This window comes from Pseudoflavonifractor sp. SW1122 (assembly GCF_012027765.1).
Taxonomy (GTDB): Bacteria; Bacillota; Clostridia; order Oscillospirales; family Oscillospiraceae; genus Enterenecus; species Enterenecus faecium.
Map to the genome: position 1 here is coordinate 1 of NZ_SJOS01000020.1, position 42,512 is coordinate 42,512.

Genomic DNA, 42,512 nt, shown 5'->3' on the forward strand with positions numbered 1-42,512 from the left:
TCCTGTTTTCGGGCGTGCAGCTCTTCCACCAGGGCCCGAGAGCAGTGCTCGGTGATCTGGGCAATGGCGGCAATGGTGCCTGGAGTGTCGATGGCTTTTCCCTCACACATGGCGTAGTAGCCCCCGAAAATGGCGAAGTTGAGATAGACATTGAAGAACAAATCGTCCTCATATTGGGGATAGGCCTGGAAAATCCGCTCTTTCAGGGCGGCGTGGAGCTTTACCACGAAATTTCCCCGCTGGGGGCCGGAAAACAGCTTGTCAATCCGGGCAGACTGGGCGTAAAAGGCCAGGAATAGCTCCTGGGTGAACTCTTTGGGGTGCTCTACTACGTATTGAGGGTGGGGGAGGTTGTCCACCACCTGCTGGATCAGCTCCTGCTCCAACTGATCGGACAGGTGGTAGATGTCTGTGAAGTGGGTGTAAAAGGTGGACTTGTTGATTTCCGCCTTTTCACACAGCTCCTTGACCGTGATTTTCTCCAGGGGCTTGTGGGCCCGCAGTTCCATAAAGGCGGTGATGATACTCCGCCGGGTTTTCTTCACTCGAATGTCCATATGCCCCGTCCTTTCCCGACACTTTGCTGCAAAGGTTGGTTATCCGACCGCTGGCCTCAGCTGCTGGTGTGCAGCGGAGATCCTACCATGTATACTCTATTATAATTGGAAAACCGACGATTGTCTAGAAATGTAAGGAGGTCGCCATGGACTTTTACGGATTTTACATGGGCCAGGAATTTGAGGCCTATCGCTTTCTGGGTGCCCAGGTGCAGGGGGACGGCAGCGTAGTTTTCCGCACCTTCGCCCCCAATGCCGCCAGCATCTCAGTGATCGGAGACTTCAACGGCTGGCAGGGCAGTGACATGCACAAGATCTACGACGGGAACTTCTGGGAGCTCACCGTTCCCCAGGTGGAAGTGGGGTCCCGGTACAAATTCCGCATCACCAGCCAGACCGGGAAGACCATTGACCACTGCGACCCCTACGGATTTGGCAGCGAAAAGCGGCCCAATACCGCCTCTGTGGTCCACTCCCTGGACCGCTATTCCTTCCAGGATGGGGCGTGGATGGACCGCAGGGGAGAGGGGTACCAGCAGCCCCTGAACATTTACGAGGTGCACCTGGGCTCGTGGCAGCGAAAATCCGATGCCCCCGATGACTGGTACACCTATGAGGAGCTGGCCCAGCGGCTTATCCCCTACGTCAAGGAGTGCGGCTATAACTACATAGAGTTGATGCCTCTGGCTGAGCACCCCTGTGATGCCTCCTGGGGGTATCAGGACACCGGATTTTTCAGCCCCACCTCCCGCTATGGAACCCCCGATCAGCTGCGGTTCTTCATTGACCAGTGCCACCAAAACCACATCGGGGTCATCATGGACTTTGTCCCGGTACACTTTGCGGTGGACGACTACGCTCTGTGGAATTATGACGGCACTCCTCTCTACGAGTACCCCAACACTGCGGTGGGCCGCAGTGAGTGGGGCAGCTGCAACTTCATGCACTCCAGAGGGGAGGTCCGAAGCTTCCTTCAGTCGGCGGCTCTCTATTGGCTGAAGGAGTTTCACGTGGACGGCCTGCGCATGGATGCGGTGAGCAATCTCATCTACTGGCAGGGAGACCCGGGACGGGGGGAGAACCGTGGGGCCATCCAGTTTTTGCAGACCATGAACCAGGGCCTCAAGCAGCGGCAGCCCCACGCCCTGCTCATTGCCGAGGACTCCACCTCCTATTCCGGTGTGACCCGGGATGTGGCCCACGGCGGGCTGGGCTTTGACTACAAGTGGGATTTGGGGTGGATGAACGACACCCTGTCCTACTTCCAGACCCCGCCCCAGATGCGTCCACAGCACTACCATAAACTCACCTTCTCCATGATGTATTTCTATCAGGAGCGGTATTTGCTTCCTCTGTCCCACGACGAGGTGGTCCACGGCAAGGCCACCATCCTCCAGAAGATGCACGGGGACTATGAGGAGAAGTTCCCTCAGGCCAGAGCCCTGTACTGTTACATGATGGCCCATCCCGGAAAGAAACTTAACTTCATGGGCAATGAGATTGGGCAGTTCCGGGAGTGGGACGAGAGCAGGGAACAGGACTGGAATCTGCTCCGTTATCCCAAGCATGATGAATTGTTCCGGTTCATCCGGGACCTAAACCACCTGTACCTCAACCACTCCGCCCTGTGGCAGGAGGATGACCGAGAGCAAGGGTTCCGGTGGCTGGACTGCCACCAGGAAGAGCGGTGCATCTACGCCATGGAACGGCGCAGCGCCAAGGAGCGTCTGGTGTTCGTGTTTAACTTCTCGGACCAGACGCAGGACGGCTACCAACTCCCTGTGGAGGGGTGCACCGGACTACGGCCCATCCTCTCCACGGAGTGGGAGGAGTACGGCGGGGGCGTAAAGCGGGACGAGAACGTCTTGCACGTCCAGCACAACCAAGTTCAACTCTCTCTTCCTCCCTATTCGGGGCTGTGCCTGGCGGTGGAAGGATAAACAGCAACCAGGCCTGAAATCGTTAGGATTTCAGGCCTTGCTGCACATGAGAGTGGCATGTTCAGAAGAGGGAATGAAGGGGGGCGTAGTATGGAGAATTCGTTAATTCATTGCTTTTTTGGAAAGAAAAAGTCCTGAACACGTTTGTGTTCAGGACTTTGGTGGAGATAAGCGGGATCGAACCGCTGACCTCTTGAATGCCATTCAAGCGCTCTCCCAGCTGAGCTATACCCCCGAGTTGTTATTTTGTTTTTGCGGCGGTCTCTCGCGCCGACAAAAGTGAGTATATCAGAGAGGGGGTGGTTTGTCAACAAGAAATTTCAAAAAATCTAAATTTTTTTCTTGGCCCTTTGTGCCTCTTGTTTCCGGCCTCGTGTGCCCGGGAAATAACGTGGTCAAGATAGGGCGCATAGGACAGGCGGGGGAAGCCTGCACAGCTGGCCACGCACCAGAGAACTGCCTGCATGAAGATCTACTTCTTGGGAGCAATGCCATACGTGGAGGGATACCCGTATGATGTCTAATAATTATAGAGGTATATGAATAGCGGTGTAGGGCTTATTTTAGCCTCTGCAAAAAAATCTGAAATTTTCTGAAAAAAGCCCTTGACTTTTCTTGCACCCCCTGTTATACTAACACTCGTTCCGCAGGGGACACGACAAAAACGAATACGACCTGGGGGTATAGCTCAGCTGGGAGAGCGCTTGAATGGCATTCAAGAGGTCAGCGGTTCGATCCCGCTTATCTCCACCAAAAGACCTGAAACCGATTGGTTTTAGGTCTTTTACTTTTTCTCTGTGTGTTGCATCTGGATAGGCTCCATGCTATCATGATAATAACAAGAGGAACGGAAAAAGCACGAGGTGATAAAGATGAAGCATTTGAAACGATGCCTGTTGCTGCTAATTGCGTTGGTTGTGGGCGCTGGACTGGGCCACATCCTGTTGTCGGAATTTGAACCGCTGCGGCTGATTGCTTTTCTTGTGCTGTGTTTGGCTTTGGGGGAACTGTTCTATCAGATTGATCAAAGAACGCAAGAGCAATCGTGAGCGTGGGGAGCCGTTGCATCTGACAAACTCTTTACCGTACCTGGGTGGCTCTGTTTACCTGTGCGTGCTATGGTTTCCTTATCCGATGCCATGGAGAGAGGGAGCCGGAAGATGAGAAAGCTACAGATGTGGGATTTGGCCTCTGCACTGGTGTTTTTGATGGGGGCTGTACTGTTTGGTGTGCCCTGTTTTCGGTATGAGGTGGTGACACCGCTATCTGGGCTTGGTGCGCTGGTTGCGGTAGCTGGGGTGATCATGGGGCTGGTGAAGGTGCGTTGCCCGTGTTGCGGGGCTTTTCTTGGTGTTCTGGTGTCTCCTAAACGTCCCTTTTGTCCCAGTTGTGGGCGCAATTTAGAAAAAGTGCTGAGATAAGAAAAGCTCTGGAATCCTCAAAGGTTCCAGAGCTTTTTTCATCGATTGAGCCAGAAAATCCCCAAGTTGAGATACCCGGCAAAGGCTACCCACGCCAGATAGGGCAGCATCAGCCAGAACGTGCGGCGGTCCAGGGCGGAAAATTGCAGGGTGGTGAGGAGAAAGAGGCACCACAGCAGCACCAGCCAGAAAAAGGACATCAGATACAGCCCCAGGTTGAAAAAGAGAATGGACCACAGGAAGTTAAATCCCAACTGAATGCCGTAGAACGTCAGGGCCCGCTTGACCAGTTTTTCCGGGCCCTGGGACCGGACCACCAAATAGGAGGCAATCCCCATCAGCACAAAGAGCACCGTCCACACCACGGGAAACAGCCAACCCGGCGGGGAGAGAGGCGGCTGGTTGAGGGCCTGAAAGTCCTCCATAGCGCCCCGGGTCACCCAGCCGGACAGGCCGCCCACCGCCAGGGGGATGCCAATGTACAGCACAAATTGACGTAGTTTGTGACTCATTCCCAGCACCTCCGTTGCGGCTATTGTATGCTGCGTTGGGGAAAATTATGCAAACAAACACCCCGTGAACCGTTCCGTGGTCCACGGGGTGTTGCGTTAGGCCTGAGAGGCGGTTTCGTCCAGTTTGCGGTAATGCTCCGCCTGGGCAGGGGAGAGGGTCTTGATGCCGAAGATAAAGAAGAGAATGTGGAACAGCCACACACAGCCCAGGACGATGCGGCCCACCGGGACGCTGCCCATCATGAAAAAGCCGATGGACATCACTAAGGTGACCGTGACCATGATGCGAAGTTTGGTGCGCCAGGTCATGCCCCGGCCTTTGGCAAAGCTCTCCAGATTGTTTTTATACAGCTTGGTGGAGGTGAACCAGTTGTGCAGTCGCTGAGAACTGCGGGCAAAGCAGAAGGCCGCCAGCATCAAAAAGGGAAAGGCGGGGAGCAGGGGCAGCACAGCGCCAACGGCGCCCAGTGCCAGGCTAATACAACCCAATAGGATATAGAGCACTTTTTTCATGGTATCATCTCCTGTTTTGTCTTTGTTTCTCTTTTGTACTCTCCCACACGTGGCGCAGGGCCAGAATGGGGTGGTGGAGGAGCATCCGGGGCCCGGCGTAGCGCATGACCTGCCGAATTTGCTGGGCCATGTCCTTCCGGTAACAGTGCACCTTGCAGTTGGAGCAGAAGGTTTTCGTCTCCATAAAGGGGCATTTGTCGCTGCGCTCCATGGCGTAGTCCTTTAGCGCCTGACACTGGGGACACAGCTGCCCGGTGTGGGTGTGGTGAACGCCGTGGCAGTAGATGGCGATCATCTGCCCCACCACCTTTTTCTCCCGCAGGCGTTTGTTCTCCACAGCGGAGGCCATCAGCTCACCCTCCCATGCTCCACCGAGTGCACCTGGTCGGCAATACCCATGGTGGACCGGCGGTGGCTGACCAAAATCACCGTGCGCTGGTTCCGCTCCCGGTGGAGGGAGCGGAGAATTTCCGCCTCGTTGAGGCTGTCCAGATTGCTGGTGGGCTCATCCAGCAGCAGGAAGGGGGCGTTGTGGAGGAAGGCCCGGGCCAGTCCCAGCCGCTGCCGTTCGCCGCCGGACAGGGTGTCCCCCAGTTCTCCCACCGGGGTGTCGTACCCCTGGGGCAGGGTGAGGATGAAGTCGTGGATGGAGGCCTTCTTGCAGGCCTCTTCCACCTCCTCCCGGGTGGCGTCGGGGCGGGCAATGAGAATATTTTTCAAAATGGTGTCGTGGAACAGGTCGGTGTCCTGGGTCATATACCCTTGCATGGAGCGCAAATCGGAGGTATTGATGTTCCGTACGTCTCGCTCCGAGATGGTCACCTCTCCGCTCTGGCGGTCCCAGAACCGCATGAGCAGCTTTAAGAGGGTAGACTTGCCCGAGCCGCTGCGGCCCACAATGCCCACCACCTTCCCCTTGGGGAAGTCCAGGGTCAGACCGTCCAGAATGGTCTCACCGCCGTAGGAGAAGGTGAGATCCTCGCAGGCGGCCCCGTGGAATCGGGTGGCGGACTGTCCGGACACCTCTTCCACCACCGGGGTCTCGTCCAGAATGTCTAGCACCCGCCGGGCGGCGGCAAAGGTGCTCTGGAGGGTGGCGCCCAGGTTGGCCAGAGCCACCACCGGGCCAAAGGAGGACATGAGGGTAATGAGGGGGACCAGCACTCCGCCAAAGTTTACCTGTCCCTGTTCCAGCAGTACCAGCCCCAGGGCCAGAAGAGCCAGGTCGTAGACCCAGATGACGGTGTAGGTGACGGCGGTGTTGGTGCCGGTGATACGGCTCATGTCCTGCTGCACCCGGCTCAGATCGTCGGTGCGGCCCTCCAGCTCACCAAGACGCTGGGCCTGGCCGTGGTACTGGATGGTCTCATCCACCCCCCGCAGGCTGTCCAGTACAAAGGCGGACAGCTGCCCTGCCTTCTGGCGCATCCGGTTGCCGGTATCCCCGGAGCGGCGAGAGGCCAGCACGGGGAGGAGAATACCCACGGTGGCGTAGGCCAGCAGGGCCAACACCCCGTAGGCCCAGTGGAACCAAGCCAGGAAGGCGGCGGTGAGCAGGCTCATCACCAGGGCAATGGCGGCCGGGGAGATGGTGTGGGCGTAGAACACCTCCAGCAGCTCAATGTCGGAGGTGATGACCGAGATCAAATCCCCCTTGTCCCGCCCGTCCAGCTTAGCAGGGGCCAGGCGGCGCAGGGCGGCAAATACCTTTTGGCGCAAAATGGCCAACAGTTTAAAGGCAATGTAGTGGTTGCAGGTCTGCTCTCCGTAGCGAAACACCCCGCGCAGCAGGGCACACAGGGCGGCGACCAGGAAAATCAAGGGCAGGGTGTTCTGGTGGTTGAGGACGGCGAGAATGCCCACACCGCCCAGCACCGGGATCAGGGTGGCGGCGATGAAGCCCAGCACCCCCAGAGTGATGGCCAGGAGCATCACCCCGGTGAGGGGCCCTACCAGCGTGATGAGGCGGGCCATACAGGATAGATTGCTGCGCGGTTTCATGCGGGTACCTCCTCTTGGTTGAATTGTTCCAGCTCTTGCTGCTGGTCCCACAGCCGGGCATACAGCCCGCCTTGGTCCAGCAGCTGCCGGTGGGAGCCATGCTCCACTACCCGACCGCCCTCCATGGTGTAAATGACGTCCGCCCCGGCCACATTGGCCAGACGGTGGGAGATGACCAGCACCGTGTGGGTGCGGGAGAGACGGTGGATTTGCTCCATGATCTCGTTTTCACTGTCCACATCCACGTTGGAGGTGGCCTCATCAAAGATATACATGGGGCTGTCGTGAAGGAGCGCCCGGGCCAGGGCCAGACGCTGGCGCTGGCCGCCGGAGAAGTTGCTTCCGCCCTCCTGGAGCTTGGTGTCCAGCCCCTGCTCGCTGTGGAGGAAGGGGGCCAGATTGACCTGCTCCAGCACTGCCCACAGCTCGTCGTCCAGCGCCTCCGGGCGGGCCAGCAGCAGGTTGTCCCGCACCGTGCCCTTGAAGAGATAGCTTCGGTGTCCGATGTAGGTGCAGTGGGCCATGAGGCTGTCCTCGGACAGGGAAGACAGCTCCTTGCCCCCTAAGGTGATGTGTCCTCCATAGCCCCGGTTGCGGCCCATGAGCAGGGCAGACAGAGTGGATTTTCCGCAGCCGCTCTCGCCCACCACGGCGGTGAGGGAGCCGGGGGTGATGGTCAGGTCCACCCCCTGGAGGATGGGCCGCTGGCCGTCATAGGAGAACGTGACGCCCCGGCACTCCAGGGTGGGATTGCCCTCCACGGATTCAGCAGAAGGGGCGGGCACCTCCAGGTCCAGCAGGGCGTAAATCTTCTGGGCTGCTGCCATGCCGTTCATGGCTACGTGGAAGAAGCTTCCCAGCAGCCGCATGGGGAGGAAGAACTCCGCCGACAGCAGGATGATGGCAAAGCATCCGGCGGGGGTGATGTGCCCCTGGGACAGCTGCATGAGGGCCAGAATGGCCCCCAGAGCTGCCCCGCCATAGGCGATGAGGTCCATAATGACAATGGAGTTGAGCTGCATGGTGAGCACCTTCATGGTCACCTTGCGAAACTCCTCCGCCTGCTGAGCCATTTCCTCCTGACGAGCCTCATCGGCCTGATAGATTTTCAAGGTAGTCAGGCCCTGGAGATTCTCCAAGAAGTGGTCGCCCAGACTGGTGTACTTTCCCCAGTACTTGGCCAGCAGCTTTTTGGCAAAGGTCTGCACCGCCGCAATGGCAATGGGGATGAGGGGCACGCACACCAGCAGCACCACGGCACACATCAGACTGATGGGGGCCAAGAAGATAAAGAGGGTCACGGGAGCCAGCAGGCTGTAGAAGAACTGGGGCAGGTAGGAGCCAAAGTAGATCTCCAGCTGGTCCACTCCTTCCACCGCCACCTGAACCACCTGAGCGGTGGAGGTGCGCTGGCGGTAGGAGGCCCCCAGGGTGTACAGCTTGTCAAATAGAGCCCGGCGCAGGGTGGATTTCACCTGCCGAGAGGCCAAATGGCTCATGCGGGCGGCGGCCCGCAGGGCAAACCACCGCACCACCAGAGCAACCAGGGCAATTCCTCCCGCAAAGGGGAGACTGGAGGATACCGGGCGGCCCTCCAGCAGCTGTCCCAGGAGCCAGCCCAGGGTAAACACCAGGGCGGCATTGGCCACCATGGAAATCCACTGGCAGGCCACATTTCCGGCAATAAATTGTTTGCTGTCCGGCACCATGCCCAACAGCCGTTTGTCCATCATCATGGGAATCTCCTCTCCTTTGAATTGGCTCAGGCTAACAGAAATGAAAAAAAGAAAGTTAGCAAAAGCTAACGTTTTGTGCAAAAAAGAACAGGGCGAAGTTACCCTATGCAAACTATAGCACATTCCAGGCGGTGGTGCAAGCAGAAAATGGGGGGAGGGCATAGGATGAAGGGGGAAACCCCTGGAAGGAGGATGCCTAGATGGGAATTACCAGTTCAAATAAAGTGGTGGACCGCAGCGAAGTGAGCTGTGACGGCGAATTTCAGGTGACGCTGGCACTGACGGCGGCCCCAGACATCATTGAGAACCCCACCGATATTGTATTGGTGTTGGACCGCTCCGGCAGCATGTCAGGCGTGCCGCTGGCCGCCATGAAGGAGGGGGCAGACACCTTTATTGACATCATACAGCAGGCCACCGACGACGGCAGCGGCAGCGGGGACTTGGGCTCCGGCACCCGCATGGGGGTGGTGAGCTTTTCCTCGTCCGCTGTGGTGGATGCGCCTTTGACGGCCTCGGTGAGTCAGTTGAAAGGAGCGGTGGACGCCCTCAACGCAGGTGGCACAACCAGGGGGACGCCTTTGCTATGGCCACCCAGCTGTTGGAGACGGGGACCAATCCGGTGAAGGTGATGGTGCTGTTTACCGACGGCAACACCACTGCAGGACCGCCCCCGGCCCCCATTGCGGCCCAGGCCCGGGACAAGGGCATTATCATCTACTGTATCGGGCTGGTGGGGTCGGATGGCCTGGATGTCAGCGCCCTGAACAACTGGGCCACCGACCCGGACTCGGTGCATGTGGCCATTGCCCCCACCCCTCAGGACTTGGAGGAGATTTTTGCAGAGTTGGCGGCCAACCTCACCAAGCCCGGCGCCACGGATTTGAAGATTGTGGAGCAGCTCAACCCCGATTTTGAGATCGTCAACATCGTGACCCCGGCCAAGGGCAGCGTGGAGCAGCAGTCGGACACCCAGCTGGCCTGGAAGATGGACAGTCTGGGCGTCAGCGGGGTGGAAAGCGCCACCCTGGCTTTCCGGGTCCGCCATCGGGGCGTGACTGGGGGCGTGAAGAAGGTCAATCAGTCCATCCAGTACAGCGACGCCTAGGGAAACTTGGTGGACTTCCCCGACCCCACCGTGAACGTGAAATGTGACCTGGTGGTGTGCGCCGAGCCCTGTCCCACCCCGGTGGACGTGGTGGCGGAGGGGTGCTCCGACACGGTCGTGGTGGACGTGGGGGATGTGCAGCTGGGGGCCCAGGGGCGTATCATCCAGCTGGAGGTGACGGTGAAGGACGTCTGTCCCAACCGCCGGGTGGCCTTAGGCGTGATGTTAGAGGAGGTGGGCCCGGACGGGAAAACAGAGCCCCGTGGGTTTAAGGCGTACACCATTCCCGCCCACACCCAGCCGGGATGCCGGGACGTGCAGGTCCAGTGCATCCGCTTTGTGGTGCCCGAAGATGTGTCCCTGGGGGGAAGTCTCTGTGTGACACCCGCCGCTTCCAGGTCCAGCTTATCGCCCAGGAGATGGATTGGGAGTTCCGCTGTCCGTAAACCAATCGCTATGCCAGGTGGGGAGATTCCCCACCTGGCAAAATTTTTTTGAAAACCTGTTGGAATAACAACAGAAAGAGGCGGCAAACCTGTGCTACCATGCTCCTTGTCATAAGAAAGGTTTAAGACGCTGTCAGCGGTGGCATTCTATGGGTATCAACCGGAAGGGAAGTGCTGATATGAATGCGACAGTGGATCAATATCTGTGTATCGGGTGCGGGGCCTGTGTCGCCTTGTGTCCTCGGGTGTTTCGTATGGGAGAGGACGGCAAGTCGGGGGTGAGCCAGGCGGTCACGGAGGAGACCTTGTCCCAGGTGCAGGAGGCCATTGACTCCTGCCCGGTCACCGCCATCAGCTGGCTGGAACACGAGTAAAAGGAGTTATTCACATGGAACAAAAGATGTTTTGCTACCAGTGCCAGGAGACCGCCGGGTGCCGTGGGTGCACCATGGTGGGGGTGTGCGGCAAGCAGCCGGACGTAGCCGCCATGCAGGACCTGCTGGTGTATGTCAGCCGGGGCATTTCCGCCGTCACTACGGCTCTGCGTAAGGAGGGGAAGACGGTTGCCCCGGAGATCAACCATCTCATTACCCTCAACCTCTTCACCACCATCACCAACGCCAACTTTGACCGGGAGAGCATCGAGGCCCGCATCCGGGCCACGCTGGAGGCCAAGGCTCAGCTGCTGGCCCAGCTCGGCGATACCGCGAACCTGCCCCAGGCCGCCCTATGGGACGGCGCTGGGGACTGGGAGGAGAAGGCCAAGACGGTGGGGGTGCTGTCCACCGAGAATGAGGACATTCGCTCCCTGCGGGAACTGATTACCTACGGCCTCAAGGGCCTGTCCGCCTACTCCAAGCACGCCAACGCCCTGCTCCAGGACGACGAGGACGTGGACGCCTTTTTGCAGCGGGCACTGGCCGCCACCTTGGACGACAGCCTCACGGTGGACCAGCTGGTGGCTTTGACCATGGAGACAGGCAAGTACGGCGTGGCGGGCATGGCCATGCTGGACAAGGCCAACACCACCGCCTATGGAAACCCTGAGATCACCCGCGTCAACATCGGGGTGGGCAAGAATCCCGGTATTCTGGTCTCCGGCCACGATCTGCGGGACCTGGAGATGCTGCTGGAGCAGACCCAGGGCACCGGGGTGGACGTGTACACCCACTCGGAGATGCTCCCCGCCCACTACTATCCCGCCTTTAAGAAGTACCCCAACTTTGTGGGCAACTACGGCAACGCCTGGTGGAAGCAGAAGGAGGAGTTTGAGTCCTTCCACGGCCCCATCCTCATGACTACCAACTGCATTGTGCCCCCCAAGGATAGCTACAAGGATCGGCTGTACACCACCGGGGCCGCCGGATACCCCGGCTGTACCCACATTCCCGGCGAGATCGGGGAGCAGAAGGACTTTTCTGCCCTCATTGCCCATGCCAAGACCTGTGAGCCTCCCGCCCAGTTGGAGACCGGGGAGATTGTGGGCGGCTTTGCCCACGCCCAGGTGCTGGCCCTGGCTGACCAGGTGGTGGAGGCGGTGAAGAGCGGCGCCATCCGCAAGTTTGTGGTCATGGCCGGCTGCGATGGCCGAGCCAAGAGCCGGGAGTACTACACCGAGTTTGCCAAGGCTCTGTCCCAGGACACGGTGATTCTCACCGCTGGCTGCGCCAAGTACAAGTACAACAAGCTGCCTCTGGGTGACATCGGCGGCATTCCCCGGGTGCTGGACGCCGGACAGTGCAACGACTCCTACTCTCTGGCGGTCATCGCCCTGAAGCTCAAGGAGGTGTTCGGGCTGGAGGACATCAACGACCTGCCCATCATCTATAACATCGCCTGGTATGAGCAGAAGGCGGTTATCGTGCTCCTGGCCCTGCTGTACCTGGGAGTGAAGAACATCCACCTGGGTCCCACTCTCCCCGCTTTCCTCAGCCCCAACGTGGCCAAGGTGCTGGTGGACAACTTCGGCATTGCAGGGATCGGCACCGTGGAGGGGGACATGAAGCTGTTCTTCGGCGAGAACGCCTGATTTTCCCCGTGAAATTCCTTGCTTTTTGTTGGAATAACAACATACTTTTTCCGGGGAAAGGTGTATACTAAACGTATTCCCACACAGAGTGAGGCGTTTTCGTATGCAGAGAAATGAGATGATCGATCAGATTACTTGGAAGATGGTGGACCACGACCGGGGCAGCGCCAAGCGCATCCAGCACTTTTTAAAGGTGCACCGGTTTGCCCAGCTCATCGGCCGGGGAGAGGGGCTGGACGCCCACACCCAGCTGGTGCTGGAGTGCGCCGCCCTGGTCCACGACATCGCCATCGGCCCCTGCAAGGCCAAGTATGGCCGGTGCACCGGCACCTTGCAGGAGCAGGAGGGCCCGGCCTACGCCCGGGACCTGCTGGCGGAGTTCCAGCTGCCCCAGGCCGACGTGGACCGCATCGGCTACCTGGTGGCCCACCATCATTCCTATGACAATATCCAGGGTATGGACTATCAGATCCTGGTGGAGGCGGACTTCCTGGTCAACTTCCACGAGGACAAGATGGAGAAAGAGACGGTACAGGAGACCATGAACCGGATTTTCCGTACTGAGACCGGGAAACGGCTGTGCCGGACCATGTTCGACCTGGACCAGTGACCCGTTCCGCGAGCGGAGGTCCCTTCCAGTGGACGTAAAAATGAAAAACATCAGCAAATCCGAGGTGTTGGTCTTAAAAGACCAGGTTACCTATCAGCAGGGCCAGGTGGTTAGCAAAACTCTGGCCCAGAACGATGCCGTGAGCATCACCCTCTTTTCCTTTGACAAGGGAGAGGAGATCAGCACCCACCAGTCCGGGGGAGACGCCTTTGTCACCTGCCTGGACGGGGTGGGGAAGATCACCATCGACGGGGTGGACTATCTGCTCCATGAGGGGGAATCCATTGTGATGCCCGCCGGGCACCCCCACGCCGTGTATGGCCAGGAGCAGTTCAAGATGCTCCTGGTGGTGGTATTCTAATCAAGGAAGGTGAAATGTATGAAAGCAGTGGTAGATCAGGATCTGTGCATCGGCTGCGGCCTGTGCTGCGGCACCTGCCCCGACGTGTTCCGTCTCAGCGGCGAGGGCAAGTCTGAGGCCTATCAGGAGGCCACGGAGGACAACCGGGGCCTGGTGCAGGAGGCCATTGACGGATGCCCCGTGTCCGCCATCAGCTGGGCCGAGTAACTTCCAATCCAGACAACGCCGGAGTGCAGCCATGTGCTGCGCCCCGGCGTTTTTGGCGTCCGGTGATTGAAAATCCGGCGCAATCCTGTATAATGGAGGAAAGTAACCACTAGGAGGAACCAAACCATGTATCAAGAGACATCCCGTGAAGTGCTCAACTTCATTGAACATAGCCCCAGCTGCTTCCACGCGGTGGAGCAGCTCTCCCAGATGCTGGACCAGGCCGGGTATCAGCGTCTGAAAGAGTGCAACGGCTGGACTCTGGAACAGGGGGGCAAGTATTACGTCACCCGCAACGGCTCGTCCATCATTGCCTTCCATGTGGGCCAGCAGCTGGACAATTACCACTTCCAGATCACCGCCTCCCACAGCGACTCTCCCAGCTATAAGGTGAAGGAGAAGGCGGAGCTCAAGGGCAAGGGCGGCTATCTCCAGCTGAACACGGAAGGGTACGGCGGCATGATCTGCTCCAGCTGGCTGGACCGGCCTCTGTCTCTGGCTGGCCGAGTGCTGGTGCGCCAGGGCAACGTGGTGGAGACCCGGCTTCTCAACATCGACCGGGACCTGCTGCTCATCCCCAACGTGGCCATCCACATGAACCGGGACGTGAATTCTGGCATGAAGTACAACCAGCAGGTGGACATGCTCCCCCTGTTCTCCGCCGGGGAGTGTGGAGAGAACAGCTACTATGAGCTCATCGCCCAGGAACTGGGGATGAAGCCGGAGGACGTTGTGGGCTGTGACCTGTACCTCTACCCCCGGGTGGCCCCCTCCCTGTGGGGCGCCAAGGAGGAGTTCATCTCTTCCCCCCGCCTGGACGACCTCCAGTGCGCCTATACCTCCATGAAGGCCCTGGTGGACAGCCACAACCCCCACGGGGTCAACGTGTGCTGCTGTTTTGACAACGAGGAGGTGGGCTCCGGCACCAAGCAGGGCGCTCTGTCCACCTTCCTGCGGGACGTGCTCCAGCGGGTCCACGCTGCCCTGGGCCATGCCCCCGAGGACTACTTCCGGGCGGTGGCCAAGAGCTTCATGGTGTCCTGTGACAACGCCCACGCCGTCCACCCCAACCACCCGGAGAAGACGGACGGGGAGAACTGTGTGTATATGAATAAGGGCATTGTGGTGAAGTTCTCCGCCAACCAGAAGTACACCACCGACGGCATCAGCGCCGCCATCTTCATGCAGCTGTGCAAGGACGCCCAGGTTCCGGTGCAGACCTTCGCCAACCGCAGCGACATGGCAGGAGGCAGCACCTTGGGCAACCTGTCCACCCAGCAGGTGTCCCTCCACACCGTGGATGTGGGCCTGCCCCAGCTGGCCATGCACTCCACCTATGAGACGGCAGGGGTGAAGGATTCCGCCTATATGGTCCAGGCCCTCACCGCCTTCTATAATACCGACCTGGACATCACCGACAGCGATCGGTTTGTGCTGGGCTGAGAATACGAGAAACGAGGTGTGTTTCATGGGCCAACCGCTGCAATTTTGCCGAGGCGGTGGATGCACCGCCAAGCTGGGCCCTGCGGCCCTGAGCCGGGTGCTGGAGAAGCTGCCCCGGCCCACCGACCCCAATTTGCTCATTGGCGCCCAGTCCAGCGACGACGCCGCAGTGTACCGCCTCACCGATGACCTGGCCATCGTCCAGACCCTGGACTTCTTCCCACCCATGTTGGACGACCCCTACCTCTTCGGGCAGGTGGCTGCCACCAACGCCCTCAGTGACATCTACGCTATGGGGGGAGAGGTGAAGACGGCGCTGAACATCGTCTGCTTTCCCGAGGAGATGGACCTGAACATTCTGGGCGAGATCCTCCGGGGCGGCAGCGAGAAGGTGCTGGAGGCCGGGGGCTCCCTGGCCGGGGGCCACTCCATCGCCGACCAGGAGGTGAAGTACGGCCTGTCTGTGACAGGGGTGGTCCACCCCCAGCGAATTCTGGCCAACAACACCGGAACCGTGGGGGACCACCTCATCCTCACCAAACCTCTGGGGGTGGGCCTGCTGTGTACCGCCGCCCGGCTGGGCCAGGCGGACCCCCAGGCCTTCCAGGGAGCGGTGAAGTCCATGACCACCTTAAACAAATACGCCGCCCAAGTGGCGGCCAAGTACCGGGTCCACGCTGCCACCGATGTGACAGGGTTCGGATTGTTGGGGCACCTCCACGAGATGATGCGCCCCGACCTGTCCGCCCGGATTTTCGCCCACGCCCTGCCCGTGCTGGACACGGCCCTGGAGTGTGCCGACGAGTTTTGCCTCACCGCCGCCGGGCAGCGCAACCGCAACTTTGCCGCCCAGCGGGCGGTGCTCCACGGGCTCACTTTTGCCCAGGAGGAACTGCTCTTTGACCCCCAGACCTCGGGGGGACTGCTGCTGGCGGTGGAGGAGGCGGATGCTCAACCTCTGCTGGAGGAACTGCGCACGTTAAATCTGCCCTGCGGCGACATCGGGACCATTCTGCCCCGGTTGGACGCAGAGATCATTGTAGAACCGTAAACAAGAGGAGGAAATGAATATGGAAGTTCTGGTGGATGCCCGTGGCAAGGCATGTCCCTTGCCAGTGATTGAGACTCGCAACGCTCTGCGGGAGCACGGCGCTCCCGTGGTGACCCTGGTGGACAACGACATTGCCCGGCAGAACGTGGAGAAGATGGCCCGTCAGATGGGCCTGAATGCCGATACTCAGCAGGCGGAGGGGGGCTGGCGCATCACCCTCACCGCTGCAGGACAGGGCTTTGACCCGAACGGCCAGGAGGTGGAAGACCTCATGGAGAACATTCCCCCCTGCACTGTGCCTGTCCAGGGCCCCACTGTGGTGGTGCTGTCCTCGGACCAGATGGGTATGGGGGACGAGGTGCTGGGCCGGGCCCTGATGAAGGGCTTTGTCTACGCCCTCACCCAGCTGGATGAGGCCCCGGCCACCGTACTGCTCTACAACGGCGGCGCCAAGCTGTCCGTGGAGGGGGCGGAGACGGTGGCGGACCTGAAGACCCTGGAAGAGGCTGGGGCTGAAATCCTCACCTGTGGCACCTGCCTGAACCACTATGGTCTCACCGAGAAGCTGGCGGTGGGCAGCGTCACCAACATGTATGTCATTGCCGAGACCATGGCCAAGGCCGGAAAGGTCATCTGCCCATGAGAGGCGTGGTAGTCGTCCGGGGCGGGGGAGACCTGGCCAGCGGGACCATCCTGCGCCTGTACCAGTGCGGGGTGCGAGTGTTGGTGCTGGAGTGCGCCCAGCCTACCGCCATCCGCCGGGCGGTGGCCTTCTGTGAGGCGGTGTATGACGGTGTGACCCAGGTGGAAGGGGTGACCTGTCGCCGCATTGACACCCCGGAGCAGGCCGAAACAGTGTGGGCGGCGGGGGAGATTCCCCTGCTGGTGGACGAGACTGGGACGTGCCTGCCTCAGGTCCGGCCTGTGGCCCTGGTAGACGCCATTCTGGCCAAGCGCAACCTGGGTACCACTCGGGATATGGCCCCTATCACCGTGGCCCTGGGCCCTGGCTTTGTGGCTGGGGAGGATGTGGACGCCGTGGTGGAGACCATGCGGGGCCACCGTCTGGGCCGGGTGCTGTACACCGGAGCCGCCCAGCCCAACACGGGGGTGCCGGGGAAGATCGGCGGCTACGACAAGGAGCGGGTCATCCACGCCCCGGCGGACGGGGCCCTGGTGCCCTGCACAGCCATCGGTGACGTGGTGCAGGCGGGGCAGACCCTGGCCATGCTTGGAGACGTGCCGGTGCCCGCCACCATTGCCGGCGTGCTCCGAGGCCTCATCCGGGCGGGATACCCGGTGACCAAGGGCCTGAAAATTGCAGACATTGACCCCCGACTGGGAGAGCGGGAGAACTGTACCACCGTCTCGGACAAGGCCCGGGCCATTGCCGGGGGCGTGTTGGAGGCCCTGCTCCACCTGACCCAGGAGAGAGGCCTCACCCGTTGTCTGCTGGGGGAGGGGTGAGCCCATGATCTATCTGGATGCGGCGGCCACCTCCTTTTTGAAGCCACCCTGTGTGGCCCAGGCTGTGGTGGATGCCATGCACACGGTGGGCTCCCCAGGACGGGGAGCCCATCCTCTGACGTTGGCGGCCTCCCGCACCGTGTGGGCCTGCCGGGAGGCGGTGGCGGAGCTGTTGGGTGCCACAGACCCCGCCCGGGTCTGCTTCACCCCAAACTCTACAGTGGCGCTGAACACCGCCATCTGTGGCTTGTACGGCCCGGGGGACCACGTCATCACCACCGCCCTGGAGCACAACTCTGTACTGCGCCCCCTGTATCGCCTGGAGGGGCTGGAGCTGACCATTCTTCCCGCCGACGAAACGGGTAACATCGACTATGGGGACTTTACCCGGGCCCTGCGCCCAAACACCCGGGGGGTGGTGTGTACCCACGCCTCCAATGTCACGGGCAATACCCTGGATTTGAAGTGTATCGGGAACTTTTGTCGGGCTCATGGTCTCACCTTTGTGGTGGATGCCTCCCAGTCTGCGGGAGTGCTGGAGGTGAACCAGCAGGCGGTGGGGGCGTCGGTGGTGTGCTTTACCGGCCACAAGGGGCTGTTGGGCCCCCAGGGCACGGGGGGATTGAGTGTGGCCCCGGATGTGACCCTTCGCCCCTTTGTAGTGGGGGGCAGCGGCGTGCACAGCTATGACCGCCGCCATCCCCGGGACCTGCCCGAGGGCCTGGAGGCGGGCACCCTTAACGCCCATGGCCTGGCGGGGCTGCTGGCTGGGATAACTTATATCAAAGAACAGGGCCGGGAAAACTTGTATCGGAAAGAGATGAAATTGGCCCGGACATTCATAGACGGAGTGCGGGACCTCCCCGGCGTGACGCTATACGGGGATGTGGACGCCCTCCACCGCACGGCGGTGGTGTCTTTAAACTTGGGAGAGGAGGATGCCGGAGCGGTGGCGGACGTGTTGGCCCAGGAGTTTGGAATCTGCACCCGGGCGGGGGCCCACTGCGCCCCTCTTATCCATGAGGCCCTGGGCACTTCAGCCCGGGGTGCCGTGCGGTTTTCCTTCTCCCATCTGAATACCCCCCAAGAGGTAGCCCAAGCCGTGGACGCTGTGTTTGAGCTGGTCCGGCGGCTATCACCCATATAAGGAGAAACCCATGTTGAGAAAACCTCAGCTTCGCCTGGTCATCACCTTTCACACCACGGCGGAGGCATTGAAAAGCGAGAAACTGGCCCGGGAGCAGGGCCTGGAGGGACGGCTGATTCCGGTGCCCCAGGTCCTCAGCGCCGGGTGTGGGCTGGCGTGGAGTGCCCCGCCGGAGACTCAGGCGGCCATGGAGACCGTGCTGGAGCGGGGGAATATCCACCCACAGCAGATCATTCAACTGACCATTTAGGAGGGATGCAGGTGGACAACGGATATCAAGCTCTGGCCCGGGCCCTGGACGAGAAGGGCTTGGTGTGGCGGGTTACCGCTCTGGAGGGGGAGACCCTGGGCCAGGCGGTCCAGTTGGAGCAGCGCCCTGCCTGGCTGGGCCACGGCTTCCAGCCCCCTTGTCAGACCACCGATGAGGGGGGGCGGGCGGTGCTGGTGGAGTGCCTGCGCCGGGAAAAGGCCCTGCTCATCTGCGGCGGCGGCCATGTGTCGGTGCCGGTGGCCCGGCTGGGAGTGATGCTGGGCTACCAGGTGACGGTGGTGGACGACCGGGAGGAGTTTGCCCAACCTCAGCGGTTTGAGCCGGGGGTAAACACGGTGTGCGCCCCCTTCGAGGAGTATCTGTCCCAGACCTTCCCCTGGGAGGAGTATCCCGACCTGTCCGTGGTCATCGTCACCCGGGGCCACGGAGGAGATGCCGCGTGCCTGCGTCAGGCGGTGAAGCACCCATTAACCTATCTGGGCATGATCGGCAGTAAGAGAAAAAATCAGGCCATCTTCCAGCTGCTCCAGGGGGAGGGGGTGGACCCCCAGGCGTTGGAGCGGGTCCACGCCCCCATCGGGCTGGACATCGGGGCCCAGACCCCCGAGGAGATCGCCGTTTCCATCGCTGCGGAGTGGATTGCCACCCGCCAGTGTGGCCAGGGCTCTGTCTTCCCCCGGGAGCTCCGGGAGGCGCTGCGGTCCGGGGCCGGGGGTGTCATGGTCACGGTGGTGAAAAAATCCGGCTCTGCCCCCCGGGGTGTGGGAACCCGGATGTTGATTCGTCCTGACGGCACCACCGTGGGCACTATCGGCGGTGGTCTGGCGGAATACCAGGCGGTGTGCCAGGGGCGGGACTTGTTGGACCACCCTCGCCCCATGTTGGTCTCCTATGACATGCGCTCCGGGGAAGCGGGGCGCTCCGGCATGATCTGCGGCGGCACCATTGAGGTGCTGTTTGAAGAGGTGTCAACCCAAGTATAAATGAAAAAATGCCTGTTCAGCTTCGGCTGGACAGGCATTTTTTATGGGCAAATGGTGCAGGAAATCCCACAGGCGGAGAGAAAATCCTTCACTTGGGCCGCCACCTCTTGGCGGCGAGGGTGGTCCGCCTGGGTGAGTAGGACATGGTACTTCTCTGGGGGCAGCCCTGCGGCGTCCATGGCGTCCTGAATGCAGAAGAGCACATCGGGGGTGTCCACGGTGTGTTGGGGATGTTCCGCCCAGTCCGGGCAGAGCTGGTAGCAGTGGACGCACTCGGCCACCGGGCGGTCCACAGCGGACAGCCCCGCCACCACCAGACACAGGTCGGTATCGGGCAAGATCACCGGTTCAAAGGAGCGGTGCAGCTTCAAGGGCAGCATTTTGGCCCCGTCTGCCTCGTACAGCACCAGCTGGGCTGTCTCACAGCCCAGTTCCAAAAGTTCCGGGGAGAGCGCGCGCAGCTTGCCTTCCTGAGAGGTACATCCGGCACAGGTGACCCCTGGCTGGGCCAATGCCTCGGCCAACTCCTGGGGTGAGGGGTCTATGAGAAGTCGATCACATACCGTGTCCGGGTAGGGGCGGATGCGGGTGGTGGTGGTCAGCAGTACCCGCCGCTGGCGGTGGGCCACAGCCAACCGCCCCAGGGCGGTGGTCTTTCCTCCCGCTCCGATGGCGGCCACAGAATGCATGGTCTCCAGAGAAATTGGCACGGGATATCCCTCCTGTTCCTGACTGTAATATCTAATTTATCAAAGCATAGTTGGCTGGAAATTGCAAGAGGAATTGAGGGAAAAAGTACCATTGCCCCGTAATGGGAGGCAATAAACTCCAGTATGAGAGAAACAGGACATAAATGGACACATATGGAGGGGAGACAGACAAGATGCACAAAAATCGAAAATGAGATTGAAAAAAAGTGGGTAATGTGCTTTAATTTAGTAAAATATCCATGGAGGAACAGCGGAGCGGCCCACGGGCCGGACATAGGAAGAGGGGGAGTTTACCGTGGTGTGGCAAGACAGAGACAAGGGTGAGAGTGGCGTGCAGTTTCCGTACCGTTACCGGGTCATGCTGGTGGACGACGAGGAGGAAGTGCGGGAAGGCGTGCGAGAGAAGGTGGAGTGGAACCGCTGTGGCTTTGAGCTGGTGGCCGAGGCGTCCAATGGCCAGGAGGCCTGGGAGACCGCCAAAACGGTAGCCCCCGACGTGGTGATTACCGACATTCGTATGCCCTTTATGAGCGGGCTGGAGCTGTGCCACAACCTGCGCACCATGTTTCCTGATATCTGCCTGGTGATTCTCACCGGGTATGACGACTTTGACTACGCCAAACGGGCCATTCAGGAGAATGTGACCGAGTATATCTTAAAGCCTGTGAATTTCGGGGAGTTTACCGCTCTCATGGGGCGAATTCGAGAGAAGCTGGACCAGCACCTGGCCAAGCAGTACGATTTGAAGCGGCTGAGAGAGCAGTACGAGATGAGTTTGCCTGCCATGCGGGAACAGCTGCTGGCCCGGCTGTTGGACAGCAGCGTCCAGGAGGAGTGGGCCCGGGAAAAGGCTCGGGAAATGCGCCTGACCATCATCGGAGAGAAGTGGACCATTGCCCTCATCCGCTACAACGGGGGAGAGGTGGCCAGTAGGGAGCGGGAGCTGCTGCCCCACATGGTGCGGCAGCGGGCGGAGAAGGAGTTGCCCCGGTACTGTCCTGTGATATGCTTCCTCTACCAGGACTATGTGGCGGTGTTGGCCACCATCGAGCAGCAGCAGGACATGCTTCAGCTCATCAACGGCATGCGCCAGATCTGCCTGTCCGCCCAGCGATTCCTCCAGCTGGAGCTGGCGGTGGGCATTGGCAGCACTTGCACCGCCCTGTCCCAGCTGCGCCGATCTGCCATGGAGGCCAGAAACGCTCTGGACTATCAGACCATGGTGGGGGAGGAACCGGTGGTGTACATCGGGGACATTGAGCCCCAGACCACCGAGGCCTCCGCTCTGGAGGGCTATTCCTTCCGGGAGCTTCTGGCCGCCATGCGCCTGGAGGACAACGACCAGATTGAGAAGACCGTGCGCAACTTTCTCTCGGTGCTGCGGGCCAAGAAAATGCCGGTGTCCCAGTACCGGCTGTCGGTGATGGAGCTGGCCACCGAGCTGCTGCGGGTTATCAAGACCTATGAGCTGGAGGACACCGACGATCTGTCCCAGCAGTTGGTGGAACTGACGTTACTAAAAAATCTCAACTCTCCCTGGGTCTTTGAGAGCCGCCTCATCCAGCTGTGCCAGCAGATCAGCCGCTCCATTGCGCAAAAGCGCAACAACGCCACCCAGCTGGTGGCGGAGGAGGCCAAGAGCTATATTCAGAAGCACTACAGCAACCCGAATCTGTCCCTGGAGTCGGTGTGCACCCATCTGCATTTGAGTGTCAGCCACTTTTCCACCCTGTTCAAGCAGGAGACGGGGTGCGGGTTTGTCAACTACCTCACCCAGGTGCGGCTGACCCAGGCGGCGTGGCTGCTGGACAACACGGACAGTGCGGTGGGGGAGATCGCCCAACAGGTGGGATACAGCGAACCGGCCTATTTCAGCTACGTGTTTAAAAAGAGGTACGGGGTCTCCCCCATGAAATACCGCTATATGAAGGAGAAGAGTGAAGATGGGGAGGGTTAAGCAGGTACTGACCCACTGGCTGGAGGGGTTTCGCAGCAAGAACATCCAGTATACCATCGCTCTGGCCTTTACCGGCATCACCCTGGTGGCTATGACGCTGGTGGGGATCGTGCTGTACACCGGATTTTTCTCCTCGGCGGAGACCATGATGAAGGAGAACAACACCCGTCTGGTGGAACAGATTGGACTGAACCTGGACATGTACCTGAAAAACATGATGCGGGTGTCCGAGACGGCCTACTACCGGGTGATTAAAAAGCACGACTTGGCGGTGGACGACATTGGGGAGCAGATCGAGCTGCTGTACGACGCCAACAAGGACCTGCTGGTGAGCATTGTCATCCTGGACCCCGAGGGCAACGTGCTGACCAGTGCCCCGGCAGCCAAGGAGAAGGAGACCCAGACGGCGAAAGATCAGGCGTGGTTCCGGGAGGCCCTGGACAAAATCGAGAACTTTCACTTCTCTCTGCCCCATGTGCAGAACCTGTTTGACGACCCGGACTGCCGCTACCGCTGGGTGGTGTCCCTGTCTCGGGCGGTGGAGCTGACGGAGAATGGACAGGTGGGCCAGGGCGTGCTGCTGTTGGACATCAACTTCTCCGGCATTGAGCAGATTTTCAACAACGCCGGATACGGGGACTCCGGTTACGCCTACCTGGTGGGGGAGGACGGGGAGATGATCTACCACCCCCGGCAGCAATTGGTGTACTCCGACCTCTTTGAAGAGGACAGTTTGGCCTACGTGGGGGAGGAGGACGGCAACTACATTGGAAAGGTGAGCGGGCAGGACTCGGTGATCACCGTCAAGACGGTGGGATATACCGGATGGAAGATTGTCCGGGTGGCCCCCGTGGGCATCTATTCCGATGACGTGCTGTTTATCCAGCTGGCGGGCCTCATTGGTGTGGTATGTCTGGCCATCCTCATCATCTTGGTCAACCAGTCGGTGTCTTCCCAGATTGCACGCCCAGTGGAACAGCTGCAAAAGTCGGTGGAGAAGCTGGAAAATGGAGATTTGGATGCAGAGATTGCCATCGGTGGCTCCTATGAGATTCAACGGCTGGGCAGGACAGTGCAGTCCATGGCCCAGGAGATGAAAAAACTCATGGCGGATGTGGTGAAGGAGCAGGAGTCCAAGCACAAAAGTGAGTTGGACGCCCTCCAGCACCAGATCAATCCCCATTTCCTCTACAATACCCTCTCTTCCATTGTGTGGATGATTGAGAAGGGGCGGGCGGAGGAGTCGGTGAACATGATCGGGGCTCTGTCCCGGTTGTTCCGCATCAGCCTCAGTAAGGGGCGCACCATCATCCGAGTGGGGGACGAGCTGGAGCATGCCAAGAGCTATCTCACCATTCAAAAGGTGCGGTATAAAAACAAGTTCACCGTCACCTTTGACACCGACCCAGAGGTGCTGGAGCTGTCCACGGTGAAGCTCATCATCCAGCCCCTGTTGGAAAACGCCATCTATCACGGGATGGAGTTCATGGACGGGGATGGAGAGATCACCGTGCGCTCCCAAATCCGGGATGGACAGCTGTACATTGCGGTGCAGGACAACGGGGACGGCATGCCGCCGGACCTGTGTGCCAAGCTGCTGGACCCCAACGCAAAAGTGACACAGGGGAAATCCGGCTCCCGGGGGTCTGGCCTGGGTATGCGCAACGTCCACGAGCGTATCCGCCTGGCCTTTGGGGCGGAGTATGGCCTGAGCATCCGCAGCAAATTGGGATGGGGAACTGTGGTGGAGGCACACCTGCCCTGCATTCCCTACGACGAAGAGAACGGGGGGGCCTGACATGCAAACAAAACGCAAATACAGTTGGGGATACCTGGCTCTGGCAGTGGTAGTGTGCGGTGTGCTGTTGGTGTCCTGGGGGAACCTGAGAAGGAAACAGCGCCTGTCAGAGCCGGTGGAGTTGTCGGTGATCGTGCGCTGGCAGTCCAGCGAGGTCTGGGAGAACATCCGACGGGGCATTGAGCTGGCCGCCCAGGACTACAACCTGGATGTCATGTATATTACCTTGACAGATGGAAACAGCGTTCAGGAGCAAGAGACCATGATTGATCGGGAGACCCAGCTGGACACCCAGGCCATTTTGCTCGCCGCCGCGGACCAGGAGGCCCTGTGCCAGACGGTGGAGGAGACCCAGAAGAAGATCCCCGTCATCTGCTTTGAGTCGGGGACGGTGTGTCCGGAAGACGTGATGTGTGTTTCGGCGGACAACTACGCCATGGGTCAGGAGCTGGGCAAGCTGTTGCTGGCACAGGGCATGGAGCAGGGCCAGGTGCTGCTGGTGGGGGCGGACAGCCCCTGCCAGAGCATCCAGGACCGGAAGGCAGGGGTGCTGTCCGTGTTGGAGGACTACCCCATCAGCACCACCGTATGCAGTGGGCTGGAAGAGGAGTCGGAGCTGACGGAGTACGACGCGGTTCTGGCTCTGGACACCCAGCCTTTGGAGGATGCGGCACAGCGCCTGGAGAGCCACCCACAGGAGGTGGTGCTGCTGGGCATCGGGGGGAATAACCGCATCGCCTACCACATGGAGCACAACGTCATCCAGGGAATCGTGGCCCAGAACGAGGTGGGCATGGGATACCTGGCGGCAAAGCAGGCGGCGGACGCGGTGCGCACCCGTGCCTCTCAGGAGGCTCCGGGGATTGAGTACCGGGTCATCACCAAAGAGACCATGTACGAGCGGGAGAATGAGCAGCTGCTCTTCCCCTTCGGGCTGTGATGGGAAAAGGGGAGGAAAGGAAAACATGAGAAAGGTATTGATAGCCCTGGTGATTTTGGCCGTGGGGCTGTCCGGGCTGCTGATCTGGCACTGCTCGGGCATTGAAATGGAGAACAACCAGGTTCGAATCGGGGTGACGGTGTACCAGATGGAGGACCCGTTCATTGCCCAGATTCCCCATTACATTGAGAAGATCGCCAAGGAGTACGAGGAAGAGCACGGAGTGCGGGTGTTTGTGGACGTGGTGGATGCCATGGGAAACCAGAACCTGCAAAATGACCAGGTGAGCCAGTTTTTGGACCGGGACTTTGACGTGCTGTGTGTGAACATGGTGGACCGCACGGCGGCGGGCAGCATTGTGGACAAGGCCATGCAGGCCGACGTCCCAGTGGTATTTTTCAACCGCGAGCCGGTGGAAGAGGACATGCGCCGCTGGGATAAGCTGTACTACGTGTGCTCCAAAGCGGACGAGTCCGGCGTGTTGGAGGGCGGCATTGTGGTGGATGCCTACCAGGCACAGCCGGAGCGCTGGGACAAAAATGGAGACGGAAAGTTGCAATACGTGTTGTTGGAGGGGGAGCAGGGGCATCAGGACTCCCTCATCCGCACAGAAGTCACCATCAAGACCATCACCGATGCAGGCATTGAGCTGGACAAGCTGGCGGGGGAGACCGCAGATTGGCAGCGGGCCCAGGCGGGGGTGCTCATGGAGCAGTGGGTCCAGGAGTTTGGGGACCAGATTGAGCTGGTCATCAGCAACAACGACAATATGGCCCTGGGCGCTCTGGATACCTACGCCGCCCTGGGCATTGAGGAGTTGCCCATGATTGTAGGCATTGACGCCATCCAACCGGCCCTGGACGCAGTGCGGGAGGGGCGAATGACCGGCACCGTTCTCAACGATGCCAAGGGTCAGGCCCAGGCCATTTTTGACCTGGCTTACCCCCTGGCTCAGGGGAAGGACCCGGTGGAGGACTATGAAACTTTGGAAAACCGCTATGTGTGGGTCGCCCACCAGGCGGTGACCACTGAGAATCTGGAAGAGATTGTGGCACTGCTGCAGTGAGGCGGGAAGAGCAGAGACTTATAAAAATTTACGAAGGACTTTCGAAAATCTATGGAATCTACAGGACCGTATTGACGGATGCTGGGGAGAATTGTAGACTGTACCCAGTCAATTTGATCCTACATCAAGATGATTCCTTCTTTTCCTTCCCCCTTTCATCCCGAGCGGACACGGCGTAAGCCATGTCCGCTCGGGCCGTTTTATAATTGCGTGCCGTAAGAAAAATAATGGACATTGCTCAAAAACACGAAGATGGAGAACGGTCATACAGCATAGAGTGAGATGATGAGACGATGACGTAACAAGAGAGATGGGGGACGAACAGGAGAAATACACCGATGTGTGCGCACCTCCTCGGGCAGTGATGACTGAGAATCTGGAGAAGATCGGGACACTGTGACAGTGAATGTGAAAGTGTCGGATACTTATAAAATTTTTCTGAAAAATTTAGAAATTTTACGCACTTTCACCAAAGTGGTTGACGAAAGAAAAGGGCCTGTGTAAGATTGACTCAGATCAAGGACGTGACTGTAAAATATTAAGAATTCGCGCAGTCAGGGCGGTATTCTGTTCTGAGAAAGGAGAGAAGGTCAGGAATAGAGAGAAGATTGTTGAGTGTGTAGCATCAATATCGTGATATGTTAAGGAGGTAAAACAATGAAAAAAAGATGGTTGGCTGCGGTACTGGCATGCTCCTTTGCCCTGAGTGCTGTGACTGCTCAGGCAGCGGATGTGCAGTACCTCTCCAAAACGGCCCAGCCCCAACAAGGGGAGAGTGTCACTGCCAGCGATTCGGAGTGGACCCTGCGCTCTCCGGACGGCAGCATCTCCATGACAGTGAATCTGGAGGAGGACGGAAGCCTTACCTATGGGGCCTATCTGGACGGAAATCCCTTCATCTGTGACGGCTCTCAGCTGGGCTTGAAGGGGGATTCCTGGGATCTCTCCACGGGGCTTCAGTTTGCGGACATGGAAGAGACCGCCATTGACGAGACCTACGAGATGCTCTCGGGCAAGTTCTCTCAGATTGACAACTCTGCCAACCAGCTTAGCCTGACCTTTACCAAGGAGTCGGTGCCCTACGAGCTGACGGTGGAGGCCCGAGCCTATGACGACGGCGTGGCATTCCGCTATCTGGTTAACGGCGGGGATGGCCAGCTGACGGTGGTGGATGAGACCAGTAGCTTTATCACCCCAGACAACGCCAAGACTTGGTCCTTTGGAGCCGGTGGCGGTGGCTTCAGCTATGAAGAGTTCTTTAATGAGAACACTGTCAACAACATGAACGGGGACTATGCGATCCCCCTGATGTATGAGGCCTATGACGACACTTACGTGCTCATCAACGAGGCAAACCTCATGACTTCCGACTTCTGCGGCTCCATGGCCAGCACATCCGCAGATAGCACGGAGTTTAACATCCAGTTTGTCAAGACCCAGGGCAGCCCTGTCACTACCCAGCTGCCCTTTGCATCCCCCTGGCGCTATGCTGTGGCAGGGGAGATGAAGACGGTGTATGAGAACACCATGGCGGAGAACCTCAGTGACGCTCCTGATGAGGATACCTATCACTATAGTGACTGGGTGGAGCCTGGTATCGTCTCTTGGACCTGGCTGGCAGAAGGGGAGACCCGAGGTGGCCAGCAGAACATTGAGGCAGTCAAGGAGTATATCGACATGGCAGCCACTCTGGGCTGGAAGTACTTCCTGTGGGATGACGGCTGGCAGATTGACCCGGCCAACAACTCCATGGGCCCCGAGGTGCAGGAGGTCATTGACTACGCCGCAGAGCGAGGCATTGGCATTCTGGTCTGGGTCAACGAGGACTATCTGGATACCCCGGAGGAACGGGAGTCCCGGTTCTCTATCTGGAGTGAAATGGGAATCAAGGGCATCAAGGCTGACTTCTTCGACGGTGAGCACCAGAGTGAGATTCAGGAGTACCGGGCCATCTATGAGGATCTGGCCAAGTACCACATGATCGGCATCATGCACGGCTGCAACAAGCCCACCGGCGATACCCGTACCTACCCCAACATTCTCTCCCGGGAAGCGGTGCGCGGCGATGAGTTCATCAACCGCACCCAGAACACCACAGACCACACCACCACTGCTCCCTTCATCCGGGGCGCTGTGGGGCCTGCGGACTATACCCCAATTTACAATCTGGAAAACAAGCATACCGGCCAACCTCTGGGCAACGGTGACGCCACTGTGGCCCATCAGCTGATGATCACGGTGCTCTTCGAGTCCGGTCTGCCTTGTATGGCGGACAGACGCGATACCTACATGAACAGCGATGCCCGGTACTTCCTGGACCATCTCCCCGCCACCTGGGATGAGACTCGGTACTTGGACGGCGAGGTGGGCGACCACATTACCCTGGCTCGCCGCAACGGTGATGCCTGGTATCTGGTGAGCAATGCCAATGAGAATGCCCGCCAGGTCACCTTTGATATGGCAGACTTCCTCCAGCCCGGCCAGACCTATCAGGCTGAAATCTATCGGGACGGCGAGGGCCGCTTCGATCTGGTGCGTGAGGTGATTGAGGTCACTGCAGAGGACACCATTACTGTAGATCTTGCCGCCCACGGCGGCTGTGCCATCAAGGTGCACCAGCCTCAGGCCATCACCAGCGTGACGCTGGAGGACACCATGGTCTCTCTTGAGAGCGGAGAGCGCTATTCCATGTCTTTCGCCATTGACCCGGACGATGCCAGCGTGTTGGGCCTGGAGTGGACCTCCAGCGACCCCGATGTGGCCCAGGTGAGCAGTGACGGCGTGGTCACCGCAGGCCAAGCAGGCCGAGCGATTATCACCGTGAAGGAGGCCAGCAGTGGCGTGTCCGACACCTGCTTGGTGGTGGTGGAAGAACCGGACTACGTTCTGGACAGTGACCAGTGGACCATCAGCAACGGTACTGGCGGTGTTCGGTTTGAGTCGGAAGACCGAATGGTCATGGACATGAAGGTGGGTGAGCTGGGACAGCAAACGAATGCTCAAAACGTTCTGCTCATGGATGCTCCTGATGGAGATTTTACCGCTGTGGTCCAGATCGACAATCCCGAGTTGACCAGCAATCACCAGTCCATTGCTCTGGCGGCTTATGCCAGTAATTCTCGTGTGATTGCAACTATGCGCCGATTCCATAGCGGCCTGGGCGGGAATGTGTTTGCAAAGCTCAGCTACAACGGGCAGTATGACGAGGGCAAGGTGGAGGACACCCAGAAGACCGGAGCTGCTTGGCTGAAGCTGGAGCGCCAGGGTGACACATTCATCCACTCCTACAGCTACAACGGCACGGACTGGGTGGAGATCGGCCGTTCCACCAACAACCCCGACGTGACCAACTGCCAGGATCTGAAGATTGCTTTGTACACTGGGACCGGACAGAGCAATGCCACTGTTTCCGGCATCGTCTTTGAGAACCTCACCATCAACGGAGAGACCGTAGCCTTTGCTGTGGAGGGGCAGAAGACTGAGCCCACCAAGATCACCGCAGTGGAACCTCTGGACCCCGTGACCGTGGATGCAGGGACCGCCTTTGACGCCTTGGGCCTGCCTGAGACCGTGACCGTCACTGTGGACTTCCAGGATTACACGTTGGACGTGCCCGTGACTTGGAATAGTCAGGACTACAACGCTGACCAGCCCGGCCAGCAGGTGATTTCTGGCACGCTCCAGCTGCCTGAGGGCTTGGAGAACCCCGACGAGTACACCGCCCAGGTTACCGTGGAAGTGCGAGGCGACGTGGAGGAGGCGGACAAGTCTCTGCTGGAGTACGCCTACAACTATGCTCTGGAGCAGGACACCTCCAACCTCATCCCCACTGTGGCTGCCAAGTTTGAGGCCGCTATGGCAAATGCCAAGGCCGTTTTGGACGACGTCAACGCCTCCCAGACGGAGGTGAACGCCGCCTTTGACCAGCTGGTGGAGGCCATCCATATGCTGGACTTTACCCGTGGCGACAAGACCATGCTGGGGCTGCTCATTGACCGAGCCGACGGCATGATGGTCGAAGCGGACAAGTATGTCACCGACACCTGGCAGCAACTGGTGGACGCCCTGGCCAAGGCCAAGGACGTGTACGCCGACGAGGATGCCATGGATAATGAGATTCAGCCTGTGGTGGATGAGCTGCTCAGCGCCATCCTAGCTCAGCGCTTCAAGGCAGACAAGTCCATCTTGGAAGAGCTCATCGGGAAAGACGAGGGCATGGACCTCTCCGGCTATACCGCCGAGAGCGTGGAAGTGTTCCGCACCGCTCTGGCCCAGGCTCAGGCCGTGCTGGCCGACGAGACCCTCACCGAGGATGACCAGGCTACTGTGGACGCCGCCGTGGAGCAGCTGACCCGGGCCATGGACGGCCTCACCGCTGGTGGAGCCCCTGAGACCACCGATAAGCCCCAGACCACGGACAAGCCGGAGACTACCAATAAGCCTCAGGCTACCCAGAAGCCTGAGAACAACGTGCCCCAGACCGGAGACCACAGCCAGATTACTCTGTGGGTGACCATGATGAGCCTGTGTGCCGCAAGCGCACTGATTCTGGTTGCCGTCAAGGGCCGCCGCAAGGCAAAGTAAGAATACCAATTCCTCCCCATCTGACGGGCGGGTGTGGCATCAAGCCACACCCGCCCGTAGCTTTCGCCGGGATTCTACTGTAGGTTGAAAAAATAACACCAGAAGGGAGATGGCCTTGGAAGGCGGAACATGCTAAGATGGACTTGTTGAGAAAGGAGGGGCAGATATGACTGTAAACTTGGGAGACAAGATTCGGCAGTTGCGCAAAGGAAAAGGCATTTCCCAGGAGGTGCTGGCCCAGTACCTGGGGGTGAGTTTCCAGGCAGTGAGCAAGTGGGAGACGGGGGATTCACTTAGATAAAGATACCACACCATTCCCACGCTGACTTTTGCTCAACCGATACAGCCGGAGGGCTGGATAACAAGAAAAGGCGGTATGCGCCCCGTAGAGGGGTAGCGTACCGCCTTTTCTTGTGGGGGGTTTCCAAAGGGGGCAACGCCCCCATTTGGCACACGACTTTGCGAAGCAAAGTGTAGTGTGTTATACGCTCTGTCGGCGTTGCCGTGAAAATGCCGTTGCCGCCGGGGAGGGGCGGCAGGAAAACAGGGCTGTGCTTGTGTGGCGTGGAGCCGCAAGCGCAGGTCTGTTTTCATCAGCAGACAGGGCGTATATGAAAGCCCCCGTCCCTCGTCCTACGCTCCGACTTGTGGACAAAGTGTCCCGAAGTTGTGGCTACACTCCCGGAAAAGTAACAGGACAGCGGGTAACCGTCAAGGCTGAAATGAACGGGTTTACACCCGGCCTTGACCGCCACCCGCCGTCCCACTGAATGGGTGGACAAGGCGGCCAATCCCTCAAAGTGCTTGTCCGCGCTCTTTCTGATTTTGAGGTGTTCAGTTTTTCAAAATTGAATAATCAAAATAAATTTTTTCGATTGAAAAAATTTTATTTGTTATCATCTTCAATGCCATATTTTTTCTTTTGCCGAATCACATAATTACTGATTTTTTCATCATATAGTGGATACTGGTAATCCAACTGGCATGCCACTTCTGACGAAACCTCCCGGAACAATGCCATACATTGTTCAAAGGATTCCCACATATGGGGATAGGAATCCATATTATAAGTGGACATAAGTCGTTCCCACAATTCCTCTGGGACATATTGCTTCATAAATTTATAGTTTTTTCCCAAACTGAAATGAAATCCCTGTTTGATACCAATCAGCCAGGAAATCATGCGAAGCAATTCTTTTCGTACTATATCATTCATATGGTCAATAGCAAAAAGAATTTCTTTGCGGCATAAGCCCTTTACTACATATGTTGTAGTATTCCAAAATTCATTACAGCAATCGTCAAACATTCTTTGAGTAGGCTTCTGCAAGTGGTAGTCTATATCCGTTGGTATTGGCGGCTTTACGATACGGTTGTCTTTATCCAACAGTAACTTTACCAGTTTATCCCATGTAAAATACTCGTCTATCAGTTCCAGCGGCAGCAAAGTTAAATCTATCTTAACATCATCAGTAAACAGCATTAAATATGAAAATCCCTTTTCTACAGCTGGAAATAATTCCATATCTTCCGGCTTTTGCAGAATCAACCTTTCACCAAATATATCTAGCCATTTATCATCACTTGTGAAGCTGTCCATATCCGTAACAAAAAAAGTAATATCAAAATCCTGAAAATCATCAGGCGGAATATTTGTATTTGTTCTAGATCCTTCCAAAGTAACCATGCGAATGCGTTTGTCTGTTTTTGCAAAATTCAAAACAATATCATAAACTTCCTTTTCTGATCTCATTTTTATCTCCTCCAATTATTGAAATAGGTGTGAAACCATTTTAGGGCTTTCCCGCCTTGATTACCCTTTAGCAAAGACGGGCGGGACTGTCAACGGCGGCGCATGAAATGCGCCGTTCATCTTGACCATTGACTGGCTCGGCTGGCTTTGCTATTTATTTTCTAAACTTTTATGCTTGTAGTTTTCGAGTTTCTTTCAGAATTGTTTAAGAATTTTTCAAATAGTATTCATTCAATATATCTGCTAAGGCTTTTGGATTTTCTTCATTGACAACATGGCCTGTATTCTCAATAATTTTCAATTCTGCGCTTCTAATACTTTGTGATAAGTAATCCGCTGATTTCATATTTGCACTGTCTTTCTTTCCGCAAAGAATTAAAGTGGGGCACTTAATATTTTTCACCCTATCACTGAAATCTAAATTCTTCATAGTGTCCCCTAAAGCAAATGTGTTCTTTTTATCAAATGCCATAGTTTCAAAAATAGATTTTGGTAAAAATCTGAAAATTATATTTTGAAAACTAAATGCTACTTTCGGGACTTTATATGGCGTTCCGATTAAAACTAATGTTTTCACTTTTTGCGGGAAATCCAAAGCAAAATTCAGAGCCAAAATACCACCTAATGAAAGACCGCATAAATGAATTTGTCCGTCAAATTCGTTACAATATTTTACAAATGAAGAATATAGATTTTCGTAGCTTGCCTCTTTCCCTTCAAGGATGGAGGATAAATTTGGACATACAATATCTTCGTTGTTTGTCATGTATGAAATTGTTTTTTCCCAACTTGTTGCTTTGTGTCCTGAGCCGTGAACAAATATTTTTGTTGCCATAAGTATCTCCTTTGAATTTTATGTTTTATTTTCCTGCCTGCTCAATCATCTTCTTCGCCAACTGCTGGAACAGGTCGGCAGTTTCTTTGTCCATCGGCGCAAGCTGTCCGATCTGTCCGGCTATCATCGCTGTTACATCGTCAATGGAAAGCGGGTTTTGTTTCTGCTCCGCCATAGTGTCCCGCATGGCTTGGAACATAGCGGCGGTCACAGCTTCTCCCGGCTGTTCCCCGTTGTCAATGTCTTTCTTAATGTCCCGCAGGATAGCAAGGAACACATTTTTGATTTTCTCTATCTCCGCTTCATGTTCCCCCATCTTCTGAGCGTTCAAAAGCTGTAAATCCTGCTTTGCTTCCGCCCGGTGTTCCGGGTGTTCTTTCATCAGGTCGGACAGGGAAGCCGTTGCCATCTCGATAAGCTGGTTTCGTGCCATTATCCCCTTTGCCGCCGTGTCCTGAAAATAAATCCGTATCAAATCTATCAGCTTGGGAAAATTCCTGTGTTCCAGTAAGCGATTGAGTATTTGCACATCAACAGCACCCGTCACAAGCCCCCTCACGGCTCCCTCGGACAAGCCTAATTCAGAAATATCGTAGCTTTTGCGGACGCTCACGGTAGACAAGCCCAGTATGTAGTCTGTCGATACCTTAAATTCCTTTGCCACACCTATGAGAATATCACTGCTGACCGTTCTCGTTTCGCCGCTGACAATGCGGCTCAACTGGGAAGCGGAAACGCCTATCTTCTCCGCAAGTTCCTTTTGTGTGATATGGTTTCCGTTGCATAAATCGGAAATCCGCTGTCCGGGTGTTCCGGGTAAAGCCATAGACACGCACCTCCTCCGCATACTTCCATTATACAGGATGATTGCAAAAATGCAATTTCCAAAGTGTAAACTTCATCAAAATGCAATTCTCGCAAAATTCCGGGGATTGCATTTTTTTCGTGTAGACTTAGGATAGTTCATCGATGGACAGCACCTTGAAAACAGAATGACCGTCCGAAAAGGAATACCCCGGCTGGGGAAGCACCGCAAGGAACCGGACTTCGGGACAAAATGTCCCGAAGCTGCGGGGAGCGTGCCAAAGCTGGAAATCCTTTCGGGGAAAACGGCAACGGAAAGCAAAATGGAGGGAACGCATGAGAAATAACCCCTATAAAGACTTGCCGCCGCTGGAACGCAGGCCGGACGGTTCCCTTTACCGCATGACACCGGCACAGAGGAAACAGGCGGCCAGCCTGATACGCCGGGAGTGCTGTTGCTGTGAGGACGGCAACTGCATTGTCCTTGACGATGGGGACACCTGCACCTGCCCGCAGACGGTTTCTTTCTCGGTCTGCTGTAAGTGGTTCCGCTGGGCGGTCTTGCCGCTGGACGGGACGCTGGAAGCGGAGATTTTCCGGGATAAGGACTTGAAACGCTGTGTGGTCTGCGGCGGTGTGTTCGTCCCCAAATCCAACCGGGCAAAATACTGCCCCGGCTGTGCCGCCAGAGTTCACAGGCGGCAGAAAACAGAAAGTGAACGGAAAAGGAGGTCTGCTGTGGACAGTTAGGAGCGAAAAAAGCCTTGATTTATCAGGCTTTGCAAGCCCCAAACCGGGGCAGGTGGTATAAAGTATCGCCCGCCCCGGAAAACGGGCTTCTAACCGTCCACAAAACGCACTATGACAAATACCATCTATATCCATCAGCCGGAAAAGGCGTTCAGCTTCACCCGGCTCCCGAATTTCCTCTTTGAAGCCCCCACATTCAAGCCCCTGTCCAACGAGGCAAAGGTTCTGTACGCCTTTATCCTGCGCCGGACAGAGTTGTCCCGCAAGAATGGGTGGGCGGATGACTGCGGACGGATTTTCCTGTATTACCCCATCTGCGAGGTGGTTGACCTGCTCCACTGTGGGCGGCAGAAAGCGGTGAACACCCTGCGGGAACTGCAATACGCCGGACTGGTGGAAATCCAGAAGCAGGGCTGTGGAAAACCCAACCGCATTTTCCCAAAATCCTATGAAGCGGTTCCAAACACTGACTTCAAGAAATCCCGTTCTGGTACGCCGGAGGACTGAAAACCGTACCCATGAAGTACGGAAACCGCCCCTCTTGAAGTACGAAAACCGGACGGTATATAGAAATACAAAGATTAAAATGATTTATTTATATCCATTCCATTCCTATCGTATCAGAGATAATTCCGGCGGGATTTTCCCTGTGGAAAACCCCGGATAGGAAAGGAATGGGGAAAGGAGCAGAATGGCACAACACGCAATTTTGCGGTTTGAGAAGCACAAGGGCAACCCGGCAAGGCCGCTGGAAGCCCATCACGAAAGACAGAAAGAACAATACGCCAGCAACCCCGACATTGACACAAGCCGGAGTAAATACAACTTCCATATCGTCAAGCCGGAGGGACGCTATTACCACTTCATTCAGAGCCGTATCGAGCAGGCTGGATGCCGGACGAGGAAAGACAGCACACGGTTTGTCGATACGCTGATAACCGCCAGCCCGGAGTTCTTCAAGGGGAAATCCCCAAAAGAGATACAGGCGTTCTTCCAAAGGGCGGCAGATTTCCTCATTGGCCGGGTAGGACGGGAAAATATCGTGTCGGCGGTGGTACACATGGACGAGAAAACGCCCCACCTGCATTTGACCTTTGTTCCGCTGACAAAGGACAACCGCCTGTGCGCTAAGGAGATTATCGGCAACCGGGCAAACCTGACGAAGTGGCAGGACGATTTTCACGCCTATATGGTGGAGAAATATCCCGACTTGGAGCGTGGGGAAAGTGCCAGCAAGACAGGCCGGAAGCATATCCCCACCCGGATTTTCAAACAGGCGGTTTCCCTCTCCCGGCAGGCAAGAGCCATTGAAGCCGCCCTTGACGGCATTAACCCGCTGAACGCCGGAAAGAAAAAAGAGGAAGCCCTCTCCATGCTGAAAAAGTGGTTCCCGCAGATGGAGAACTTCTCCGGGCAACTGAAAAAGTACAAGGTCACAATCAATGACCTGTTGGCGGAGAATGAGAAGCTGGAAGCAAGGGCAAAGGCCAGCGAAAAAGGAAAGATGAAAGATACGATGGAACGGGCAAAGCTGAAAAGCGAACTGGACAATTTACAGCGGCTGGTTGACCGTATCCCGCCGGATATACTGGCGGAACTGAAACGTCAGCAGCGGCACACGGTAAAGGAAAGGTGATAGATATAAGCAGAAATTTTCGCCGCCTTTGTGCGGCATTGTACCTTGAAAACTGAATATGGAGGACACTGGATGGCAAAAAGCGAAAGCGATATTTTCACACCCCGGACAGGGCAGGTCATACAAGCAGAGAACGGCACGCAGTATTTTGTATGTGGGAACAACCGTATAAAAATCTCCGAACACTTCGCCGCAGGCGGGAAGCCCCTCGGTGATCTGATTGTAGATGTGGTGCGGCATACCGCAGAAAAAGCCGCTTCAACCTGATAGCCCATCATTGATAACACGCCCACGCTTATGATATAATTGCCATAGAGCAAAAGTATTGTAAGCGTGGGTTGTTTCTTTAGAAGGAGGATTTTTAACGGTGAAACAACCTTACAATACTACGATTTACAACACGGCGCTTTATATGAGATTGAGCCGGGACGATGAAAACTATGGTGACAGCGTAAGCATTGAAACACAGCGGACAATCCTGCAACAGTACGCAAAGGAACAGGGGCTTCATGTAGTCGGTGAGTATGTGGACGATGGCTGGTCGGGGACGAACTTTGAACGGCCGGATTTTCAGCGCATGATGGACGATATGGAAGCCGGAAAAGTAAACTGCATTGTCACGAAAGACCTGTCCCGTTTCGGGCGGGAACATGTGATGATGGACTACTATCTGGAATTTCTGTTCCCGGAGAAACGGGTTCGCTACATCGCCGTTGCGGAGAATGAGGACACAGAGAAAGGGCTTTCCGATTTTGTCCCGTTCAAAAACCTGTTCAATGAATGGTTTGCGAAAGATACAAGCCGCAAGGTAAAGGCCGCTTTCAAAGCAAAGTTTGCCACAGGACAGCGTATCGGCGCCTATGCTCCCATCGGGTACAGGAAACACCCGGAAATCAAAAACAAGCTGATAATCGACGAGGAAACCCGCTGGATAGTGGAGAAGATTTTTGACCTTGCTATTCATGGCAGAGGGGCGGCCAGTATCACAAGAATACTGATTGCGGAAAAGGTTCCCACACCGGGATTTATCAACTTCCAGCGTGACGGGACTTTTGCAAACATCTATGCGGGTGCGCCGGAGGAAAAAAGCTACGCATGGACGATAGCCCAGGTCAAGAGCATTATGAAAGACGAAACCTATATCGGCCATACCATTCATTACCGGGAAACGAACATTTCCTTTAAGAACAAGCGGAGGGTACGCAAGCCCCAAAGTGAATGGGTGCGGGTGGAGAACACGCAGGAGCCGATTATCAGCGAGCAGGTTTTCCGGCAGGTACAGGAGCAGATAGCAAACCGCCGCAGGAAGTGCAAGGATGGTACAACGCAGATTTTTTCCGGATTGGTAAAATGTGCGGATTGCGGCTGGTCGCTGTCCTATGGGGAGAACAGGCAGAACAGCAAGCCTTACGGCCATTATCATTGTAGCAAGTACGGGCAGGGCACACGCCAATGCTCCATGCACTATATCCGTTATGATGTGCTTTATGCCTATGTCCTCTCCCGTCTGCAATACTGGTCGGGGCTGGTACAGCATGATGAAGAACGGCTCTTGAAGCAGCTGTTAAATGCCACTGATAAGGGACAGGCTGCCGCAAGAAAGAAGCAGGCCGCAGAACTGAAAAAGGCAGAGAAGCGAAAAGCCGAAGTCGATACTTTGTTTGCCCGGATGTATGAGGACTGGGCGGCGGGGCGTATCACGGAATACAACTTCTCTATGCTGTCCGGGAAGTACCAAAGCGAACAGGCTGAACTGGACGAAAAGATTGAACAGCTTCAATCCGCTATCGCCACTGAAAGCCAGAACGCCGTAGACGCAGAAAAATGGATTGCCTTGATGAAAGAGTGCGTCAATCCAACAGAACTGACCGCCGAACTTTTGAATATGCTGATTGAAAAAATCGTTGTCCATGAAGCGGTCAAAGGTGAGGACGGAAGCCGGGAACAGGAGGTAGAAATCTTCTACCGCTTTATCGGCAAAATTGATTGAATGATACCAATATCTTTAACTATGTGATACCGGGACGACGTTACCCGATGTGACGCTCATTCCTGCCATCGCCTCATTTTTTGGCGTGTCCACCGACGAACTGTTTGACTACAACCGATTGGAGGCGGAGCGGCGAGTCCGGGAGATCTGCCAGCAGGCCTATGCCTGCCGCCAGAGTGACCCGGTGCAATCCGAGCAAATTCTCCGGGAGGGACTGAAAAAGTACCCGGGAAACGATGTGATTTTAAACAATCTCCTCTACACCATGGCAGCCCCAGAGCGGGGAGAGGAGATGGTCACCATCTGCAAAACCCTGATCGAGGGCACCCATGACGACGCGGTGAAGTATGATGCCCTGCGCATTTTGGCACAGACCTACCACGACATGGGGCAGCAGGACCTGGTGGCCCACACCTTGGAGCAGATTCCTGAGTTGTATTTCACCAAGCTAGAGTGTATGGCCCTCCTGTTGGAGGGAGAGGCGGCCTTCAAGGCGGCCAGACAGCACATGGGCCTGTGCTTAGAACAGCTGGTGGAGATGCTTTTGGTCATGGAGCGACAGGCCCAAGGAGAGGGAGTGGACCAATATCGGCGTTTGGCCCAGCAGGTGCTGGAGTTATTTGAGCGGGAACTGAGGCCAGGGGGTGAGCTGGTTCGGGAAATCCGGGAAGAGCTTCTAGGGGGAGCACAGACATGAGAAGGGGACCCTTTGGACCCTCTGTGGGGCTGGGCGTCTGCTGCCAGTTGGCGGAGTATGGCGTCAAGCTGCTGTGCAGCCTGCTGTTGGCCCAGCTGCTGACCCAAGTGATGGACGGGACACTGAGCCCCATATATCCGTGGACGTCGGGCACCCTGCTGTTGCTGGTGGTCTCTGTGGGCCCGCTGTTTCTGCTCCGCCGGGCCTATGAGCGGGCGGTGGGGCGAGATGGACAGCGGTTCCGGGAGACGCTGTATGCTGGGATCTTGAGCCGGGAGTTGGAAGTGGCCAGCCGGGGCGAGCTGGAGGTGAAGCTGCGCCGGGATACCCAGGCGATTTTGAAGTTTGTTCAGCGGTCTTGCCCCCAGGCCGTGGGGGGCACTGTGATTTGGGTGGGCTCCGCTCTGTTGCTGTGCCACACCGACGGACGGGTGGGGCTGTTATTTTTTGCCCTGAACCTGGTGCAGCTGCTCCCCATTTTTGTCTACGAGACCTGGACCAAGCGCATTCACAACGAGACCTGTCAGGCGGAGGAGGCGGATTCGGCCTGGCTGGTGGAAGGATATCACGGGGCCCATGTCCTGAAATCCTACGGGGTCCAGGGCTGGTATCTGGCCTGCTTCTGTAAGCTGGAGCAGGCGGTGATGCGCTGGGGCTACCGGGCAGAGGGGGCGGTGACGGTGGAGGACGTGGTGTTCAAGGGCATTGACAGCCTGTTAAACTACGGAAGCTATGTGATCTTGGGCCTGTTTGTCCTGTACGGCGGCTTGTCAGCGGCGAAGCTGCCCCTGTTGGTGCTGTTGGCCGGGACCCTGTTCTCCTCGGTAAACGCCGTGTTTACCTGGTGGCTGGAGCGGGCGGAGTACCAAGCGGCGTGCCAGAGATTGCACTGGATGCAACGAGAGGACGTGGGCGAGACCCCGGAAGAGCCCATGTTACTGTCCTGTACTGGGGTGGAAAAGGCCTTCGGGGACAAGAGAATCCTGTCTGGGATTTCTCTGGACACTTTGCGGGGAGAACATGTCCTGCTCCGGGGCAAAAACGGGTCAGGAAAGTCCACCTTGCTGCGCATCCTGCTGGGGCTGGAGCGGGCAGATGCAGGTGTTGTTCTGCGGTGTTCCGACCTTGCCTACGCCCTCCAGGAGGAGGCACAGACCACCCTGACAGTGGGAGAACTGACGGAGCAGCTGGAGAAAACGCCGGGGATGGACTCGAATGCCCTCCACCGTCATCTGGTGGGCTTTCCATTGACGGAATGTATGGACCAGCCGCTTGCTCAGCTGTCTGGGGGACAGCAAAAGCGGTTCTTTCTGGCGGCAGCGCTGACCAAGGACAGCCAACTGCTGGTGTTAGACGAGCCCACCAATCACCTGGACCGGGAGAGCGTAGCATACCTCACCCAGGTGCTGCAAGATTACCCCGGAGCAATGCTGGTTTGCACTCACACGGCGTGGACAGCACTGCGGTGGGACAAAGTTCTCCACATGCGGGGAGGTGTAATCGGTGAAAAGTGAGAAAAGGCGGAATATGTGTCGGGACTGCGCCCGTCTCATGGCCGGGGCCATCATGGCTACCTGCCTGGAGTGCCTGTTGGGCATGGCCGCCCCCACGGTGGTCTCGCTTTTGTTGGGAGATATGGCCGACGCTCTGCTGGCCTTGGATGTCGCCGCCATTGGTGCCCGGTTTCCGGCGTTCTTGGGTGGTATCTTGGTGACGGTGCTGGTGGCGCCGGGGATGACCTTGGTGAAAAATTTGCTGCTCACCCGCCACGGTACTGCCTACGATATGTTTTTGATGGAGAGCACCTTGTGCTTGCCCTACAAGAGCCTGCATCAGGTGGACGCCGGGGACTACCTCCATCGGTTTGAGGTGGACCGGACCCTGTACTACTGCTGTGTGGTCCGTCTGCTGGGCTGTCCCCCAGCCATGGTGGCCTATGGGGTGTTGTTTGCCTGGATGGTGGGGAGACAGGGTTACCCCTGGGGGTACTGCCTGTGGGTGTTGGTGCTGTCCGGAGCTTCCGTGGTCTATGATGCAGTACGGGCCAGACGGAAGGCGGAGTGGAACAAGGAGACGGCGGACTATGAGGGGCAGCGGACCCAGCTGGAGCTGGAATTGCTGGCGCTGCGGGATATCAGCCACGGCTTTGGGCTGCACCCGTTTCTGCTGGACCGCATGAGACGCTGGTTTGATCGCTACTGGAAGTGCACAGGGCGGCGGCAGTGCGCCCAGACCGCCATGAGCCAGACGCTGCAAGGGTTCTGGGACTATGGCGTCCAGGTGGGGTGCATCTTGGTGGGAGCGGTGCTGGTAGCCCGGGGGCAGATGACCCTGGGCGGGCTGTTGGGCGGCTATCTGTTGATTCCCACCGTCAAACAGTTCTGGGTATCTGTGCGGCAGCTGGTGGAGGATGTCCAGAGCGAGAGAACATACGGCGCTCGGATGGAATACTTCTATCAGGCCCGGTAGGAGGAACCAGACGAAGGGGCAATACAGTCCCCAGAGACATTGGCGCTGCACAACGTGAGCTTCTCCTATGCGGCGGAAGACATGCCCGTTCTCTCCCAGATAAATTGGAACCTGTCCATCGGGGACAGGGTCCAGCTGATGGGGGAAAACGGGTGCGGAAAGTCCACCCTGGCGTCACTTCTGGGCGGCATCTATGCGCCAGATCAGGGAGAAATTCTGGACGAGAGGGGAGCGGTGGTATCGCTCCGGCGGCTGCGCCGCAGTGTGGCATTGCAAGAACAGGACAGCGTCATTTTCACGGGGACCGTGTGGGACAATCTGTTCTTACCGGAGCACAAGCGGGAAGCTGCTGCTCAGCTCTTGGCAGACCTGGCCTTTGCTAAGCCCTTGGAATATGCCATTGTGGGAGATGGAAAGAATCTGTCCCCCGGGGAGCGGAAGAAGATATTGCTCACCCGGGCTCTGCTGAAAGAGGCCTCCTTTCTCCTTCTGGACGAGCCGTTGAACCATCTGGACTCAGTGGCCCGGGAGGCGCTGGCGGTCAGACTGGAGGAGCGGCGGGGAGGCCTCTTACTGATTTCTCATGACCCGTGGTTGCCAGAGCGTCTGGGGCTGGAAAAACGCTGGATTTCTGCGAAATCTTCTTGCTGAACCCATGCCACTCTGATACACTGAACTTGAACCCATAAGGTCTCGGATGGGGAGAGAATACAGGAATGG

41 protein-coding genes, 2 tRNA genes and 1 pseudogene are annotated in these 42,512 nt (G+C 57.4%); 33 read left to right on the plus strand and 11 right to left on the minus strand.

What is annotated here, in order from left to right:
• Positions 1 to 557: TetR/AcrR family transcriptional regulator (locus E0L15_RS06265; RefSeq protein WP_168124949.1), on the minus strand; the 557-nt coding region annotated here is incomplete at its 3' end.
• A 146-nt stretch (positions 558 to 703) separates the two neighbouring features.
• Here E0L15_RS06265 and glgB point away from each other — a divergent pair.
• Complete coding sequence (glgB, locus tag E0L15_RS06270) at positions 704 to 2,497, plus strand: 1,4-alpha-glucan branching protein GlgB (RefSeq protein ID WP_168124950.1); 1,794 nt, start codon at positions 704 to 706, stop codon at positions 2,495 to 2,497.
• 159 nt (positions 2,498 to 2,656) lie between these two features.
• Here glgB and E0L15_RS06275 read toward each other — a convergent pair.
• A tRNA-Ala gene (locus E0L15_RS06275) sits at positions 2,657 to 2,732 on the minus strand.
• Between the two features lie 442 nt (positions 2,733 to 3,174).
• Between E0L15_RS06275 and E0L15_RS06280 the strand changes: the two genes are divergently transcribed.
• The 3 genes from E0L15_RS06280 to E0L15_RS06290 all read left to right on the plus strand — a co-directional run bounded on the left by E0L15_RS06280 (position 3,175) and on the right by E0L15_RS06290 (position 3,918).
• Positions 3,175 to 3,250 (plus strand) — tRNA-Ala (locus E0L15_RS06280).
• Positions 3,251 to 3,369: 119 nt separating this feature from the next.
• Positions 3,370 to 3,546 carry a hypothetical protein gene (locus E0L15_RS06285; protein WP_168124951.1) on the plus strand — a complete coding sequence of 59 codons (177 nt, stop codon included), beginning with the start codon at positions 3,370 to 3,372 and terminating at the stop codon, positions 3,544 to 3,546.
• 111 nt (positions 3,547 to 3,657) lie between these two features.
• A complete protein-coding gene (locus E0L15_RS06290; RefSeq protein ID WP_168124952.1) occupies positions 3,658 to 3,918 on the plus strand; it encodes a hypothetical protein in 261 nt (86 codons plus the stop codon).
• A 38-nt stretch (positions 3,919 to 3,956) separates the two neighbouring features.
• On the opposite strand, the gene E0L15_RS06295 is transcribed toward E0L15_RS06290, so the two are convergent.
• From E0L15_RS06295 to E0L15_RS06315, 5 genes are all read right to left on the minus strand, one after another.
• Positions 3,957 to 4,430, minus strand: a complete 474-nt coding sequence (locus E0L15_RS06295) for a TspO/MBR family protein (protein ID WP_168124953.1) — start codon at positions 4,428 to 4,430, stop codon at positions 3,957 to 3,959.
• 96 nt (positions 4,431 to 4,526) lie between these two features.
• A complete protein-coding gene (locus tag E0L15_RS06300; RefSeq protein WP_168124954.1) occupies positions 4,527 to 4,943 on the minus strand; it encodes a YbaN family protein in 417 nt (138 codons plus the stop codon).
• A 4-nt stretch (positions 4,944 to 4,947) separates the two neighbouring features.
• A complete protein-coding gene (locus E0L15_RS06305; protein WP_168124955.1) occupies positions 4,948 to 5,292 on the minus strand; it encodes a nitrous oxide-stimulated promoter family protein in 345 nt (114 codons plus the stop codon).
• Positions 5,292 to 6,944, minus strand: coding sequence for a thiol reductant ABC exporter subunit CydC (gene cydC, locus E0L15_RS06310; RefSeq protein WP_168124956.1), 1,653 nt, complete (start codon positions 6,942 to 6,944; stop codon positions 5,292 to 5,294). Before cydC ends, E0L15_RS06305 begins: the two co-directional genes overlap by 1 nt.
• The gene (locus E0L15_RS06315) at positions 6,941 to 8,677 is read right to left on the minus strand and encodes an ABC transporter ATP-binding protein/permease (RefSeq protein ID WP_168124976.1); all 1,737 of its coding nucleotides are present in this window, start codon (positions 8,675 to 8,677) and stop codon (positions 6,941 to 6,943) included. Before E0L15_RS06315 ends, cydC begins: the two co-directional genes overlap by 4 nt.
• A gap of 374 nt (positions 8,678 to 9,051) precedes the next feature.
• Here E0L15_RS06315 and E0L15_RS12345 point away from each other — a divergent pair.
• From E0L15_RS12345 to E0L15_RS06380, 14 genes and pseudogenes are all read left to right on the plus strand, one after another.
• Positions 9,052 to 9,788: pseudogene (locus E0L15_RS12345) on the plus strand (VWA domain-containing protein).
• A gap of 30 nt (positions 9,789 to 9,818) precedes the next feature.
• Positions 9,819 to 10,286: a hypothetical protein gene (locus tag E0L15_RS12350; RefSeq protein ID WP_243155413.1), complete on the plus strand. Its 468-nt coding sequence runs from the start codon at positions 9,819 to 9,821 to the stop codon at positions 10,284 to 10,286.
• 127 nt (positions 10,287 to 10,413) lie between these two features.
• A complete protein-coding gene (locus E0L15_RS06325) occupies positions 10,414 to 10,608 on the plus strand; it encodes a ferredoxin (RefSeq protein WP_087228756.1) in 195 nt (64 codons plus the stop codon).
• Positions 10,609 to 10,622: 14 nt separating this feature from the next.
• On the plus strand, positions 10,623 to 12,263 hold the full coding sequence (hcp, locus tag E0L15_RS06330; protein WP_168124957.1) for a hydroxylamine reductase: 1,641 nt from the start codon (positions 10,623 to 10,625) through the stop codon (positions 12,261 to 12,263).
• 103 nt (positions 12,264 to 12,366) lie between these two features.
• The gene (locus tag E0L15_RS06335) at positions 12,367 to 12,873 is read left to right on the plus strand and encodes an HD domain-containing protein (RefSeq protein WP_168124958.1); all 507 of its coding nucleotides are present in this window, start codon (positions 12,367 to 12,369) and stop codon (positions 12,871 to 12,873) included.
• A gap of 28 nt (positions 12,874 to 12,901) precedes the next feature.
• Entirely contained in the window at positions 12,902 to 13,234 is a 333-nt protein-coding gene (locus tag E0L15_RS06340) for a cupin domain-containing protein (protein ID WP_087371899.1), read from the plus strand.
• Between the two features lie 18 nt (positions 13,235 to 13,252).
• A complete protein-coding gene (locus E0L15_RS06345) occupies positions 13,253 to 13,441 on the plus strand; it encodes a ferredoxin (RefSeq protein WP_087371903.1) in 189 nt (62 codons plus the stop codon).
• A gap of 126 nt (positions 13,442 to 13,567) precedes the next feature.
• Positions 13,568 to 14,884, plus strand: a complete 1,317-nt coding sequence (locus E0L15_RS06350; protein ID WP_168124959.1) for a M18 family aminopeptidase — start codon at positions 13,568 to 13,570, stop codon at positions 14,882 to 14,884.
• Positions 14,885 to 14,909: 25 nt separating this feature from the next.
• Positions 14,910 to 15,935, plus strand: a complete 1,026-nt coding sequence (gene selD, locus E0L15_RS06355; protein WP_168124960.1) for a selenide, water dikinase SelD — start codon at positions 14,910 to 14,912, stop codon at positions 15,933 to 15,935.
• Between the two features lie 19 nt (positions 15,936 to 15,954).
• Positions 15,955 to 16,578 (plus strand): sulfurtransferase-like selenium metabolism protein YedF, encoded by a 624-nt coding sequence (gene yedF, locus E0L15_RS06360; protein ID WP_168124961.1) that lies wholly within the window; start codon positions 15,955 to 15,957, stop codon positions 16,576 to 16,578.
• Positions 16,575 to 17,402: a selenium-dependent molybdenum cofactor biosynthesis protein YqeB gene (gene yqeB, locus E0L15_RS06365; RefSeq protein WP_168124962.1), complete on the plus strand. Its 828-nt coding sequence runs from the start codon at positions 16,575 to 16,577 to the stop codon at positions 17,400 to 17,402. The genes yedF and yqeB overlap by 4 nt, the downstream gene beginning before the upstream one ends.
• 4 nt (positions 17,403 to 17,406) lie before the next feature.
• Complete coding sequence (locus E0L15_RS06370; RefSeq protein ID WP_168124963.1) at positions 17,407 to 18,549, plus strand: aminotransferase class V-fold PLP-dependent enzyme; 1,143 nt, start codon at positions 17,407 to 17,409, stop codon at positions 18,547 to 18,549.
• A gap of 10 nt (positions 18,550 to 18,559) precedes the next feature.
• Positions 18,560 to 18,799, plus strand: coding sequence for a DUF3343 domain-containing protein (locus tag E0L15_RS06375; RefSeq protein WP_347565978.1), 240 nt, complete (start codon positions 18,560 to 18,562; stop codon positions 18,797 to 18,799).
• An 11-nt stretch (positions 18,800 to 18,810) separates the two neighbouring features.
• Positions 18,811 to 19,803 (plus strand): XdhC/CoxI family protein, encoded by a 993-nt coding sequence (locus E0L15_RS06380; protein WP_168124964.1) that lies wholly within the window; start codon positions 18,811 to 18,813, stop codon positions 19,801 to 19,803.
• Between the two features lie 41 nt (positions 19,804 to 19,844).
• On the opposite strand, the gene yqeC is transcribed toward E0L15_RS06380, so the two are convergent.
• A complete protein-coding gene (gene yqeC / locus E0L15_RS06385) occupies positions 19,845 to 20,513 on the minus strand; it encodes a selenium cofactor biosynthesis protein YqeC (RefSeq protein ID WP_168124965.1) in 669 nt (222 codons plus the stop codon).
• 331 nt (positions 20,514 to 20,844) lie between these two features.
• Here yqeC and E0L15_RS06390 point away from each other — a divergent pair, with 331 nt between their 5' ends.
• From E0L15_RS06390 to E0L15_RS06415, 6 genes are all read left to right on the plus strand, one after another.
• Positions 20,845 to 22,470: a response regulator gene (locus E0L15_RS06390; RefSeq protein ID WP_168124966.1), complete on the plus strand. Its 1,626-nt coding sequence runs from the start codon at positions 20,845 to 20,847 to the stop codon at positions 22,468 to 22,470.
• The gene (locus E0L15_RS06395) at positions 22,457 to 24,268 is read left to right on the plus strand and encodes a cache domain-containing protein (RefSeq protein WP_168124967.1); all 1,812 of its coding nucleotides are present in this window, start codon (positions 22,457 to 22,459) and stop codon (positions 24,266 to 24,268) included. The genes E0L15_RS06390 and E0L15_RS06395 overlap by 14 nt, the downstream gene beginning before the upstream one ends.
• Position 24,269: 1 nt before the next feature.
• Entirely contained in the window at positions 24,270 to 25,208 is a 939-nt protein-coding gene (locus tag E0L15_RS06400; protein WP_168124968.1) for a substrate-binding domain-containing protein, read from the plus strand.
• Positions 25,209 to 25,233: 25 nt separating this feature from the next.
• Positions 25,234 to 26,274, plus strand: a complete 1,041-nt coding sequence (locus E0L15_RS06405; protein WP_168124969.1) for a galactose ABC transporter substrate-binding protein — start codon at positions 25,234 to 25,236, stop codon at positions 26,272 to 26,274.
• A 657-nt stretch (positions 26,275 to 26,931) separates the two neighbouring features.
• Complete coding sequence (locus E0L15_RS06410) at positions 26,932 to 30,858, plus strand: glycoside hydrolase family 97 catalytic domain-containing protein (protein WP_168124970.1); 3,927 nt, start codon at positions 26,932 to 26,934, stop codon at positions 30,856 to 30,858.
• Between the two features lie 166 nt (positions 30,859 to 31,024).
• Positions 31,025 to 31,159, plus strand: a complete 135-nt coding sequence (locus E0L15_RS06415; RefSeq protein WP_168124971.1) for a helix-turn-helix domain-containing protein — start codon at positions 31,025 to 31,027, stop codon at positions 31,157 to 31,159.
• A gap of 585 nt (positions 31,160 to 31,744) precedes the next feature.
• On the opposite strand, the gene E0L15_RS06425 is transcribed toward E0L15_RS06415, so the two are convergent.
• The 3 genes from E0L15_RS06425 to E0L15_RS06435 form a co-directional block, all read right to left on the minus strand.
• The gene (locus tag E0L15_RS06425; protein ID WP_001255868.1) at positions 31,745 to 32,611 is read right to left on the minus strand and encodes an aminoglycoside 6-adenylyltransferase AadE; all 867 of its coding nucleotides are present in this window, start codon (positions 32,609 to 32,611) and stop codon (positions 31,745 to 31,747) included.
• A 205-nt stretch (positions 32,612 to 32,816) separates the two neighbouring features.
• A complete protein-coding gene (locus E0L15_RS06430; RefSeq protein WP_002584987.1) occupies positions 32,817 to 33,446 on the minus strand; it encodes an alpha/beta hydrolase in 630 nt (209 codons plus the stop codon).
• Between the two features lie 25 nt (positions 33,447 to 33,471).
• Positions 33,472 to 34,272, minus strand: a complete 801-nt coding sequence (locus tag E0L15_RS06435; protein WP_002584986.1) for a helix-turn-helix transcriptional regulator — start codon at positions 34,270 to 34,272, stop codon at positions 33,472 to 33,474.
• Positions 34,273 to 34,586: 314 nt separating this feature from the next.
• On the opposite strand from E0L15_RS06435, the gene E0L15_RS06440 reads away from it, so the two are divergent.
• The 9 genes from E0L15_RS06440 (at position 34,587) to E0L15_RS06485 (ending at position 42,443) form a co-directional block, all read left to right on the plus strand.
• A complete protein-coding gene (locus E0L15_RS06440) occupies positions 34,587 to 35,000 on the plus strand; it encodes a cysteine-rich VLP domain-containing protein (RefSeq protein WP_002584985.1) in 414 nt (137 codons plus the stop codon).
• 111 nt (positions 35,001 to 35,111) lie between these two features.
• Positions 35,112 to 35,507 (plus strand): replication initiator protein A, encoded by a 396-nt coding sequence (locus E0L15_RS06445; protein ID WP_002584984.1) that lies wholly within the window; start codon positions 35,112 to 35,114, stop codon positions 35,505 to 35,507.
• Positions 35,508 to 35,691: 184 nt separating this feature from the next.
• Positions 35,692 to 36,636 carry a MobV family relaxase gene (gene mobV / locus E0L15_RS06455; RefSeq protein WP_002584983.1) on the plus strand — a complete coding sequence of 315 codons (945 nt, stop codon included), beginning with the start codon at positions 35,692 to 35,694 and terminating at the stop codon, positions 36,634 to 36,636.
• 72 nt (positions 36,637 to 36,708) lie between these two features.
• Complete coding sequence (locus E0L15_RS06460; RefSeq protein ID WP_002334813.1) at positions 36,709 to 36,903, plus strand: hypothetical protein; 195 nt, start codon at positions 36,709 to 36,711, stop codon at positions 36,901 to 36,903.
• Positions 36,904 to 37,048: 145 nt separating this feature from the next.
• Positions 37,049 to 38,626, plus strand: a complete 1,578-nt coding sequence (locus E0L15_RS06465) for a recombinase family protein (protein ID WP_071599205.1) — start codon at positions 37,049 to 37,051, stop codon at positions 38,624 to 38,626.
• 49 nt (positions 38,627 to 38,675) lie between these two features.
• On the plus strand, positions 38,676 to 39,323 hold the full coding sequence (locus E0L15_RS06470) for a hypothetical protein (RefSeq protein WP_168124972.1): 648 nt from the start codon (positions 38,676 to 38,678) through the stop codon (positions 39,321 to 39,323).
• Positions 39,320 to 40,837: an ATP-binding cassette domain-containing protein gene (locus E0L15_RS06475; RefSeq protein ID WP_168124973.1), complete on the plus strand. Its 1,518-nt coding sequence runs from the start codon at positions 39,320 to 39,322 to the stop codon at positions 40,835 to 40,837. Before E0L15_RS06470 ends, E0L15_RS06475 begins: the two co-directional genes overlap by 4 nt.
• The gene (locus E0L15_RS06480; protein ID WP_168124974.1) at positions 40,827 to 41,792 is read left to right on the plus strand and encodes a hypothetical protein; all 966 of its coding nucleotides are present in this window, start codon (positions 40,827 to 40,829) and stop codon (positions 41,790 to 41,792) included. The genes E0L15_RS06475 and E0L15_RS06480 overlap by 11 nt, the downstream gene beginning before the upstream one ends.
• Positions 41,793 to 41,846: 54 nt before the next feature.
• Entirely contained in the window at positions 41,847 to 42,443 is a 597-nt protein-coding gene (locus tag E0L15_RS06485; protein ID WP_168124975.1) for an ATP-binding cassette domain-containing protein, read from the plus strand.
• Positions 42,444 to 42,512 lie beyond the last annotated feature (69 nt).

What these genes read in the sequence shown, in the direction of transcription:
- E0L15_RS06325 (WP_087228756.1), top strand. Translation starts at nt 10,414, where the DNA reads ATGAATGCGACAGTGGATCAATATCTGTGTATCGGGTGCGGGGCCTGT.
- E0L15_RS06335 (WP_168124958.1), top strand. Translation starts at nt 12,367, where the DNA reads ATGCAGAGAAATGAGATGATCGATCAGATTACTTGGAAGATGGTGGAC.
- E0L15_RS06415 (WP_168124971.1), top strand. Translation starts at nt 31,025, where the DNA reads ATGACTGTAAACTTGGGAGACAAGATTCGGCAGTTGCGCAAAGGAAAA.
- E0L15_RS06375 (WP_347565978.1), top strand. Translation starts at nt 18,560, where the DNA reads ATGTTGAGAAAACCTCAGCTTCGCCTGGTCATCACCTTTCACACCACG.
- E0L15_RS06300 (WP_168124954.1), bottom strand. Translation starts at nt 4,943, where the DNA reads ATGAAAAAAGTGCTCTATATCCTATTGGGTTGTATTAGCCTGGCACTG.
- E0L15_RS06400 (WP_168124968.1), top strand. Translation starts at nt 24,270, where the DNA reads ATGCAAACAAAACGCAAATACAGTTGGGGATACCTGGCTCTGGCAGTG.
- E0L15_RS06445 (WP_002584984.1), top strand. Translation starts at nt 35,112, where the DNA reads ATGACAAATACCATCTATATCCATCAGCCGGAAAAGGCGTTCAGCTTC.
- E0L15_RS06440 (WP_002584985.1), top strand. Translation starts at nt 34,587, where the DNA reads ATGAGAAATAACCCCTATAAAGACTTGCCGCCGCTGGAACGCAGGCCG.
- yqeB (WP_168124962.1), top strand. Translation starts at nt 16,575, where the DNA reads ATGAGAGGCGTGGTAGTCGTCCGGGGCGGGGGAGACCTGGCCAGCGGG.
- cydC (WP_168124956.1), bottom strand. Translation starts at nt 6,944, where the DNA reads ATGAAACCGCGCAGCAATCTATCCTGTATGGCCCGCCTCATCACGCTG.
- E0L15_RS06315 (WP_168124976.1), bottom strand. Translation starts at nt 8,677, where the DNA reads ATGATGGACAAACGGCTGTTGGGCATGGTGCCGGACAGCAAACAATTT.
- E0L15_RS06405 (WP_168124969.1), top strand. Translation starts at nt 25,234, where the DNA reads ATGAGAAAGGTATTGATAGCCCTGGTGATTTTGGCCGTGGGGCTGTCC.
- E0L15_RS06395 (WP_168124967.1), top strand. Translation starts at nt 22,457, where the DNA reads ATGGGGAGGGTTAAGCAGGTACTGACCCACTGGCTGGAGGGGTTTCGC.
- E0L15_RS06305 (WP_168124955.1), bottom strand. Translation starts at nt 5,292, where the DNA reads ATGGCCTCCGCTGTGGAGAACAAACGCCTGCGGGAGAAAAAGGTGGTG.
- hcp (WP_168124957.1), top strand. Translation starts at nt 10,623, where the DNA reads ATGGAACAAAAGATGTTTTGCTACCAGTGCCAGGAGACCGCCGGGTGC.
- E0L15_RS06345 (WP_087371903.1), top strand. Translation starts at nt 13,253, where the DNA reads ATGAAAGCAGTGGTAGATCAGGATCTGTGCATCGGCTGCGGCCTGTGC.
- E0L15_RS06425 (WP_001255868.1), bottom strand. Translation starts at nt 32,611, where the DNA reads ATGAGATCAGAAAAGGAAGTTTATGATATTGTTTTGAATTTTGCAAAA.
- E0L15_RS06350 (WP_168124959.1), top strand. Translation starts at nt 13,568, where the DNA reads ATGTATCAAGAGACATCCCGTGAAGTGCTCAACTTCATTGAACATAGC.
- E0L15_RS06295 (WP_168124953.1), bottom strand. Translation starts at nt 4,430, where the DNA reads ATGAGTCACAAACTACGTCAATTTGTGCTGTACATTGGCATCCCCCTG.
- E0L15_RS06460 (WP_002334813.1), top strand. Translation starts at nt 36,709, where the DNA reads ATGGCAAAAAGCGAAAGCGATATTTTCACACCCCGGACAGGGCAGGTC.
- E0L15_RS06435 (WP_002584986.1), bottom strand. Translation starts at nt 34,272, where the DNA reads ATGGCTTTACCCGGAACACCCGGACAGCGGATTTCCGATTTATGCAAC.
- mobV (WP_002584983.1), top strand. Translation starts at nt 35,692, where the DNA reads ATGGCACAACACGCAATTTTGCGGTTTGAGAAGCACAAGGGCAACCCG.
- E0L15_RS06370 (WP_168124963.1), top strand. Translation starts at nt 17,407, where the DNA reads ATGATCTATCTGGATGCGGCGGCCACCTCCTTTTTGAAGCCACCCTGT.
- E0L15_RS06290 (WP_168124952.1), top strand. Translation starts at nt 3,658, where the DNA reads ATGAGAAAGCTACAGATGTGGGATTTGGCCTCTGCACTGGTGTTTTTG.
- E0L15_RS06430 (WP_002584987.1), bottom strand. Translation starts at nt 33,446, where the DNA reads ATGGCAACAAAAATATTTGTTCACGGCTCAGGACACAAAGCAACAAGT.
- glgB (WP_168124950.1), top strand. Translation starts at nt 704, where the DNA reads ATGGACTTTTACGGATTTTACATGGGCCAGGAATTTGAGGCCTATCGC.
- E0L15_RS06410 (WP_168124970.1), top strand. Translation starts at nt 26,932, where the DNA reads ATGAAAAAAAGATGGTTGGCTGCGGTACTGGCATGCTCCTTTGCCCTG.
- selD (WP_168124960.1), top strand. Translation starts at nt 14,910, where the DNA reads ATGGGCCAACCGCTGCAATTTTGCCGAGGCGGTGGATGCACCGCCAAG.
- E0L15_RS06285 (WP_168124951.1), top strand. Translation starts at nt 3,370, where the DNA reads ATGAAGCATTTGAAACGATGCCTGTTGCTGCTAATTGCGTTGGTTGTG.
- yedF (WP_168124961.1), top strand. Translation starts at nt 15,955, where the DNA reads ATGGAAGTTCTGGTGGATGCCCGTGGCAAGGCATGTCCCTTGCCAGTG.
- E0L15_RS06475 (WP_168124973.1), top strand. Translation starts at nt 39,320, where the DNA reads ATGAGAAGGGGACCCTTTGGACCCTCTGTGGGGCTGGGCGTCTGCTGC.
- E0L15_RS06465 (WP_071599205.1), top strand. Translation starts at nt 37,049, where the DNA reads ATGAGATTGAGCCGGGACGATGAAAACTATGGTGACAGCGTAAGCATT.